General features: G+C 60.8%; 51 protein-coding genes, 1 tRNA gene, 1 pseudogene and 1 riboswitch. Of the genes and pseudogenes, 37 read left to right on the top strand and 16 right to left on the bottom strand.

All coding sequences use genetic code 11. The features are described from left to right. From ACTIGC_RS13160 to ACTIGC_RS13075, 18 genes are all read left to right on the top strand, one after another. Positions 1–224: putative 2OG-Fe(II) oxygenase (locus ACTIGC_RS13160; protein WP_439634847.1), on the top strand; the 224-nt coding region annotated here is incomplete at its 5' end. Beyond that, entirely contained in the window at positions 221–913 is a 693-nt protein-coding gene (locus ACTIGC_RS13155; protein WP_439634846.1) for an HAD-IA family hydrolase, read from the top strand. The genes ACTIGC_RS13160 and ACTIGC_RS13155, both read left to right, overlap by 4 nt. After that, positions 910–1,650, top strand: coding sequence for an ATP12 family chaperone protein (locus ACTIGC_RS13150; RefSeq protein ID WP_439634845.1), 741 nt, complete (start codon positions 910–912; stop codon positions 1,648–1,650). Before ACTIGC_RS13155 ends, ACTIGC_RS13150 begins: the two co-directional genes overlap by 4 nt. A gap of 56 nt (positions 1,651–1,706) precedes the next feature. Further along, positions 1,707–2,153, top strand: a complete 447-nt coding sequence (locus ACTIGC_RS13145; RefSeq protein ID WP_439634844.1) for a pilus assembly protein N-terminal domain-containing protein — start codon at positions 1,707–1,709, stop codon at positions 2,151–2,153. 91 nt (positions 2,154–2,244) lie between these two features. Then, on the top strand, positions 2,245–2,790 hold the full coding sequence (locus ACTIGC_RS13140; protein ID WP_439634843.1) for a TadE/TadG family type IV pilus assembly protein: 546 nt from the start codon (positions 2,245–2,247) through the stop codon (positions 2,788–2,790). Then, positions 2,787–3,521, top strand: a complete 735-nt coding sequence (locus tag ACTIGC_RS13135) for a TadE/TadG family type IV pilus assembly protein (protein WP_439634842.1) — start codon at positions 2,787–2,789, stop codon at positions 3,519–3,521. Before ACTIGC_RS13140 ends, ACTIGC_RS13135 begins: the two co-directional genes overlap by 4 nt. A 99-nt stretch (positions 3,522–3,620) precedes the next feature. Next, positions 3,621–4,124: an A24 family peptidase gene (locus ACTIGC_RS13130; protein WP_439634841.1), complete on the top strand. Its 504-nt coding sequence runs from the start codon at positions 3,621–3,623 to the stop codon at positions 4,122–4,124. Positions 4,125–4,256: 132 nt separating this feature from the next. Then, complete coding sequence (cpaB, locus tag ACTIGC_RS13125) at positions 4,257–5,057, top strand: Flp pilus assembly protein CpaB (RefSeq protein ID WP_439634840.1); 801 nt, start codon at positions 4,257–4,259, stop codon at positions 5,055–5,057. Beyond that, positions 5,057–6,529, top strand: coding sequence for a type II and III secretion system protein family protein (locus ACTIGC_RS13120; protein WP_439634839.1), 1,473 nt, complete (start codon positions 5,057–5,059; stop codon positions 6,527–6,529). Before cpaB ends, ACTIGC_RS13120 begins: the two co-directional genes overlap by 1 nt. 4 nt (positions 6,530–6,533) lie before the next feature. Beyond that, positions 6,534–7,187: a CpaD family pilus assembly protein gene (locus ACTIGC_RS13115; protein ID WP_439634838.1), complete on the top strand. Its 654-nt coding sequence runs from the start codon at positions 6,534–6,536 to the stop codon at positions 7,185–7,187. Positions 7,188–7,217: 30 nt separating this feature from the next. Continuing rightward, a complete protein-coding gene (locus ACTIGC_RS13110) occupies positions 7,218–8,774 on the top strand; it encodes an AAA family ATPase (RefSeq protein ID WP_439634837.1) in 1,557 nt (518 codons plus the stop codon). Between the two features lie 16 nt (positions 8,775–8,790). Beyond that, positions 8,791–10,272: a CpaF family protein gene (locus ACTIGC_RS13105; RefSeq protein WP_439634836.1), complete on the top strand. Its 1,482-nt coding sequence runs from the start codon at positions 8,791–8,793 to the stop codon at positions 10,270–10,272. Between the two features lie 6 nt (positions 10,273–10,278). Further along, positions 10,279–11,265, top strand: coding sequence for a type II secretion system F family protein (locus tag ACTIGC_RS13100; protein WP_127565835.1), 987 nt, complete (start codon positions 10,279–10,281; stop codon positions 11,263–11,265). Between the two features lie 11 nt (positions 11,266–11,276). Next, complete coding sequence (locus ACTIGC_RS13095; protein WP_439634835.1) at positions 11,277–12,254, top strand: type II secretion system F family protein; 978 nt, start codon at positions 11,277–11,279, stop codon at positions 12,252–12,254. A gap of 28 nt (positions 12,255–12,282) precedes the next feature. Further along, positions 12,283–12,487, top strand: a riboswitch (cobalamin riboswitch). A gap of 183 nt (positions 12,488–12,670) precedes the next feature. Next, a complete protein-coding gene (locus tag ACTIGC_RS13090) occupies positions 12,671–13,510 on the top strand; it encodes an ABC transporter substrate-binding protein (RefSeq protein ID WP_439634834.1) in 840 nt (279 codons plus the stop codon). Beyond that, positions 13,507–14,490 carry a FecCD family ABC transporter permease gene (locus tag ACTIGC_RS13085; protein ID WP_439634833.1) on the top strand — a complete coding sequence of 328 codons (984 nt, stop codon included), beginning with the start codon at positions 13,507–13,509 and terminating at the stop codon, positions 14,488–14,490. Before ACTIGC_RS13090 ends, ACTIGC_RS13085 begins: the two co-directional genes overlap by 4 nt. After that, positions 14,487–15,242, top strand: a complete 756-nt coding sequence (locus ACTIGC_RS13080) for an ABC transporter ATP-binding protein (RefSeq protein WP_439634832.1) — start codon at positions 14,487–14,489, stop codon at positions 15,240–15,242. Before ACTIGC_RS13085 ends, ACTIGC_RS13080 begins: the two co-directional genes overlap by 4 nt. A gap of 21 nt (positions 15,243–15,263) precedes the next feature. Next, positions 15,264–17,189 carry a TonB-dependent receptor domain-containing protein gene (locus ACTIGC_RS13075; protein ID WP_439634831.1) on the top strand — a complete coding sequence of 642 codons (1,926 nt, stop codon included), beginning with the start codon at positions 15,264–15,266 and terminating at the stop codon, positions 17,187–17,189. 8 nt (positions 17,190–17,197) lie between these two features. On the opposite strand, the gene ACTIGC_RS13070 is transcribed toward ACTIGC_RS13075, so the two are convergent. Then, complete coding sequence (locus ACTIGC_RS13070) at positions 17,198–17,770, bottom strand: DUF3299 domain-containing protein (protein WP_439634830.1); 573 nt, start codon at positions 17,768–17,770, stop codon at positions 17,198–17,200. 119 nt (positions 17,771–17,889) lie between these two features. On the opposite strand from ACTIGC_RS13070, the gene ACTIGC_RS13065 reads away from it, so the two are divergent. Further along, the gene (locus ACTIGC_RS13065) at positions 17,890–19,728 is read left to right on the top strand and encodes an ATP-binding protein (protein ID WP_439634829.1); all 1,839 of its coding nucleotides are present in this window, start codon (positions 17,890–17,892) and stop codon (positions 19,726–19,728) included. On the opposite strand, the gene cutA is transcribed toward ACTIGC_RS13065, so the two are convergent. Further along, positions 19,725–20,072 (bottom strand): divalent-cation tolerance protein CutA, encoded by a 348-nt coding sequence (cutA, locus tag ACTIGC_RS13060; protein WP_439634828.1) that lies wholly within the window; start codon positions 20,070–20,072, stop codon positions 19,725–19,727. The two genes, ACTIGC_RS13065 and cutA, sit on opposite strands and share 4 nt — an antisense overlap. A gap of 63 nt (positions 20,073–20,135) precedes the next feature. Here cutA and queC point away from each other — a divergent pair, with 63 nt between their 5' ends. After that, positions 20,136–20,864 carry a 7-cyano-7-deazaguanine synthase QueC gene (gene queC / locus ACTIGC_RS13055; RefSeq protein ID WP_439634827.1) on the top strand — a complete coding sequence of 243 codons (729 nt, stop codon included), beginning with the start codon at positions 20,136–20,138 and terminating at the stop codon, positions 20,862–20,864. Then, the gene (gene queE / locus ACTIGC_RS13050) at positions 20,861–21,490 is read left to right on the top strand and encodes a 7-carboxy-7-deazaguanine synthase (protein ID WP_439634826.1); all 630 of its coding nucleotides are present in this window, start codon (positions 20,861–20,863) and stop codon (positions 21,488–21,490) included. The genes queC and queE overlap by 4 nt, the downstream gene beginning before the upstream one ends. 126 nt (positions 21,491–21,616) lie before the next feature. Here queE and ACTIGC_RS13045 read toward each other — a convergent pair whose 3' ends face one another. The 5 genes from ACTIGC_RS13045 to ACTIGC_RS13025 form a co-directional block, all read right to left on the bottom strand. Beyond that, entirely contained in the window at positions 21,617–21,841 is a 225-nt protein-coding gene (locus ACTIGC_RS13045) for a hypothetical protein (protein ID WP_439634825.1), read from the bottom strand. Between the two features lie 230 nt (positions 21,842–22,071). Beyond that, entirely contained in the window at positions 22,072–22,770 is a 699-nt protein-coding gene (locus tag ACTIGC_RS13040; RefSeq protein ID WP_439634824.1) for a pirin family protein, read from the bottom strand. A gap of 108 nt (positions 22,771–22,878) precedes the next feature. Next, positions 22,879–23,433, bottom strand: coding sequence for a demethoxyubiquinone hydroxylase family protein (locus ACTIGC_RS13035; protein WP_439634823.1), 555 nt, complete (start codon positions 23,431–23,433; stop codon positions 22,879–22,881). Next, positions 23,433–23,978, bottom strand: a complete 546-nt coding sequence (locus ACTIGC_RS13030) for a disulfide bond formation protein B (RefSeq protein WP_439634822.1) — start codon at positions 23,976–23,978, stop codon at positions 23,433–23,435. The genes ACTIGC_RS13035 and ACTIGC_RS13030 overlap by 1 nt, the downstream gene beginning before the upstream one ends. 59 nt (positions 23,979–24,037) lie before the next feature. After that, the gene (locus tag ACTIGC_RS13025) at positions 24,038–24,766 is read right to left on the bottom strand and encodes an exopolysaccharide biosynthesis protein (RefSeq protein ID WP_439634821.1); all 729 of its coding nucleotides are present in this window, start codon (positions 24,764–24,766) and stop codon (positions 24,038–24,040) included. Between the two features lie 331 nt (positions 24,767–25,097). Here ACTIGC_RS13025 and ACTIGC_RS13020 point away from each other — a divergent pair, with 331 nt between their 5' ends. The 4 genes from ACTIGC_RS13020 (at position 25,098) to ACTIGC_RS13005 (ending at position 28,406) form a co-directional block, all read left to right on the top strand. Continuing rightward, a complete protein-coding gene (locus tag ACTIGC_RS13020) occupies positions 25,098–26,261 on the top strand; it encodes a tyrosine-type recombinase/integrase (RefSeq protein WP_439634820.1) in 1,164 nt (387 codons plus the stop codon). A 55-nt stretch (positions 26,262–26,316) separates the two neighbouring features. After that, positions 26,317–26,401: transfer RNA gene (locus ACTIGC_RS13015), tRNA-Leu, on the top strand. A gap of 276 nt (positions 26,402–26,677) precedes the next feature. Continuing rightward, complete coding sequence (locus ACTIGC_RS13010) at positions 26,678–27,502, top strand: type IV toxin-antitoxin system AbiEi family antitoxin domain-containing protein (RefSeq protein ID WP_439634819.1); 825 nt, start codon at positions 26,678–26,680, stop codon at positions 27,500–27,502. Then, positions 27,489–28,406, top strand: coding sequence for a nucleotidyl transferase AbiEii/AbiGii toxin family protein (locus ACTIGC_RS13005; protein ID WP_439634818.1), 918 nt, complete (start codon positions 27,489–27,491; stop codon positions 28,404–28,406). The genes ACTIGC_RS13010 and ACTIGC_RS13005 overlap by 14 nt, the downstream gene beginning before the upstream one ends. Before the next feature lie 19 nt (positions 28,407–28,425). On the opposite strand, the gene ACTIGC_RS13000 is transcribed toward ACTIGC_RS13005, so the two are convergent. After that, entirely contained in the window at positions 28,426–28,638 is a 213-nt protein-coding gene (locus ACTIGC_RS13000) for a hypothetical protein (protein WP_439634817.1), read from the bottom strand. Between the two features lie 364 nt (positions 28,639–29,002). On the opposite strand from ACTIGC_RS13000, the gene ACTIGC_RS12995 reads away from it, so the two are divergent. From ACTIGC_RS12995 to ACTIGC_RS12960, 8 genes are all read left to right on the top strand, one after another. Beyond that, positions 29,003–29,668 carry a hypothetical protein gene (locus tag ACTIGC_RS12995; protein WP_439634816.1) on the top strand — a complete coding sequence of 222 codons (666 nt, stop codon included), beginning with the start codon at positions 29,003–29,005 and terminating at the stop codon, positions 29,666–29,668. Further along, on the top strand, positions 29,665–32,277 hold the full coding sequence (locus ACTIGC_RS12990; protein WP_439634815.1) for a type IV secretion system DNA-binding domain-containing protein: 2,613 nt from the start codon (positions 29,665–29,667) through the stop codon (positions 32,275–32,277). The genes ACTIGC_RS12995 and ACTIGC_RS12990 overlap by 4 nt, the downstream gene beginning before the upstream one ends. A 93-nt stretch (positions 32,278–32,370) precedes the next feature. Next, the gene (locus tag ACTIGC_RS12985) at positions 32,371–32,883 is read left to right on the top strand and encodes a hypothetical protein (RefSeq protein ID WP_439634814.1); all 513 of its coding nucleotides are present in this window, start codon (positions 32,371–32,373) and stop codon (positions 32,881–32,883) included. Between the two features lies 1 nt (position 32,884). Continuing rightward, positions 32,885–33,145, top strand: coding sequence for a hypothetical protein (locus tag ACTIGC_RS12980; protein WP_439634813.1), 261 nt, complete (start codon positions 32,885–32,887; stop codon positions 33,143–33,145). Continuing rightward, the gene (locus ACTIGC_RS12975; protein ID WP_439634812.1) at positions 33,142–33,636 is read left to right on the top strand and encodes an ion channel; all 495 of its coding nucleotides are present in this window, start codon (positions 33,142–33,144) and stop codon (positions 33,634–33,636) included. Before ACTIGC_RS12980 ends, ACTIGC_RS12975 begins: the two co-directional genes overlap by 4 nt. A gap of 10 nt (positions 33,637–33,646) precedes the next feature. Next, positions 33,647–33,841 carry a hypothetical protein gene (locus ACTIGC_RS12970; protein WP_439634811.1) on the top strand — a complete coding sequence of 65 codons (195 nt, stop codon included), beginning with the start codon at positions 33,647–33,649 and terminating at the stop codon, positions 33,839–33,841. Between the two features lie 529 nt (positions 33,842–34,370). Further along, positions 34,371–34,730: a plasmid mobilization protein gene (locus tag ACTIGC_RS12965; RefSeq protein ID WP_439634810.1), complete on the top strand. Its 360-nt coding sequence runs from the start codon at positions 34,371–34,373 to the stop codon at positions 34,728–34,730. Further along, positions 34,727–36,172, top strand: a complete 1,446-nt coding sequence (locus tag ACTIGC_RS12960) for a relaxase/mobilization nuclease domain-containing protein (protein ID WP_439634809.1) — start codon at positions 34,727–34,729, stop codon at positions 36,170–36,172. Before ACTIGC_RS12965 ends, ACTIGC_RS12960 begins: the two co-directional genes overlap by 4 nt. A gap of 312 nt (positions 36,173–36,484) precedes the next feature. Here the strand turns inward: ACTIGC_RS12960 and ACTIGC_RS12955 are convergent, their stop codons facing one another. The 5 genes and pseudogenes from ACTIGC_RS12955 to ACTIGC_RS12935 form a co-directional block, all read right to left on the bottom strand. Continuing rightward, positions 36,485–39,586: a type I restriction endonuclease subunit R gene (locus ACTIGC_RS12955; protein WP_439634808.1), complete on the bottom strand. Its 3,102-nt coding sequence runs from the start codon at positions 39,584–39,586 to the stop codon at positions 36,485–36,487. Beyond that, a complete protein-coding gene (locus tag ACTIGC_RS12950) occupies positions 39,579–40,739 on the bottom strand; it encodes an anticodon nuclease (protein ID WP_439634807.1) in 1,161 nt (386 codons plus the stop codon). Before ACTIGC_RS12950 ends, ACTIGC_RS12955 begins: the two co-directional genes overlap by 8 nt. Then, the gene (locus tag ACTIGC_RS12945) at positions 40,740–41,297 is read right to left on the bottom strand and encodes a restriction endonuclease subunit S (RefSeq protein WP_439634853.1); all 558 of its coding nucleotides are present in this window, start codon (positions 41,295–41,297) and stop codon (positions 40,740–40,742) included. Positions 41,298–41,360: 63 nt separating this feature from the next. Beyond that, positions 41,361–42,911 (bottom strand): annotated as a pseudogene (locus ACTIGC_RS12940) (type I restriction-modification system subunit M); the annotation flags it as partial. A gap of 40 nt (positions 42,912–42,951) precedes the next feature. Continuing rightward, the gene (locus ACTIGC_RS12935) at positions 42,952–43,104 is read right to left on the bottom strand and encodes a helix-turn-helix domain-containing protein (RefSeq protein ID WP_439634806.1); all 153 of its coding nucleotides are present in this window, start codon (positions 43,102–43,104) and stop codon (positions 42,952–42,954) included. Positions 43,105–43,547: 443 nt separating this feature from the next. Between ACTIGC_RS12935 and ACTIGC_RS12930 the strand changes: the two genes are divergently transcribed. Genes ACTIGC_RS12930 through ACTIGC_RS12920 form a run of 3 tightly spaced genes read left to right on the top strand, consistent with a single transcriptional unit; the run spans position 43,548 to position 44,346 of the window. Beyond that, a complete protein-coding gene (locus ACTIGC_RS12930; protein ID WP_439634805.1) occupies positions 43,548–43,787 on the top strand; it encodes a hypothetical protein in 240 nt (79 codons plus the stop codon). Next, a complete protein-coding gene (locus ACTIGC_RS12925) occupies positions 43,784–44,008 on the top strand; it encodes a hypothetical protein (RefSeq protein ID WP_439634804.1) in 225 nt (74 codons plus the stop codon). Before ACTIGC_RS12930 ends, ACTIGC_RS12925 begins: the two co-directional genes overlap by 4 nt. After that, a complete protein-coding gene (locus tag ACTIGC_RS12920; protein WP_439634803.1) occupies positions 44,005–44,346 on the top strand; it encodes a hypothetical protein in 342 nt (113 codons plus the stop codon). The genes ACTIGC_RS12925 and ACTIGC_RS12920 overlap by 4 nt, the downstream gene beginning before the upstream one ends. A 77-nt stretch (positions 44,347–44,423) precedes the next feature. On the opposite strand, the gene ACTIGC_RS12915 is transcribed toward ACTIGC_RS12920, so the two are convergent. Then, positions 44,424–44,786: a hypothetical protein gene (locus ACTIGC_RS12915; RefSeq protein ID WP_439634802.1), complete on the bottom strand. Its 363-nt coding sequence runs from the start codon at positions 44,784–44,786 to the stop codon at positions 44,424–44,426. Positions 44,787–45,330: 544 nt separating this feature from the next. Here ACTIGC_RS12915 and ACTIGC_RS12910 point away from each other — a divergent pair. After that, positions 45,331–46,254, top strand: coding sequence for an ArdC family protein (locus ACTIGC_RS12910; protein ID WP_439634801.1), 924 nt, complete (start codon positions 45,331–45,333; stop codon positions 46,252–46,254). A 44-nt stretch (positions 46,255–46,298) separates the two neighbouring features. On the opposite strand, the gene ACTIGC_RS12905 is transcribed toward ACTIGC_RS12910, so the two are convergent. Continuing rightward, positions 46,299–47,201 (bottom strand): ImmA/IrrE family metallo-endopeptidase, encoded by a 903-nt coding sequence (locus ACTIGC_RS12905; protein ID WP_439634800.1) that lies wholly within the window; start codon positions 47,199–47,201, stop codon positions 46,299–46,301. After that, positions 47,198–47,472, bottom strand: a 275-nt coding sequence (locus ACTIGC_RS12900) for a helix-turn-helix domain-containing protein (protein ID WP_439634799.1), incomplete at its 5' end; no start/stop codon positions are given. The genes ACTIGC_RS12905 and ACTIGC_RS12900, both read right to left, overlap by 4 nt.

Below are 47,472 nucleotides of genomic sequence, written 5' to 3'. Positions count from 1 at the left end.
ATGTCGATGTCCCAAGCAGCACGGTCAGTGGTGATCGCAAGGAGGGCTGCATCAAGTTTGGAGAACCGTCGTTCAAAACGGCGCGGCCGGCACCCGCTGAACACTGGGTGAGGCCCTCTCCCGGATTGGTGGTGCTGTTCCCGTCGTATATGTGGCACGGCACCGAGCCAATTCTTGCAGGCGAGAGCCGCATGACCGCCCCGTTTGATGTTGTACCCGAATGAATACCCTGAAACTTGCCGTGTTCGATGTCGATGGCACGCTCATAGACAGCCGGGAGATCATCCACCGGGCGATGGACCGTGCCTTCACGCGCGCCGGGCTTGGCGAGATGCCCTATGACCGGGTGCGCACGATTGTCGGCCTTGAGCTGTCAGAGGCCATTGGCCGTCTCGCACCGGCAGACATTGGCCATGAGCGCCTCTTGCTCCTGTGCAATTACTACAAGGAAGCCTTCGTCGAGCAGCGCGCTGATCCCGGCTTTGAGGAGCCGCTTTATGCGGGTGCGCTGGAGACGCTGGAGCGTCTGAGCGATGAGGGTTGGCTGCTGGGCGTCGCCACCGGCAAGGCGCGCAGAGGGCTCGACATCGTATTTGGCCATCATGGCCTGCATCGCTATTTCCAGACCCTGCAGACCGTAGATCACGGCGTCGGCAAGCCCAATCCGCGCATGGTGCTCGACGCGATGGCCGAAACTGGCGCGCGCCCGGAAGAAACGGTTGTGATCGGCGATACGAGCTTTGACATGCTTATGGCCCGTTCGGCGGGCACCCGTGCGCTCGGTGTAAGCTGGGGCTTTCATACAGCAGATGAAATTGCCTCTGGCGGTGCCCATGAGATTCACGACAGCTACGACACGCTCAATGGCGCATTGAGCCGGTTTGTGCCGGCGGGGGAAGAGGTTTCACGATGAGCATGTCCAAGGCGAAGGCGGAAAACCGCCCTTTGCCCAAGCGTTTCTATTCCGAGGCCAGCGCGGGGCCTTCGGGCGATGGCTGGGCCATACTTCTTGACGGCCGCCCGGTGAAAACGCCTGAGCGCCATGTGCTGGCAGCTCCTTGCGAGACGCTGGCCGTGGAGATGGCGGCTGAGTGGGATGCGCAAGCCAAGCATATTGATCCTTTCACCATGCCGCTGACCCGGCTGGCTCATGTGGCTATTGACCGTATGGAAGCGGCGCGCGCGGCGGCGGCAGAGGAAATTGTCCGGTTTGCGGGAACAGACCTCTTGTCCCATCGCAGTGACGATCCTGAGCTTGCTGCCCGTCAGGCCGCTGGCTGGGACCCGCTGCTGGAATGGTCTGCAAAGGCGCTGGAAGCCCCGCTGAAGAGCGCGGCGACACTGTTGGCACTGGAGCAGCCGGAGGCCTCTCTGGCCGCTCTGCGGGCCCGTGCGGGCGCGCTGGACAACTGGCGGCTGACGGCACTGACCAGCGCTGTCCCCCTTCTGGGGTCTGCCGTGCTCGGTTTTGCGCTGCTCGAAGCCGAGATCGATGGCGAGCAGGCTTACATGCTTTCGCGGCTGGATGAGGACTATCAGGCCGAGCGCTGGGGCGAGGACAGCGAAGCCGCCGAGGCCGCCGCCAACCGCAAGCGTGACCTTCTTGCCTGCGAGCGCGTGTTCCGCCTGCTGGATGAAGCAGACGTTTAGACTTCCTTCATCGGCCGCAACGATGCTTGGCGCAGATTTGCACCGGGATAATGGCCATGAAGCCTGTTCAGCTCTTTCTTGCGAGCCTTCTCGCGCTGACCGCCGCTGCCGTGGCGCAGGCCCAGTCGCGCGGGTTTGAGGTGCCAGCCGACCATACCGCGCTGATTCGCCTGCCGGGCGATGCCGCCGCCATTGTCATTGGTAATCCCAATATAGCCGACGCGACGCTCTATGATGCGCGTACCATCTTCGTGACGGGCCGTGTGTTCGGCCGAACCAACATGATCGCGCTCGATGATAATGGCCGGGTGCTCTACACCTCGGACCTGCTGGTCACCCAGTCGGGCCGGGGCAGCGTGCAGGTTTTCCGCAATACCGAACGCCACAGCTATGTGTGCGCACCCGAATGCCAGGCCGTGCCGGTGATCGGCGATGCATCGGACTGGTTCTCCGGCGTGTCGGGCCAGCAGGCCAACCGTGCGGCGGCCGGTGGCGGGCGTTAGACATCACGCTTTCTTAACCAGGTTTTTTCACCGCGAATTAAGCGCGCTGCGCGATACTGCCGCCAGTGCAGTCTTGCGGGGAGATCGCGGCGTGTTTCTGAAGAGTCCGGTTAAGCGCCTCGCCAGGCGTATGGCAGACGACAAGAAGGGCGCGACGGCTGTCGAGTTCGCAATGGTTGCGCTGCCATTCCTGGTTCTGCTGGGCGCCATTATCGAAACCGCGCTCATCTTTTTCGCCGGCATGATGATGGAGCACGGGCTGTCGCAATCTGCCCGCGAGATACGCACCGGACAGCTCCAGCTGGCAGGCGGCTCGCCAGAGGCGTTCAGAAACTCTGTCTGCAGCCGCTCGGCGGGTTTGCTGCGGTGTGAACGATTACGCATTGATGTGCGCACGCTGGAAAGTTTCGGCGGCGCGACCTCCCTGCCAGTCGATGAAAACGGGATGGTCGATGTTGGCCAGATCAGCTTCCTCCCCGGTAATCCAGGGGAGATAGTGCTGGTGCGGGCCTACTATGACTGGCCGCTCATCGTTCCCAATCTGGGTCTGGGGCTTGCGAACATGGCGGGCAACCGGCGCCTTTTGACGGCGACTGCCGCGTTCCGCAACGAGCCGTTCCAGGAGGCGCTGCAATGATGGCCTTCAAGCGGATCTCTACACTTGCTGCTGACCGCCGGGGTGTGTCGGCAGTGGAGTTTGCGTTGATAGCGCCACTGCTGATCGCGCTCTATGTCGGGATCGTCCAGCTTACGCTCGGCCTGTCTGCTGACCGCAAGCTGACAGCGGCTGCGAGCACGATCGCGGACCTGGTCGCCCAGTCTGACATTGTGAACGACGTGGCGTTCGGCGACATCCTGGCTGCGGGGGAGGCTGTCATGCAGCCTTATTCGACGGCCAACCTGGTTGTGCGCGTTTCATCGCTGAGCGCCGATGCGCAGGGCAACCCCTCACTTGAATGGAGTCAGGGCCGGGGCACCAATCCACGCGCTGCCGGTGATCTGCCGCCTTTGCCAGCTGGCGTGCTGTTGCCCGGTGGCGGCGTTGTCGTCGTGGAAGCCGATTACACCTATCGCACACCGCTGACGGGCAGCGGGCTTGGCCAGTTCAATCTCACCGAAACCGTCTATATGCGGCCCCGCCGCGTCGGTTTCGTCAGTGGCGAATGGCAACCTGATGAACCGCAGGACCCGGGAAGTGGCGGCGGCTCAGGCAGCGGTACTGGATCGACACCGCCCCCCGAGCCCCAGCCAGAACCTGCGCCCGCTCCGGAACCGGAGCCAGCTCCGGCCCCGGCTCCAGAGCCGCCAGCACCGCCCCCAAGCAATTGCCGCTATACCGGCATCCTCGCCTTCCTGCTTTGCCGCTAGGGCAGCGGGCGGTGGCATCGGCCCGGCGCGCCGTGCACCCAATCTTAAGCCTGTTATGATGGTCTGGCCGTCTCAGGAACTGAAGATGTGCCGGGCGTGATGCTGATCTATTTTTGTGTGAGTGCTGCAATTCTGCTCACCCTTCTGGCCGCACTGGAAGACGTGCGGCGCTTCACAATCTCCAACTGGATACCCGGCGCACTGATTGTTCTCTGGCTGGTGTATGTGCCCTTCTCCGGGCTCGGCTGGCAGGGCGCTGGCCTAAACCTGCTCACAGGGCTTGGCGTGCTGGCGCTGATGATGGCGTTGTGGATGCCGGGCTGGCTCGGCGGCGGTGACGCCAAGCTGATTGCCGCTCTCGCCCTCTGGTTCGGCTGGCCGTCCGTTCTCACCTTCCTGCTTCTGGCGATGATCTGCGGCGGCATTCTGGCGGCGGCATTGCTGGCCGCGCGCCGCTTCGCGCCCGCGCTGCCCATGTCGCCTGAGCGCCTTGCCGCCAGCCCGCTGGCGCATGGGGCGCCTGTACCCTATGGCGTGGCCATAGCGGGCGGGATGCTGTGGGCGCTGCCGCATTCCCCGCTCATGGCGGCGTTTGCCGGTTAACGTCTCAGTGACCCAACTGGCACATTCCCTGCGCGGGACACACAACACCTTGGATTATTAACGCGGCCTTGAGGTTTTGCCGGTGAAATCAGGCACAACTGCCTTTTCGCGCCGAGGGATCCGCGAGCTGCCATGAACGCCACCCGTATAGCCATACTCGTCGCCGCCGGTCTGGCCGCCATCGTTGCGGCCTTCTTCGTGCGCAACGCCATGCAGCCGCAGGTGATCGAGCGCACGGTAACAGAAGCCCCTGTGGCGCAAGCGCCTGCGGTCCGGGTTCTGGCAGCACGCTCTGATCTGGCCATGGGCCAGCGCGTGGCGCCCGGCGACCTCTACTGGCAGCCCTGGCCCGAAGAGGCCATCTCGCCCACCTATATCCGCGAATCAGCTGACCGCGAGGCAGTAAGCAGGCTTGCAGGGTCGGTTGTGCGCGCTGCTATCGCGCAAGGAGAGCCGATAACAGAGCGCCGGCTGGTGGCGCCCGGCTCCAGCGGCTTCATGGCCGCGGTAATTTCGCCCGGCATGCGCGCGATCGCCGTGCCGACATCGGCTCGCGCCGGCGCTGGTGGCTTCATCCTGCCCAATGACCGGGTTGACCTGATTGTGACGACGCAGGGCGAGCGCAACACGTTCTCCGCGCAAACCCTGCTGGAAAACGTACGCGTTCTGGCGATTGACCAGTCTTTCTCCGAGGACGGTTCGGGCGCGGTGGTCGGTTCAACCGCCACGCTGGAAGTGACGCCCGCTCAGGCGCGCGTGGCCGCTCAGGCTATCGCGGGCGGAACGCTCACACTCTCGCTGCGCAGCCTTTCCGATGCAGACGAACCATCTGCCGAAGCGGGGGAAGTCACCGAAGGCGGGCAGCGCGTGGTGCGCGTTTTCCGCTACGGGCGTGAAGAGCGTGTAGCGCTCAGCGCGCGGGGAGGGGAATGATGGCAGCGAGATTTCTGGCCACGCTGGCGGCGCTTGCGCCGTTATTGCTGTGTGCCCCGGCCTATCCGCAAGGCGCAGGTGTGGAGCGGACCAACACGCTTCAGGTGACGATCCGCCAGCCCGGAGACGGTCCGGTGTCAGAGCGCATTACACTGCCCCTCGGGCAGGCCGCCGTGATCCATCTGCCCGTTGACGCCGCCGACGTGATGGTCGCCAACCCGTCTGTTGCTGACGCTGTGGTGCGCACGCCGACCCGCGCCGTGCTGCTGGGTCAGGGTGTCGGGCGCACCAATGTTTTCTTCTTTGATGGTGATGGCGCGCTGATCCTTGATCTGGCGGTGCGTGTGGAGCGCGATATGGACGGGTTGAGCGATGCGCTACGGCGCTTCGTGCCCGATGGCCGTATCACCGCTGAATCGATGAACGCCAATATCGTCCTGTCCGGAACGGTGCCATCGGCCAGTGCCGCAGACACCGCCCTGCAGGTGGCGCGGCGCTGGGCTGATGACCCGGAACAGGTGATCAGTTTTCTGACCGTTGAGGGGCGCGATCAGGTGCTCCTGCGTGTCCGTATCGTGGAGATGCAGCGCACGCTGGTGCGTCAGCTCGGTATCAATCTGAGCGCTAACCTGAATACGGCCAGCCCGACGGTAAACCGTATCGACACTGAAAACGCTTTTGGCCTGGCGGGCCGTGCGCTCGGCGGGCTTACGGGCCGGGCAGATCTGCTCAATGCTCTCGGAGCGAACACGCGTCTGGGTGCGACCTTCGCGGCGCTGGAGCGTGTCGGCCTTGTGCGCACGCTGGCCGAACCGAATCTCAGCGCGATTTCCGGCGAGTCGGCAAACTTCCTGGCGGGCGGTGAGTTCCCCGTGCCTGTCGGACGTGATCGTGATGGCAATATCACCATCGAATACAAGCCGTTTGGCGTCGGCCTTGGCTTCACGCCCGTGGTTCTGTCGGAGGGGCGTATCTCCTTGCGCATTTCCACCGAGGTCTCCGAGCTGTCCAATCAGGGTTCGATCACGCTGGGGGGCAGCACGCAGACCGATGCGGACGGCAATGTCATTGGCGGTGTCCCGGCGCTGACCATTCCCTCGCTGACCGTGAACCGCGCGGAAACGACCGTGGAGCTGCCCTCCGGCGGCAGTCTGGTCATTGCCGGCCTGATCAAGGAAGAAACCCGGCAGGCCATGGACGGCGTTCCCGGGGTGGAGCGCCTGCCCGTTCTGGGCGCGCTTTTCCGCTCGCGCGATTTTGCCAATAGCGAAACCGAGCTGGTGATTGTCGTCACGCCCTATCTGGTCGATCCGGCAAATCCGAACGAGCTTTCGTCGCCCGGCGACGGGTTCGAGCCTGCCTCGACGGCGGCACACGTCTTCCTTGGCCGCCTGAACCGTGTCTACGCCGCGCCGGGTGCGCAGGTGGAAGGGCAGGGCTGGACCGGCCCTGTCGGCTTCAGCGTGGAGTAGCGCCATGATGATCAGAGCCATCTGCCTGACTTTTGCCGCGGCTTTTGCGATGAGCGCCTGTGCGTCGGCGCCCCGCGAGCTGCCGCGCGCCACCGCCATGGCCGAGACGGTACGCGTGGAGATGCCCGTTGATCCGCGCGATAATGGCCTGACATGGGCCCAGCTGGAACTCATCGAGGCGCTGGCCGGTGAGTACAAGGCGCGAGGCCAGGGGCCTTTTATCATTTCCTACCCCCAGAATGCCGGTAATGCCGAAGCGGCGCTGGGCGCAATCGCCGATGTGCGCACTGCGCTCTACGGCCACGGGCTGGACTGGCGCCAGATCGGCGGCGGCGCCTACGAAGCCGGCGGCTATGTTCAGGCGCCTGTCGTCTTTTCCTTCACCCGCTACCGCGCCGTAGCGCCGGAGTGCGAGAACCGCTGGAGCGATGTGCGCAATGCCCGTCCGGGCGGGCGCTGGGGCGGGTTTGGCTGCGCCACCGAGCAGAATATTGCGGCTATGGTCGCTGATCCGCGTGATCTTGTGACCCCGCGCACCTTCGATGATCCCGATGCCGCCCGCCGCCAGACGGTTCTCGACCGCTGGCGTCAGGGCCAGTCCACCACAAGCGAGCGCAGCGCCAGCGAGAGCGGCACTGTCAGCCGCGCCGTTGAATAGTCAGACCGTCCAGCTGGAACCAGACACACGATGACACAGGCCAGACCATACGAAGATGACGGGTTCGATGCCGGGGATGAATTCCTGGGCGACGACTTTTCCACGCCGTCAGATCCGTTTCTGGATGCCGCCACGGTAGAGGCGCGCCTGCGCGGTGAGATCGCCGGTGCCGCTGACTCGTTTGACGAGCCCTTGCAGCCTGTCCCGCAACCGGCTGGAACATCCGGGTTTGGCGCAAAGCTGGCTGCGGCCAACAGGACCGCGCCTGATTTCATCAGCGAGGCAGACCCCGCGCCCAGCCGCCCGCGCGTCGAGGCCCGTGCCTCTGACGTGTCAGCTGTCTCGCCGGGGCTTTATGGCGAGGTTGATGCGGATGCTGGCGACGTGATCCAGCCGGTGCCGCGCATCTCCATAGAGGCGTTCTGCGAGCGTCCGGAAACCGGGGCGCTCATCCATAACGCTGGCGCTGACCGGCGGCTGGCACGCGCTCACGTCAACGTCGAGCTCGGCGGGCTGGCAGGCGCCATCGAGCGCTTTCATGACGAATCCACGCCGAACCTGCTGATTATCGAGACCGGCATGCGCGGGGCGCAGCTTTTTGCCCAGCTGGACGAGCTGGCCTCGGTCTGCGACGGCGATACGCGCATCATCATTATCGGCGCGGCCAACGACATCGCGCTTTACCGCGAGCTGATGCGCCGGGGCGTGAGCGAGTATCTCGTGCCGCCGATGACGCCGCTGCACCTGATCCGCACCATCTCCGGCCTGTTTGTGGATCCCGATGCCCCGTTCGCGGGCCGTTCGATTGCCTTTATCGGTGCCAAGGGCGGCGTTGGCTCGTCCACGATTGCCCACAACATCGCCTGGTGCATGGGCGAGCTGCAGCACATGGACACGGTGCTGGTCGATCTCGATCTCAGCTTTGGCACTGCAGGGCTGGATTTCAACCAGGACCCGGCCCAGACCATCGGCCATGCACTGGCCGATCCGGACCGGCTGGACGACGCGCTTCTCGACCGCCTGCTGGTCAAGTGCGGCGAGCGCCTGAGCCTCTTCTCCGCGCCTGCAACGCTGGAAAGCGACTGGGATTTTGGCCCCGAAGCGTTCGAGACCGTGCTGGAAAAGGTCCGCCGTCAGGCGCCTTATGTGGCGCTGGACCTGCCGCACGCCTGGTCGCCTTGGGTGCGCCGCACGCTTCTCTCGGCCGAGCAGGTGGTGGTCACGGTCACGCCCGATCTGGCCTGCCTGCGCAACGCCAAGAATCTGTTCGATCTGGTGCGCCAGAACCGGCCCAATGATGAGCCGCCAAAGGTCATCGTCAACATGGCCGGGTGCCCGAAAAAACCCGATATTCCGCTGAAAGACTTCTCCGATGCACTGGGTACCGCGCCCCTTCTGGTGCTGCCCTTCGAGCCTGCGCTGTTCGGGGCGGCAGCCAATAACGGCCAGATGATCGCAGAGGTCGATGCCAAGTCGAAGGCGGCTGACGGATTTGCCCATGTGGCCAGCCAGCTTACAGGACGTAGCTCCGCGCCGGTCCGCCAGCAGCGTTCAGGCCTGAAATCACTGTTCGGGCGCAAAGGTTAGAGGCAGCAGGCAAGGCATGTTCGGCAAGCGCACCACCGCTCCACAGCCCACCCCGGCAGCGCCCCCTGCCAGCGCCGCGCCTGCGCCTGCCGCACGCCCGGCGCCATCTGCCCAGCCACGCCCGCGCCCCGCTGCGCCTGCGCCCCAACCGCGCGCCAGTGCTACGCCGCAAGCCAGCAGCAAACCCAGACCCCGCCCTGCGGTACAGGTCGGTCAGGAGCGCTCCGCCGAGTACTATGCGATCAAGACGACGATCTTCAACGCGCTGATCGATACGATTGACCTTGGCCAGCTGGCCCGGCTCGACAACGCGACAGCGGCCGAAGAAATCCGCGATATCGTCACCGAGATCATCTCGATCAAGAACGTCGCGATGTCGATTGCCGAGCAGGAAAACCTGCTGCAGGACATCTGCAATGACGTGCTGGGCTATGGCCCGCTGGAGCCGCTTCTGGCGCGCGACGACATCGCCGACATCATGGTCAATGGCGCGGGCGACGTGTTCATCGAGGTCAATGGCCGCGTCCAGAAGACCAATATCCGCTTCCGGGATAACGGCCAGCTGATGAATATCTGCCAGCGCATCGTGTCCCAGGTGGGCCGGCGGGTGGATGAAAGCTCGCCGATCTGCGATGCGCGCCTTGCCGATGGCTCGCGCGTCAACGTCATCGCGCCGCCGCTGGCTCTTGACGGTCCCACGCTGACCATCCGGAAGTTCAAGAAAGACAAGCTGACCATGCAGCACCTGGTCGATTTCGGATCGATCACGCCGGAAGGCGCCAAGGTGCTCCAGATCATCGGCGCATCGCGCTGCAACGTGCTCATCTCCGGCGGTACGGGCTCGGGCAAGACGACGCTGCTGAACTGCCTGACCGGTTTCATCGGGGAAGAAGAGCGCGTCATCACCTGTGAGGACGCCGCCGAGCTGCAGCTGCAGCAGCCCCACGTGGTACGTCTTGAAACCCGCCCGCCCAATCTGGAGGGCACAGGCCAGGTCACAATGCGTGACCTCGTGAAGAACTGCCTGCGCATGCGTCCCGAACGCATCATCGTTGGCGAGGTGCGCGGTCCCGAAGCCTTCGACCTGCTGCAGGCGATGAATACCGGCCATGACGGCTCCATGGGCACCCTGCACGCCAACTCCCCGCGCGAGGGGCTGTCACGTATCGAGTCCATGATCACGATGGGCGGCTACAACCTGCCTACCAAGACCATCCGGGAAATGATCTCCGGCTCGATTGACGTGGTGGTGCAGGCCGCGCGCCTGCGCGATGGGACGCGCAAGATCACCCACATCACCGAGGTGCTGGGGATGGAGGGCGATGTCATCGTCACCCAGGATCTCTTTGTCTACGAGATCACAGGCGAGGACGAACACGGCAATATCACCGGCCGTCACGTCTCAACGGGCATTGCCCGTCCGAAATTCTGGGACCGGGCCCGCTATTTCGGTCTGGAACGCGAACTGGCCGCCGCTCTCGACGCCTCGGAGGCCTGACGCGCCATGGGCGATCTCTCCTTCATCATCGCTGCCATCGCCGCCTTCGTGGCCGTGGCCGGCGTCGGGATTGCCTTTACCAGCGGCGGCAACAAGCGTCAGGCCCAGCGCGTGCAGATTGCCGTCGGCGCGCCCTTGCAGGCCGGCAGGCGCCAGACCAGTGCGCTCGACCAGACTGCGCAGAAAAAACGTCAGGTTCAGGAAACGCTGAAAGAGCTGGAAGAGCGCCAGAAGGCTGCGCGCAAACGGGCTCTCACCTTGCGTGCGAAGCTGGAGCAGGCAGGTGTCAGCTGGACACCGCAACATTTCTGGATTGCGTCAGCCGTAATCGGCGTTCTGGCGGCGTTTGTGGTCTTTGCAGCCGGCATGAACGTACTCATCACACTGTCCGCGGGCTTTGTTGCCGGGCTGGGCCTGCCTCGCTGGATCGTCGGGTTTCTGGTGGCCCGCCGCCAGAAGCAGTTTGTGAACAATTTCGCCGACGCCATCGATATCGTGGTGCGTGGTGTCAAATCCGGCCTGCCATTGAACGAGTGCCTGAAGATCATTGCGCGTGAAAGCCCCGAGCCGGTCCGCACCGAGTTTGAAAAGCTCAATGAGGGTATCGCGGTCGGCGTCGATCTCGATGAGGGTATGCGGCGCATGACCCAGCGCATGCCCGTCTCCGAACTCAATTTCTTTGCCATCGTGCTGGTCATTCAGGCGAAAACCGGCGGCAATCTGGCCGAAGCGCTGGGCAATCTTTCAGCCGTGCTGCGTGCCCGCAAGCTGATGGGCGAGAAGATTCAGGCCCTGTCGTCCGAGGCCAAGGCATCGGCCATGATCATCGGCGCGCTGCCTCCGCTCGTGCTGTGCATCGTGATGATTGTGGCGCCGGACTATATGGGCCTGATGTTCACCCATCCGCTCGGGCAGATGATGCTGCTCGGCGGGCTGGTGTGGATGGGCATCGGCATTTTCGTCATGCGCGGCATGATCAACTTCAAGCACTAGGCCGGTACGCGATGGTCACCCAGTTTGCCCAGTGGATCACGACGCCAGCCAATCTGTTTGGCCTGCTGGCCTTCTTTCTGGTGTTTGCCACAGTCATCACCGTGTCGGGCCCGGCCCTGGGCGGCAACAAGCTGGACAAGCGCATCAAGTCGGTTGCCAACCGGCGCGAGGAACTGCGCCGCAAATCACGCGAGGCGCTGGAACTTGAGGCGCGTGGCAGCGCCTTGCGAGGCAAGGATACGCGCTCCTTGTTCCGCAAGGTCGTCGAGAGCCTTAACCTCCAGACACTGCTGGAAGACCCCAATCTGAAAAGCAAGCTGATACAGGCTGGCATGCGCGGGCAGGGACCGGTCTTTGTCTTCTATTTTGCCCGCCTGATCGCGCCGATTGTCCTGTTTGCCCTGTCGCTGGCCTATCTCTTCGCGCTCAACGATTTCGGCCTGCCGACCATCCAGCGCCTTGCCATTGTGATGGGCATGACCCTGCTGGGCTATTATGCGCCGGGCATCTATCTCTCCAATGCGGCGCAGAAGCGGCGCGATTCCATCATGCGCGCCTTTCCCGATGCGCTGGATCTGCTGCTCATCTGCGTGGAAGCGGGTATGTCCATCGAGGCTGCCTTCCAGAAAGTGGCCGCAGAGGTTGGCACCAACTCGATCGAGCTGGCCGAGGAATTGTCGCTGACGACGGCGGAACTGGCCTATCTGCAGGATCGCCGGCAGGCCTACGAAAACCTTGCCATGCGCACCAACCATCCCGGCGTAAAAGGGGTATCGACGGCGCTCGTGCAGGCCGAGCGCTACGGCACACCTTTGGGTCAGGCGCTGCGCGTCATGGCCAAGGAAAACCGCGATATGCGCATGGCGTCGGCGGAGAAAAAAGCCGCCGCCCTGCCCGCCAAGCTGACCGTGCCGATGATCGTGTTCTTCCTTCCGGTCCTGTTCATCGTCATCCTTGGCCCGGCTATCATCTCCTTCCAGGAGATGTGAGCGCGCTTGACGCATCCGCAACATTGCGGTTACCCCTGTCGCCGGTGGTGCTTTCGCGAGAAAGCTAAGAGGGAACTCCGGTCAGGGGATTTATCTCCAAGTCCGGGACTGTGCCCGCAACTGTAGGCGGCGAGCCTTGATGTCATGAGCCACTGGGAGCGATCCCGGGAAGGCGGCATCAGACAAGGCGTTGACCCGCAAGTCAGGAGACCTGCCACCGCAGTCGCTTGTGCAGGACCGGGTCCAGTCCTTCGGCACACGGATTTACTCCGTCATAGCGGCAAACAGCCGGGCCGTTCGGGCCTGCGCATCGCGCTTCGCGGGTCTTCGCGAGGCGTGTAGCGCAGTTCCGGCAGCCTGAAACGTTTGTAGCGGGCCGGTTCGCCGTCCCGCATGGGCAGGGCGGGGCATTTGCCATGCGCGTGCGTGTATTGCTTATGGCGATTGCGGGGCTGCTGCTCACCGGCGGGGTTTCGGCCCAGCCGCAACGCATCGTCTCGCTGGATTATTGCGCTGACCAGTATGTGTTGGGGCTGGCTGAGCGCAGCCAGATCGCGGCGCTCTCCCCTGATGCGCGCGCAGATTATTCATCCCATGCCGCTATTGCCGAAGGCCTCCCGCAGGCGCGCCCGCTGGCCGAGGACATACTCGCTCAGCGGCCCGATATGGTAGTGCGCAGCTGGGGCGGTGATCCGCGCATCCTTGCCCTGTTTGAACGGCTGGATATCCCGGTCCACCAGATCAGCTACATCTCGGACTTTGACGATATCCGCCGCGAGACGCGCGGCGCAGCGTCGGCCTTTGGCCAGGCAGAGCGTGGTGATGCCGTGCTCGCGGCCATGGACGCGGCACTGGCCAGCGTGTCCGCCGCCAGCGCTACATCAGCGCTTTACGTCACGCCGGGCGGTGTCACGGCAGGGCAGGGCACGTTCATTGATGCGCTCTTGAGCGCGGCGGGACTGCGCAATGCAGCCGGTGAACAGACTGGCTGGGTCAGCATGCCGCTGGAAGCGGTGGCAACACAGATGCCCGCCATCTTCGTCACCGGGTTTGCCGGCAGTGCCACCGACCGCGTGGACCGCTGGAGCGCCAGCCGTCACCCCGTCATGCGCCGTGCCCTTAGCGCCCGCCCTGTGCTGGCGCTCGACACCGGCGTTATCGCCTGCACGACGTGGCTGGCAGGCGCAGAAGCGGCGCGCCTTCACGCATTTGCCCTGAGGCAGCAACCTCTTTCTGGCACAGGAGCGCAGCCATGATGCCAATCAGGGTCAATCTTGTGATGGCGGGCATGGCGCTTCTTGCCGTGCTGGCCGCTCTGGCCCCTGCCAATGGCTGGGCCGACATCGCATCGCTTGGCCAGTCCGGTGCAGAGGGTGATCTTGCCCGCATTCTGGTCCTGGAAATCCGCCTGCCGCGCATTCTGGCAGCCTTTGGCGTTGGTGCGGCGCTGGGCCTCGCTGGCGCGGCCCTGCAGGGGCTTTTGCGCAACCCGCTGGCCGATCCTGGCGTGCTGGGTGTGTCGGGTGCCTCCGCGCTTGGCGCCGTGATCGCGGTCTATTTCAACCTTGCGGCCTTGAGCGTCTGGGCGATGCCGGGCCTTGCAATCGTGATGGCGCTGGGGACGACCGTCCTGCTCTATGTGCTGGGTGCCAGCTCTGTCTCGACCACGCGGCTGATCCTTGTCGGTGTGGGCCTGTCGAGCCTTGCAGGCGCACTGATGGCGCTGCTCATGAACCTCGCGCCCAATCCGTTTTCGCTCTCCGACCTCATCAACTGGCTTCTGGGATCGGTTGCCAACCGCTCCTGGGCCGATATTGGCTTTGCTGCGCCCTTCTGGGTAACTGGTCTCGTTCTGGTGTTGATGGCCGGGCCGGGCCTACGCGCGCTGACGCTGGGCGAAGAAGGCGCGTCCGGGCTTGGTGCGAACGTGCCGCGCATACGCCTGCTCGTCATCACCGGCAGCGCGCTGCTGACCGGTGCCAGCGTGGCGGTGGCCGGAATTATCGGCTTTGTCGGCATTGTGGCGCCGCATGTGGTGCGGCCCTTTGTGCGCCATGATCCCGGTGATCTGTTGCTGCCATCGGCGCTGCTCGCCGGGACGGTGCTGGTGCTTGCCGACACGGCGGTGCGCGCCATGCCGTTCGCGATGGAGATGAAGCTTGGCGTCACGGCCGCGCTCATCGGTGCGCCGGCTTTCATCTGGATTGCGGCGCGGGCGCGGGGGATGGGCCAATGAGTGCGCGCCTCGACATTATCGCGGCCAGTGCGGGCCACGACGCGCGCACCGTGCTGAGTGACGTGACCTTCTGCGTGCAGCCGGGTGAACTCATCTGCCTTGTCGGACCCAATGGCGCCGGCAAATCGACCCTGCTGAAACTCGCCGCCGGGATCCTGCCCGCCCGGACGGGCGAAGTGCGCCTTGGCGGGCAGGACGTGTCAGCGATGTCCGCGCGCGAGCGCGCTTCCCACATGGCCTGGCTGGCGCAGGAGCGCGGTGCGGCTTGGGCCATGCGCGGCGTGGACATTGTCGCACTGGGCCGGTTTGCCCATGAGGGGCGGCCCTATGAGCGCCTGCCTGACGCCGCCCGCGAAAGTGTCAATGCAGCGATTGAACGGTGCGGGGCATCCGGCTTTGCAGACCGTCCGGTCGATACGCTGTCAGGCGGCGAGAAAGCGCGCATCCATCTGGCCCGCACGCTCGCAGCCGGTGCGCCGCTGCTGCTGCTCGACGAGCCGCTGAACGCGCTCGATCCGCGCCACCAGCTGGATGTCATGGCGTTGCTGCGCGCAGAGGCGGCAGGCGGCACCGCCATAATCCTCGCCTTGCATGATCTGGCGATGGCGCGCCGCCATGCGGCCCGCGTCATTGTGCTGGATGAAGGGCGCATCGTCGCCGATGGCCCGCCCGCAGCCGCTCTGAGCCCCACCATTCTTGCCAATGTTTTTGCCGTCCGGGAGGCCCCGGACGGGGGCTTCTCACCGGTCTGATTTCAACCAGGAGAAACTCTCATGTTTTCAGTCAGTATTCTTGCGCTATCGGCTGCTCTGGCCAGCGAGGCGGGCGATATTTCCGACATCGTCACCGTCACCGGCACGCGCGTGCCGGTGACCGCCGAACGTCTGGCGCTGCGCGTCGATACGCTGGACCGCGATACCATTGAAGTCGAAGGTCTGACCGATCTGGCCGGCGCCCTGTCGCGTTATCCGGGCTTTTCTGTCGTTCAGTCGGGCGGGATCGGGGCAACCACCTCGCTCTTCGCGCGCGGCACCAATGCCAAGCACACGCTGGTCCTGTTTGACGGCATTCGCGTGAACGACGCTTCCACCCCTTCGGGCCAGTTTGATGCGGGTCAGGATTCGCTGGGCGATCTGGACCGGGTGGAGATTGCGCGCGGGCCGCTCTCCTCGCTTTACGGGTCCGATGCGATTGGCGGCGTCATCAATCTCGTCCCGCGCCGGGGCGGGGATAGCGAATTCTCACCGTATCTCGATTTGTCGGCAGGCTCGTTCAACACGATACGTCTGCTGGCGGGCGCGTCTGGCACTACCGGCTTGCTTGAATACGGCCTCGGCGCGGAGCGCTATCAGAGCGATGGCTTTAACGCGACGCCCGCCCGCATGGCGCTGTCTGGCAATGAGCGCGATGGCGGGGAAATCACCACCATCACGGCCAACGCCGCCTACGATTTCGGCAATGGTTTCACCCTGTCCGGGATCGTCCGGCACCGGGAGTCTGCGAGCGATTTTGACACCTTTTCCGGCGGGCCGGGCTTCTCCCAGCGCGCGGATGATCCAGGTCTTGAAGTGTCCCGCAATGACCAGACCCTCTGGCGGGCCGGTCTTGGCTGGCAGAGCTCGGACGCCCGCCTGACCAGCGCGCTGCGCCTCGGTGAGGTGCGCAATGATCGGGAAAGCAGCGATGCCGGTGTCGTGACCGACACCTATGCCGCGCGCAGACGCTTCGTTGAATGGCTGAACACCTGGCAGCCGCAAGGGTTTGCAGCGCTGGAGCCGGTGGTGGCGTTCGGCGTGCAGGCCGAACGGGACTCCATCAACACGGCCACCGCGTGGGACAATCCGCTCTCGCGCTCTGAGAACAATTTGGGTGCCTATCTCAACATTCAGGCGCTGGCAGCGGACATGCTTGATCTGTCCGGTTCGCTGCGTGTCGATGATTTCGACGGATTTGGCACGCAGACCACCTGGTCGCTCGGTGCTGTGTGGAGTGTTCCGCAAACGCCGTTCCAGCTGTTTGCCCGCTATGCCACCGCCTTCAAGGCGCCGACCCTCTCAGAGCGGTTTGCCAGCTCGGCCTTCACCACGCCAAACCCGGATCTGCAGCCCGAAGAGGCTGAAAGCTGGGAAGTGGGCGCGCGTGCGAGCTTTTCACTGGAGGGCAGCCGCCAGGCCAGCGTGTCCATCAGCTATTTCGAGACTGATATCGATAATCTGATCGAGAACGTGTTCGATTTTGTCACTTTTACCGGCACCAACGAGAATGTGGGCCGGGCAGAGCTTTCAGGCGTCGAAGCCGCAGGCACGTTCGACCTGACGGCCAATCTGCAGCTTGATGTCGATTATGCCTATGTGGAGGCCACAAACGCCGTCAACGCTACGCCGCTTCTGCGCCGTCCGCGACATGCCTGGTCGGCGGGTCTCGTCTGGCGGCCGGTCGAGGCGCTGTCTCTGTCCGCGCGTTATCAGCGCACCGGCGCGCGGCGCGATGTGACCTATGACGATGACGGCTTCTATGTCAGCGGCAACGCGCCGGTGGCAGGCTATGAGCTGGTCAATGTTTCAGGCCAGTGGCGGTTCAGCGAACAGCTCAGCGCCTATGTCACCGTGACGAACGCGTTTGACACGGTCTATGAGCAACCTGCCGCCTTCGCCGGTGCGCCGCGCATGTTTATGGCGGGGGTTCGCGTCAGCTACTAGGTCTGAAACTAACCGTCATAGGGGCGCACGGACCGCACGGCCATCGCGTAGGCGGCATCCGCAAGGTCTGTTTCCACGCGTTGTATCTCCATGCGCCCCTCCACCCAGACAGGGTCCCACAACTGACTGAACCGGATCGGCTCTGCCGAGCGCAGATAGACGATCTGGTTCGGCGGGGGCGGGGGGTAGTGAATGCAGGCTCCGTGATAGGGCAGGAACAGAAACTCGCGCGCCTGCCCGCGCTCGGCATAGTCCAGCGGCAGGATATAGCCCGGCATGCGCACGATGAGGCCGTCAAGTTCATCGACGACGTTGAACGTGCCGATCTGTTCGTCCCGGCGTGTCTGGAACTGGCTCATCAGGGTAGGCGGCGCGGTGCCTTCCTCGAGTGCCAGCAGCATTTCCAGCTCCCCGTCAGGCAGGAGGTCGCGCCAGTTGAGAAGTTCGGCCTCGGCGGCCGGATCGACATGCAGGTCGCCTTGAACCTCTGCAACCGGCTGCCCGTCAGCACCGTTTCCGGCAGGCGAACAAGCGGCCAGCAGGGCGGCAGCCATCAGGGTTAGCGGCGTGATCTTGCGCATAAGGTAATGCTCCGGAAGGAAGTCTCGCTGCGAGGTTAACAGGCTGCACACCCCGTTTTAACGGCCTTTGACGCATAGTCGCTCCAGAACCGCAGAAAAAAGCGGCTGGAGGGTGTGATATGGGGTTTGCCGAGGCGCGCGCAATTGCGCGCGAGCAAGAGACTGCGCAGCGTGTACGTGAGGCAGCGCGTCTTCTGATAACCAGCAGCGCCAAGCAGGCTGTGCCGATGAATGTCATCGGCGCGGCAGGCATCGGGGCGATGCTCTACACATCAGTGCCACTGCCCTTGCTCGGCGCGTGGATAGGCGCGATGGTCGTCGCATCCGTGCTGCGCCTGCTCTCGATAAACCGTGCGCGCAAATCCGGTTCGGTGCCGACGCCCGGCCAGATGACCAGCTACATGATCTGCACCGGCTTTGTCGGCGCACTGTGGGGAGGGGCAGGCTTCCTGCTGCCTGCCGATGCGTCCATGGGTGCCGTGCTCGCAGTGGCGGTAATGATTTCGGGCATGTCGGCGGGTGCTGCCATGACATCGGCGGCAGAGCCGCGTGTCGTGCTGGCCTACAACGTGCCCTGCCTGTCGCTGGCGGCTCTGTGGTATGCCTCGTTTGGCAGCATTACAGGTTTCGTGCTGGCGGGCATGGCGCTGCTGTTCTTTACCGTCACAACGCGTCTGGCCGCGACATACCGCAAGAGTCTGGTCGAAACGGTTGAGGCCAATGCCGCTCTGGAGGAGGCCCGTAACGAGGCAGAGGCGCAGCGCGAGGCGCTGGCCCGTCTTGCTGAACGCCATGAAGCGGCTGCGGGCGCTGCCGAGGATGCCGCGCGTCACAAGGCGGCCATGCTGGCAAATATGAGCCATGAGCTTGGCGCGCCGCTCAATTCCATTCTCGCCCAGACGCAAATGCTGCAGGACGTGGCCCTGACGCCTGACGCCCGCCGCATGGTGGCGCGTATTGCAGAATCCGGCGACACGCTTGCCGAGCTGGTGTCGGAAATCCTGGATGTGTCGCGCATAGAGGCGGTCAGTTTTGAGCTGCGCCTTGATGATTTTCCCGCCGAGCGCCTGCGCGACCGCCTGGAGCGCTTTGGCGCCCAGCGTGCTGCGCCGAAAGGCCTCGATTTCCGGGTTGATCTGAATATCGATGAGAAGCTGCATCTGCGCGGCGATCAGGACCGGCTGGTGCACATGGCGGAGATATTTATCGCGAATGCCGTCCGCTTCACCGAGACGGGCGAGGTGCATGTCAGCTGCAGCGCGTCCGAGCCCGGCAATGACGGCACCAGCTGCCTGCGCATTGCGGTCAGTGACACGGGCCGCGGTGTGGGCGAGGCTCATCGTGCCGGCCTGTTTGACGTATTCGCCGAGGAAGCCGCCAAGCCGGGCACTGGCGGCGGTACCGGGCTGTCCCTGCACCTTGCCAAGCGCATTGCGTCAATGATGGGCGGCGAGGTGGGCTATACCCCCGGCGATCCGGGCTCTGTCTTCTGGTTCGAGGTGCCAGTGCGCACAGCCAGCCGCCCTGGCCGCACCGGCGACGAGCGCCTGGCCTTCGCCAACCGCCGGCTGCGCATGCTGGTATGTGAGGCCGATCCGGCCCGGCGCGCCGTCCTCTTGGGATATCTGAAATCCTTCAACTGCGTGGTCAGCTGTGCCAGCAGCGTGAGCGACATGATCGAGGGGCTTGGCGCGTCTGCCTATGATGCGATCATCCTCGGGCTGAACCTTGGCAGTATCGAACCGGAAGACGCTGTGCAGGACATCCGCATGCTGGCGTCCACGGCTTCGCTGACGCCAATTGTCCGTCTGGCGCCGGGCCTGCAGATTCCCGTCCAGCGTGCAGGCGGCGAGGTGCTGGTGCGCGCGCCGGTAACGTCCGAGCCGCTTCTGCAGGCGCTCGAAGAGGCACTGGTCGAGGATCCCTCCGCCATCGCGTATCTGCGCCGGACGGCTTAAGCGGTTTCCGACTCAACCCACTGAACGAAGCCAGCGGCGCTCAGACCGGGATCGGCCGGCAGAGCGAGGATGCAGGGTTCTTCATAAGGGTGAAGTTCAGTCAGGCGTGTGCGGGTCGCCCCCGCGCGCGCCTTTGAGGTCTTGAACAGCGCTACGGTTTCGGCCTCCGTTCGCACCTCCCCCTTCCAGCGGAACACAGACCGTCCGGCGGGGAAGATGTTCGCGCACGCGATCAGTCTTTCTGCCAGCAATGTCTGCGCGGCGGCCTCTGCGGCGGCGCCATCCGGCCAGGTTGTGTACAGCAGGACCACACTCTCGGCAGCCTCATCGGTGTGCATCGTCATGGCTGCCTCTCTTGCAGTCGGGGCCGTCTGCCCGGATATAGCGGATAGCACAGAGGTTAGATCATGGCTGTCCAAGCAAGCAAAGCGGCTGCACACGGCGCGAAAGGCGCGCTCGTCCTGTTCTCGGGCGGGCAGGATTCGGCTGTCTGCCTTGCCCATGCGCTGACGCATTATCCGCGCGTCGAGACGATCGGCTTTGACTACGGCCAGCGCCACCGCGTGGAGATGGAGGCCCGGCTGACCGTGCGCGAAGCGATGACCGCGCTGCAGCCGGAATGGGCCACAAGGCTCGGCGGCGATGTGACGGTGGACATTTCCGGCTATGGCCAGCTGGCCGAAAGCGCGCTGACTTCAGAGCGCGTGATCGAGATGGGTGAAAGTGGCCTGCCAACGAGCTTCGTGCCGGGCCGCAATCTTGTGTTTCTGGTCATGGCGGCAGCCCATGCCTGGCGGCGCGGGCTGGATGTGCTGGTGGGCGGCATGTGCCAGACCGACTATTCCGGCTATCCGGATTGCCGCGAAGATACGCTGAAAGCCCAGGAGCGCGCCCTGTCGCTGGGCCTGGATATGCCGGTGACGATCGATACGCCGCTCATGTTCCTGACCAAGGGTGAGACCTGGGAGCTGGCGCAGACGCTGGGCGGCAAACCGCTTGTCGATCTGATCGTGGAGCATTCCCACACCTGCTATATGGGCGACCGCGAGCATCGCCACGATTGGGGCTATGGCTGTGGCACCTGCCCGGCGTGCGAGCTGCGCGCGGCAGGCTGGAAGGAATGGGCAGGCGCATGAGCTATGCGGTCAAGGAAACCTTCCTGACGGTGCAGGGCGAAGGCGGGCAGGCGGGCCGCGTCGCCGTCTTCCTGCGCTTTGCCGGCTGCAATCTGTGGAGCGGGCTGGAGCGCGACCGGGCAAAAGCCGTCTGCCAGTTCTGCGATACCGATTTTGTCGGCACGGATGGTCCGGGCGGGGGTAAGTTCGCCAGCGCTGAAAGCCTCGCGGCCCATGTAAAAAGCTTCTGGCCGGGCGGCGGGAAGCCGCTGGTGGTGTGTACCGGCGGTGAGCCGCTGCTGCAGCTGGATGAGACGGCGATTGCGGCGCTGAAGGCTGAGGGCTTCGAGATCGCGGTGGAAACCAATGGCACTATCGAGGCACCTGAAGGCCTCGACTGGATCTGTGTCAGCCCGAAATCAACCGCGCCGCTAAAACAGCGTTCCGGTCACGAACTCAAACTGGTTTATCCGCAGGCCGACGCCATGCCCGACCTGTTTGAAAATCTCGATTTCGGCGCCTTCCGCCTGCAGCCCATGGACGGGCCGCACCAGATGGAGAACGCGAAAGCCGCGTTTGAATACTGCCTGACCCATCCGCAATGGAGTCTGTCGCTCCAGACCCATAAATGGATCGGGGTGGATTAGCTCTTTTAGTGATGCTCCGCACATCCGTGCGTCGCGCCTCGCATTGGCTCGGGCGCGCGGTCGCGCTTGCGGCGCTACGCGCCGGGTCCGGCTCTGCGCTTGGCCGGGAGTTCAAGCCGGTATGAGCTAGTCCCGCTCGCGGCGGCGGCGATTGCGCTCTTCTTCCTCATCGCTTGTCGTCACGGCATCGACCGCGCCCCCGGCGACACTGCCTGCAGCGCCAATAGTGGCACCGGCTGCCCCGACAACGGCGCCGGTCGCCGCCGCTGCCAGACATCCCGGCAGCATGAGAAGGCCAAGGCCTGCAACGAGCGCCAGCAGGCGGGGCGCGCAGCTTGTGGAGCGGGGCATGGAGCATCCTTTGGACTGGTCAGCCTTGATCCTGCCCCCAAATGGTTAGCGAAGTATGGTGTATTGCACAGGTGATCGCGCTATGGCCGCAAAGCCCAAAGCGGTGGGGATAATCGGGGAAGGCTGAAACCCCGGACGCGCTTTCCGCGCGATCCGGGGCCTCTCGCCGCTGTAACTGCGCCAGGTCCCGGCTCTCGCATTTGCTCGGCCGGGATTTCAGCGCGGGCGAACTACAGACTATCCACCATCACGACTTCGGACTCCTCCAGCGCGGTGATGGTGATGACCGGCTCATCCTTGATGGCCGCACCGTCACGCGCGTCGAGGGATACGCCATTGACCTCCAGTTTCCCGGTGGCCGGCACCAGATAGGCGTGACGGCCGTCGGCCAGCTTGTATTCGATGCTGTCACCGGCCTTCACGGTAGCGCCGAGGACGCGGGCCTGCGCACGGATCGGCAGGGCATCGTCATCGCCTTCCATGCCGGAAGCCAGCACGACCAGCTCGCCTGCGCGACTGTCTTTGGGAAACTCGCGCGCATTCCAGTACGGCTCACCGCCGCGCTGATCGGGCATGATCCAGATCTGGAATATGCGGGTGGTCTCGTCCTCGCGGTTATACTCCGCGTGACGGATGCCGGAGCCGGCGCTCATTACCTGCACATCACCGGCGACGGTGCGGCCCTGATTGCCAAGGCTGTCCATATGGGTGATGGCCCCGTCACGCACATAGGTGATGATCTCCATGTCCGAATGGGGATGCGGGTCAAAGCCCGTACCGGCGCGGATGGCATCGTCATTCCAGACCCGCAAGGCACCCCAGCCCATCCGGTTGGGATCATAATACTGGCCGAAGCTGAAATGGTGGCGGGCGTTTAGCCAGGTGTTGGAAAAGCCGCCAAGGCTGGAAAATTCGCGTTTCACGATCATGGCAAGACCTCCTTGTTGAGCCCTTGAACGTTGACCGGAAATGTAGGCAATCGGACGAGCGGCATAATCATGCCGAATGGCTGCTCAGTATTGCCGCGCTGGAAACGATCAGATCCGCTCCGTCACCTTGATGGCGATACGACAGCCGGTCTTGATCAGCGCGGACAGCAGGGGATAGCCCGGCGCATCGTGTGCGCCTTCATCCACGGCGAGATTCTTGTGGGCGACTTCTTCTTCCTGGTAGCGGGCAAAGTCCGCTGCCAGCTCGATCTCGCCCATGGCCTCAAGCTCTTTGACCTGCTCGCCATAATGGCCCTCGATAACGCTTTCCACGGCCTCTGTGCAGGCGTGGGCGGCCTTCTCGCCCATCAGGGCGGTGGCAACGCCAAGACCGAAGCCCGCGAGCCGCCAGACCGGGCTGAGCGCTGTCGGGCGCACGCCGCGCTCGGCGATATAGCGGTCAAAGGCATCCAGATGGGCCTGCTCGTCGGCTTCCATATGCTCCAGCTGGCGCGCAATGCGGGTCTTGGAGGGCAGGCGGCCAAACACGGCGCGCTGGCCGCGATAGATGTGCACCGCGCCATATTCGCCCGCATGGTCGATACGGATCATCCGTGCGATGGCGTCTGCATTGCGGGCGGGGCCGGGGCGGCGGATGGCCATTAGCGGGGCCTCCTCATGGCGTTGATCAGGACAAGAAACGAGATCGCGGCAAGGCCGAGCGATGCAATCGCGTTCCACCCCGCCATGGATACACCGAAGAGCGACCATACCACCTCGTTACACTGCGGGATGGTGCGCGCGCTATCGAACAGCGCCTCCATCTGGGCAAGGCTGACCGGCCCGCTGGAGACGCCCGCGCATGAGGGTGGCAGGTCCAGAATTCCGTACTCCACCAGCACGTGGTGGATCGCATGCCACGCGCTGACGAGGCTGAGCACACCGACTAGCCCCACGCCAAGGCGCGCTGACAAATCTGGCAGCGGCAGGGCGCGAAGCGCGAGAAACACCGTGATGCCTGCGCCCGCGATGGCGGCGTGCGCCCAGCGCTGGGTCACGCACATCGGGCAGGGTAGCAGCCCGCCGATATATTCAAACGCGAAGGCGCCCGCCAGCAAGGCAAGCGAAACACCCGCCGCGATCAGCGGCCAGTTTCGCGGCTCCAGCGCAATACGCAGCGGAGCGGGCAGGGGCGCAAACAGGCTCATGGCGTCACCTTATGCGCTTTGACGGGGACGGGCGAGAGGCAGAACTGCCGCAGGGCCGGTCAGGGCTTTGTGCGTGCCTGCCTGCGCCGCCAGATGACGATGGCGGCCAGTGCGGCAAGGCCGAGCACACCCAGCAGCATAATCGCCCACACACCTTCATCAAGCGCCCGGCGGAGCACATCGATCAGCAGCTCGATAAAGGCCGGGCCCAGGATGATCAGACCGCCATAGAGGATGATGATCCAGCCCGTTCCGATAATCACGCCGGCCAGCACCAGCAGCCCGTCACGATTGATGAGGCCAAGAGCGGCCAGCGCCAGCGCCACGCCGGGCGTGGAATTGGTCAGGGGCAGCGGCACCAGTATCGACAGGCAGAATAGGCAGAACATGGCGCCCGCAATCCGGTGAGCTATCGCGCCCGACAGAAAGGCCAGGCGCGGCGCGGCGAAATGCTCGATCCAGCCGAACCATTTCTTTGCGCCTTGGGCAGTTTTCACCAGATCCGCCTTGGACAGGCGCCGCGCCGCGAAGCGCCCGGGCAGCCACAAGATTTCGCGGCCCATCGCCAGCTGCGCACAGATGGCCAGCATGGGCAGGGCGACGATCTGGGGGATGCCATAGAGGAAAGGCATGCAGACCGGTACGGCCAGCACGAACAGCACAACACCGAAGGCCTGCTCGCCCAGCTGCTCTGTCAGCTCGCCCAGCGTCAGACCGTCTTCAGGCGCGTCGGCTGCAATGGTCTCCAGACGGGAGATCATGCCGGTGTCGTGCGCCGTGTTTTCCATCGGTAACGGCCTTCGGGGCGGGAGAAGCTGGAACAAGGAACGAAGCGCTGTTTGGCATGGCGGACGCATTGCGTCCAGCACAGGCCCTGCCTGCCCATTCCCTCTCGACGCTGGGGCCCGCCTCGCCTATTAGAACCCCGTTACCAGTCAGGCTGCGGGCGTGGCGGAATTGGTAGACGCAGCGGACTCAAAAGCTAAAATATGTCTAATTCGTGAGAAAAAATACCATTTAAAAACAATATCTTTTGACAAAATTTGCCTATCTCGCTACTCTTACACATGTGTTGCACATTCTTACACATTTTTCGAGCCTCAGGCTCGGAGGCAGCAGATGGCAGAAACGCACCAAATCCTCGGCGGCAAGGTCAACGTCTACCGGCGAGAGAACAGTAAATATTGGCAATGCTCGTCCTACATCGACGGCCGCAACTGGCGCGTCTCGACCAAGCATGACAGCCTCTCCCATGCCAAGGATTTTGCCGAAGACTGGTATCTTGAGCTGCGGGGCAAAGCCCGCGCTGGCCTGCTCAAAGGTGGCAAGAAATTCAAGGATGCCGCCGAACGGTTCCTGATCGAGTATCCGATCATCACCGAAGGCCAGCGGGCGGAAAGCTGGATCAGAGCCTACCAGATCAAAATCCGATCCATCATCCTGCCTTATCTCGGGAACAAGTATCTCTCGGAGATCAACGAGCAAACGATACAGGATTATCGTTTGCACCGTGCCCAGACCTGCAAGACCGGCAAGCCACCGGCTCGCAGCACTATCCATCAAGAAATCGTCGCTATCCGTCAGGTGCTCAAAACCGCCAAGCGGCATGGGTGGATTCAACATCTTCCCGATATGACCGTGCCTTATAAGTCCGCCGGAAAGATCACCCGGCGCGCTTGGTTTTCACCGGAGGAGTACAAGCGACTTTATGAAGCGACGCGGGAACGCGCCGCCAAACCCCGCAACAAGCGGTGGAAGCAGGAGAGCGAAAACCTGCACGACTATATCCTGTTCATGGTCAATACCGGCCTTCGCCCTGACGAGGCCGCCAACCTTGAACTCCGCGACGTGACCATCGTTGAAGATGCCTCTGGCAAGAAGCGGCTGGATATCGACGTGCGGGGAAAACGCGGTGTCGGCTATTGCAAGAGCATGCCCGGCGCGGTGGTGCCATTTGAGCGGACGGTGAAACGCAAAGGCCTGACCAAACCGACCGACCGGGTCTTTGGAAAGCCGCAGCGCGAGCTGCTCAATAACGTCCTGGAAGAGCTTGATCTGAAAGTGGACCGGGACGGCCAGCGGCGTACAGCTTACAGCCTGCGGCATACCTATATCTGTCTCCGGCTGATGGAAGGTGCGGACATTTACAACGTCGCCAAGAACTGCCGGACCAGCGTGGAGATGATTCAAAAATTCTACGCCAACCACATCAAGGATATGATCGACGCGGACGCCTTGAACGTCCAGCGACCGAAGAGAAAACCTAAAAAGCCTAGCAAATGAGAGGCTTAAAAACCACTTGTAGAAACAAGTGCTTGAGGCTATATTCCCAAGCATTGCCCCTGTGGTGGAATTGGTAGACGCGCCGCACTCAAAATGCGGTACCGCGAGGTGTGTCGGTTCGAGTCCGACCGGGGGCACCATTCCCTTTAAAACATGCTTATCGGCATTCCTGCCGATTGCGACCGTCCTGAAGGCTGAACGGCCTGTGACGGAGCACGCGAAGTGCGGACTGTACGGTTCCGCACGGTGGCTAGAAGATCCCTGCACAGGGATCAGCCATCGCTTTCAAGACAGGTGTGCGAGTGATCGCACTATAAGGCTTGGTTTGAAATACGTTGAAAAGACTAAGCTATACTATGCAAAATTCATAAAACTTAAACTGGACAATGGTTTAAAAATTTGGCAAAATAGAAAGTATGACTAAGGGTTTTGACAAAAAGCTAAACCGACTTCAGCGAGAGCTCCCAGAGGACCTTCTCGTTGATGCCGCATGGCTAGAAGCAAAAGGCTATTCGTCAGCCCTGCGAAGCCAATATGTTGGCTCAGGGTGGCTGCACAATCCCGCTCGGCGGGTTTACCGGCGTTCCCAGTCCTCATTGAGCTGGCAGCAAATTGTCGTCTCCCTGCAAACTCTGCTGGACTACCCCCTCGTTGTGGGCGGGCGCACGGCGCTCGAAGAGCAGGGGTATGGTCACTATCTCAGCAAAGCCGTCAGGGAAGTTTATCTCCATGGGGCAGTGCGACCGCCATCATGGTTAGGTAACCTGCCGATCAATGTTCAATTTCATTGGCGCAAGGCCCAGCGTCTGTTTCCAGACGACCCGCAGCCTCAACCAGATATCCATCACGAAACGCCAGGACAGGCACCCGCCAGCATGCCAGCCACTGTCATGCTTGATAGCGGTGGTTTGCGTGTAAGGGTTTCGAGCAAGGAACGGGCGCTCCTCGAAATGCTCGACGAAGTACCCAAGCACGAAACCTTCTATCAGGCAGATGCACTCATGGGCGGTCTCAGCGATCTTAGCCCGCGCCGGTTGCAGACTCTCTTGGAAGCCTGCGCCAATGTGAAGGTGAAGCGCCTCTTTTTCTTCTTTGCAGACCGTCACCAGCATGCGTGGCTCCCGAAGATTGACCAGTCCCGTATCGACCTCGGCTCGGGCAAACGAGCACTCGTGCAGGGCGGCAAGCTGGATCAGCGCTATCAGATAACCGTACCGGGAGACCTTGATGGCGTTGCGTGATCTCTACCAGCGTCAGGTGGCCCTCTTGGTGCGCATCCTGCCCTTCGTCGCACAGGAAAAGGCCTTCGCCCTCAAAGGAGGCACGGCCATCAATCTCTTTGTCCGGGATTTCCCGCGCCTGTCGGTTGATATCGACCTGACATATCTGCCCGTGCAGGACCGGCCAGCTTCGCTTGCGGATATTGACGCGGCCATGCTGCGAATAAGGACGCAGATTGAAGACGCCATAGCACGTGTGCGGGTCATGCCGTCACGCCTGTCTGGCGATGGCGTGGTGACCAAGCTCGTCGCCCGTGTCGATGATGTGCAGATCATCATCGAGGTCACGCCCGTCTTGCGCGGCACGGTCTACGATCCCGTCATCCTCAGCGTCGCTCCACAGGTGGAAGACCACTTTGGCTTTGCTGAGATGCAGGTGGTATCGCCTGCTGATCTCTATGCCGGAAAAATTGTTGCCGCCCTTGACCGCCAGCACCCGCGCGACCTTTTCGACGTCCGTGAGCTGCTGGCCAGTGAAGGTATCAGCGATGAGTTACGCCGCGCGTTCATCGTTTACGTGATTAGCCACCCCAGACCCATCGCCGAACTGCTTTCGCCCACGCGCAAGCCGTTGGAGGATGAATATCAACGCGGGTTTGTTGGGATGACCGATCAGCCGGTCAGCCTCGACGATCTTGTTGCGGCGCGCGAGGCCATGATCGCTGAACTCGTAAATGCGATGCCCGATCCGCACCGCCATTTTCTGATTGGCTTCAAACGGGGCGCGCCCGACTGGGCATTACTCGGATTGCCCGAGGCGCAGAACCTTCCCGCCGTATTGTGGAAGCAACACAATCTCGATCTGCTTCCAGCAGAAAAGCGCCGTGCTCTGGCAGATGCGCTTGAGAGCCTTCTATTGGGCTAAGGCGTTACGTGCCGCCAGCCTAAAACCCCGGCCCCTTGGGGCGGAATACCGGACGCTGGCGGACGGCTCTGGCCAGTGCTTCATCGATGAAGCGCAGGCTGATGGCCACGTGCGGGCAATCTTCGAGTCTGAGGCCGCTGGCGGCCAGATCGTTGAGGATCGCAACGCGCAAGGCGCGCAATTCCTGTTCGGTCAATCCATTGAGTTCCGATGGCGTGAATATCATGGACATGAGTGTTCTCCCTACTTGTCGAAGCCGCGACTGCCGCAGCCTTCATGCGCAGGATTGGAAACAGCGTGTTCGCCGGGCCGCACTCGCGCGCAACGCAGTGGAGAAGCCCTTTACGGGCTTGCGGCCCTGGCAGGCGAAGCGCTGTCAGCTTGCTCATGGAGAAGGTGAAGGCAGGCAGTGGCGATAGGGGAGATCAACGCTCCTATGCCCATCCATTCGACGCCGGGACAAAAGACAAGAGACCGTTAACTAAAGATTGACGCGCCCGCAGATGCGATGTTCGATCAGGGCGTGGTTGTAGACTTCAGGGGATAATCGCACGGGTAGCGTGATTGGCTGCTGTGTGAAACAGAGGGGCTCCACCATGGCGCAGTGGGAGTGGCTCGTTACCGAAGGGCACGTGCGGGCAGCCCGCTGGCGCAATATCGCACTGCCCGTGGCGATTGTAGGTGTTGCCGCCATTCTGGTCGGCACGTTCTTCTCAAATGCCTTGCCTTCCGCAGCTCTGTCCTCGCAGGTCGCTGACAGCAAGGCAGCCCATGTCAACGCGCAGCGCGCCAATATCATCGCCTTTGTGCGGCGCATTGACCGCCCGCCCGAGATCCCTGAAAACCCCGAGGCGCTTCCGGCTCTTGCCGACGGCTCAGCCCGCTTCGCCGAGGTGCTCACTACGCTCAACGAGTCTGGACGCCTGCCACGCGAGATCGAGACCGTGAACCGCGAAGCCTTCTGGGAAGGCCGCTGGCAGGCCGGGACGATCTATGGCCTACGCCAAGACCGCACGATCCTGATCGGCCAGCTCGTTAATCTGGCTTGGCCAGACCCAGATGCAGAGACGCCACCGGAGCCGATTGTGCTCCGGCAGATCACACTGTTACGGCGCGGCGTGGACCGGGAGTGGCGCGCCTATTGTCTGGCCATGCCGGACGGTCCGCCTTGTGGCCGCGCAGAGATTTATCCGCTGGATATTCCGCGCACCATGCACGGCTTGATGCCGCGTTCAGCCCGTCGCGGGGAGGGTGGCACATGATGGAGATGGTTCCTGTCCTCTTGATGGGGCTTTCATGGCTGGTGCTGATTGTGGTGCTGCTGGTGCCGGTCACACGGCGCTTCATCGTGCGCCTCTTGAACATCATTCCGGCCATCATCCTGTTTGTGGTGGGGCTCGCGGCTCTGCCGCTGTGGAAACCCATCCACTGGCTCATCAGCCATATCGGCGTGTTGTCGGGAATGGTCGCTTATCTGGCGCGCTCCGCTGAGCGGCTTGGCACACGCAAGCGAGGCTTGGCCTCGGGCGACCGGCTCGCCTTCGCAAAGGAAGCCTGGCCGGAGGATCGCTTTGCTTTTCTCTATAGCGATGAACTGCCCGAAGATATCCGCCGACCTCTCTGGGAGGATGGCAAGCTCACCGGCGGTCACAGCATTAGCTGGATGGCCGACCGGCATTTCAGCGAAGAGCTGACGCAGGCGGCAGGCCGTTTCGGTTTGACTGCCGCGCTGATCGCGCTTGTGGTCCAAGCGGTGATCTTTGCCGTCATGGCGATGACGGGAACACAGGACGCCGCTGATGCGCGCGTGCTGCACGAGGCCTTTCCGGGCGAGGAGCCCGTCTATGTCTCTGACTGGGCTGTCTGGCATGTGGTGCTGGCTGAAACCGCCGCCAGCTCCGCCTTGGATTTCGCTGCTCTGGTGGTGACCCTGATATCATCGCTGCTGGTGGCGCTAGGTGTTGGTCTGCTGGTCACCTTGGCGATGGTCGAGCATTGGCGCGCCGAAGCCTCAGCGCCCTATGAGACGATCTCGAAGGATGCGCATGTGCGCTGGCCCTATCGGGCCGAGGCGCGGGCGCTCGCGCATACTGGCTATCTGCGCCAGTTTCATCATGCGACGGGCTATCTGAAGGACTCGCCGCTCTTCAAGGTGGGCGAGGCCACCGGCACGCTGCGGGTGCGCGGCGACCTCACAGCGCCCATCACCGGGCAATCCATCTGCCTTGACCGGGAGTCGCTGTTCCAGCACCTGCTGGTTTTCGGCGGGACGGGCGATGGCAAGACCACCGCTATCCTCAAACCCCTCATGGCGCAGGTGCTCGCCGCGCCGAAATTTGGGGCTTACATCACCGACGCCAAAGGCGTGCTGTGGCGCGATGCCGAACAGATCGCGGAGTCTCTCGGGCGCAGCGGCGATATCGTGAAGATCGGCACGGCCACCGGTGAGCTTGGTGTGAACATAACCGGCAAGCTCGATCCCAATCAGATCGCCGGTGTGCTGCGCTCTGTCCTGACCCAGATCGGCGGGGGGCGCAGTGACAGTTTCTGGCCCGACATGGCCGCGAATGTGATGCGCCATGTCCTGACCATCGGGCGCGCCTATGCCGCCACGCCCGAAGGCAAGAAGGAAGCAAAATATCTCAACCCCTATAGTCTCTGGTGGGCCTATCAGGCCGTGCTCGACGAGAAACGCCTGAATGACGCGATCACGGTCGTGACCCGCGAAATCAGCGCGCACCACGACAAGGTCGGGAAGGCGGCCAAAGCCCTCGACCGCGAGGCGTTCGAGGACGCCGAAGAAAGCGCCCGGATCATCTATTCAACCGATGTTCTGGCCAGCCGCAATTATCTCACGACCGCATGGACGGAGATGGCCGAGAGAACCAAGTCCGGCATCGTCGCCAATATCTCCCAGCTGATGGACGGCTTCGCCGGAGCCACAGTCTTGCGCGAGCGTTTTATCTGCGGCCTTGATGACAGGACCGCCAGCCTCTACGCCCCGCTCAATGGCAAGATCGCGCTTGTCACCCTCAACACCATGGACGACGGCCTTCCAGCCCGTCTGGTGGCGGTGCTCCTGAAGACCGTGCTTTATCGCGAGGCCCGCTTGCGCGAGGCCGCGTTCAAACGCTCTGGCGACAACCCGCAGGACAAGCCCTGCCTCGTCATCATGGACGAGGTGCAGGAGCTGGCCACCGTTGACCCGGCCTCTGGCCTCTCTGATGCGACCTTCTGGAATGTTGCGCGCTCGACCGGCCTTGCCGGTGTCTTCGCCACCCAGACCATCGCGGCTCTGGTCCAGTCCATGGGCGAGGCCGCCGCTGACAATTTCATTCAGCAGGCGCGCAGCAAGGTCTTTCTGCGCACCGAGGATGAAGCGACGGTTTCTTACGCGTGCTGGCTGGCGGGCGAGTTCGAGCGCAACCGTGTCTTCGGTGATGGCCAGTGGGAGAGTCTCGACCAGCGCAAGCTCGTCAGCGGCTGGTCGCCCTTCGAGCCGATTGACGATACCGCCCCGCCGGCAGTGACCGGCGGGCCTTGGGCGTTCTTTCAGGTGGCGCGCAGCTATCTCGGGCGCTCCGGTATTGGCGTGGCCGAAGGGCAGCCCGCTTACGCTGTAGATGAGCGCTTTATACCCGAGGCCAAAGCCGAGGATCAGTCCGCCCAGCTCGCCGCACTCAGTGCGCGCCAGCAGGCGGCCTGGCGGCAGGAGGACAGGGAGCGCAGTTATCGCACCGAAGGCAATGCGTCCGCTCCCGCATTGACCCCGGCCGATTTTATCGCGATGGGGCGTTTTCACGCCTACGCTCACGTGCAGCGCGCAGGGCTCGCACGGGGCGATCTGATGACACTTGATCCGATGTTCTGAGAGAGTACCATGCCACGATCTGGCCGCTAACTTGGCCCATTGTGGCAAGGATGGTATGTAATACGCATATTTTCCTAGTTGGAGTAGTGCCCCATGCCGTACCGTCTCACCACTCCTGAGGCGCCATCCGCCACTCTGTCGGAGGTATTCGATCTGCTTGAGCAGCAGGTTCGGCTTTCGATTTTGGAAGGTGAGACCCATGAGGTCGGTGTGGTAGTGAAAACTACTGGGGTGCATACAGACCGTGAGATGGGGCTTGGTATTGAAATTGTTGACTATGCGAACCCAACAAGGGAAGTGATATTTAGGGCGAATAAAAATTTTACTGTTGAAAGAATTATTAAAGAAGATGTAGAATTTTCAAGCTCGTCAGGCAAGAAAATTACTGTTACCGAAAAGGATAATTATATGGGTAATAAATTTTTAGGGTCAAAAATTAGATCTGTATTTAAGGAGCTCTCCTCGCTTTTGCAAGAAAAGGAGCGAGAGGCTGATCATATCAGAGAGCGCACTCAAGAGCTAATTGATAGAGCTCCTCGGGTCTTTGCCGACGCTGACGCTGCCTTAGCCCTCGTGAGAGGTTCGCAAACTCATAAAGGGCGGTGATTTGTCCGGTAAGCCTTCTTGGGTCGATCTGCTTATTGAAGATTTTAGGTCGACTTTTCTAAGGTTTTTAGAAAAGGCTGAAGCTGTTCAGGTTGAACAGAGGGACTTGATATCTCTATATGAGAAATCGGAAGCCAAGGTTAAAGTTTTAACGCAAGGAATTCGTGATTTGAGCTCTCAACGGGATGAGCTCGAGAAAGAAGTTCAGCGATTAAATGGAATAATTGCCAATCTCACGCCGGATAGCGTGAGAAGAAAATGACAAGTGACGCTGAAAATAAGAAGAAATTGCATCCAGCGATATCAGCCGGAATTTATATTTCTTTATTTGCGGTGATGGTTGTGCTGTCGGCAAATTTAACAGGGCGCATAGGGTTTATTTTTGGCGGCATATCGATAATTTTAACATCTCTTCTGCTTTTTCTTATTTTTTCGTCTATTCTCTCCAGAGGGATAGAAAGCGCAGGATCAGCTATAAAAATAGCTATAATATCACTTGCTGGAATTCTGATGTTGCCAATGCACTTTGCTGTAATGTACCTCCATTTGGGCATATTAGACCCTGCCGGTTCTCGGGTGGACAGCATCTGGACTGCCTATTATTACTCCGTGGTAACGTGGACTACACTTGGGTATGGTGATTTTATTCCCGCACCCGACGCCCGATGGCTAGTCATTATAGAGGTTTCTCTAGGGTATGTTTTGATGGCGCTGTTGATTGCGTCTTTTGTCCGGGCAATGAGTTCTCGGTAGCTTGTTGGTCATGGCGCTATTTCTTGTTTCGGTAGCCTGGCGGCAGGAGGACAGGGAGCGCAGTTATCGCACCGAAGGCAATGCGTCCGCTCCCGCATTGACCCCGGCCGATTTTATCGCGATGGGGCGTTTTCACGCCTACGCCCACGTGCAGCGCGCAGGGCTCGCACGGGGCGATCTGATGACACTTGATCCGATGTTCTGATATTCAATCGGTGACGTTCTGCCCAACGGATAGAGCTTGTCCCTTTGTCCCGTTCAGCCGTCTGGTCCGCGAGGGGCAGGAGAGGCGCGCATCCCGGTCCAATCACCCACAGGAAGGGACTCCCGGCTCAGGGCAAAAAGTTAACGAATTTTTGCTATCCTGAAGCTAATCGGGAGTCTGCAAGCCATGTGCGGTCACACCGCACGCCGCCAAATCGTTAACGTTTTGGCTGGCTTGGCAAGGGGGTCACTGCGTCCCCGTTGCATCCCCAGGCCGCAGGGGTTTCACCCCGTGCACCCGACCAAAGAGCCATTCGAGCCCTTTGGAAACCTGACTGGGGTTTCGCCCCCAGCGACGACCGAAGGGCCTTCGTGCCCTTGGAACCTGACCATGGATGCTCCTCGCCCTTGGAGCCAGAGTCAGCAGCCTGCTGAACCCGCCAAGGGAGACTGTCCCTTGGTTATGTATGCGGCGTTTGCCCTTGGCCCCGCATCAAGATCGCCGCAAGATGCGGTGAAGGGAGGCAGCCATGGCGAGCGGCTCTGATAAGCGTCGGCGCACCGACACCATCACCATCCGTGTGACCCCCGATGAGCGGGCTGTCATCGACGATCTCTCCATGCGCAAAGGCCTCTCTGTGGGGGCCTTTTTGCGTGCTGCCGCCCTTGGCGATCCGGGCAAACGGTCCCGCCGCCGCGTCCCGGTGGACGCCAAACTCCTGCGCAATCTGCTCGGCGAAGTCGGGCGGACGGGCAACAACCTCAACCAGATCGCCCGGCGTGTGAACACGACCGGTGAACACGATGCCGCCCAGCTACAGGCGGCGCTCGCGGCGCATGAGGAGATGCGCCAGGCGATCCTCAGCGCATTGGGGGTTCCGCACCGTTGATTATCAAAGGCAAGAGCCGGGGCGGACCCAAACAGCTGGCGACCCATCTGCTCCGGGCCGACACCAACGAGCGGGTGAGGGTGCTGGAGCTGCAATCCTCACACTCCGAGCTCGCCGATGCCTTCAAGGAATGGCAGATGATTGCCGAGGGCACGCAAGGCAAGCGTGGCCTCTATCACGCCAATATCGACCCGGATGCGCGCTATGCCATGACCGCCGAGCAATGGCATAGATCGGTTGAGGTGCTGGAGCGCGAGCTGGGGCTTGATGGCCAGCCCCGCGCCGTCGTCATGCATGAAAAGCATGGCCGCCAGCACCTGCATGTCGTCTGGCAGCGTACCGATATCGCCACCATGACGCTGATCTCTGACAGCCAGAATTACCACGCGCACGAGGCTGCCAGCCGCAGCCTGGAGGACGAGTTCGGCCACGCGCATGTGCCGGGCAAGCACGCCAAGCGTGATCCTGATCTCCCGCTTCCCGAAGCAGAAATCAATCACGCCGAATGGCAGCAGGCCGAACGCACCGGCATTGATCCGCGCGCCTTCAAGGATCAGGTGACCGCACTCTATCAGGCCAGCGAGAGCGGCGCGGCCTTCCAGCGTGCGCTGGACGCGCAAGGCCTGATGATCGCCAAAGGCGACCGGCGCGGCTTCGTGCTGGTTGATCCTTTCGGCGAAGTCTACAGCCTCTCGCGTCAGATCAGAGGCGTGACCGCCACGGATCTGCGCAGCTTCATGGCGGATATTGATCCCGAGACGTTGCCGGGTGTGGCGGCGGCCAAGGCGCTCCAGCGCGAGCGTCCGCCGCCCGAACCCGAACCCCTCGCCAAGACCCCCGAAACCCCGCTTCCCGCCGATGGCGCGGAGAGCGGTATCGCCATTGATGAGGCTCTGCGTCTCTGGCACCGCGAGGACATGGACCGGCTTGCCGAGTTCCATGCCTCAGAGCGTGCGCGCCGCGCCAGCATGCTGGACGAACGCATCGCCGCCCGTCTTGCCAAATCCGATGCGCGCCGCGCCGAGGCGTTGGCGCTTTATGACGCGCAGGCCGAACGCACAGGCTGGGCACGTCTGGCTGATCAGGTGATCGGCTTTGTTGCTCCCGGCTGGGCCGAGAAGCGTCAGACAGAACGCGATGAAGCACGCGCCGCCGCCATCAAGGCGCTGGAGACCGAGCGTGCCCAGGAGATCGCGCGCCTTGATGCCGCCAGAGCCGCCGAGATCGCCGACCTTGCCGAACGGCAGGCGCAGCAGGCGCGCGAACGTGAAGCGCTCTTTGACGAGGAGCTGGTGCGCCGCGTGCGCAACTATGAAGAGGCGCAGCGTCTTGTTCAGCAGCTGGTGGAGCAGGAGCGGCAGCGCGAGGAGATGATCCGACAGCGTGCGAGAGAGCTTATGCAGCAGAGTTCGGGGCCAGAACCGCCCGACAGCGCACGCTGACCGGCTCGCGCTTTTTGCAACCAAAGCCGAGCCGGAGTTTCAACCGGGTTGCGACAGACAGCCGTTTATCGAGAATGATAGCCGCCCTGCGGGAGGTCTTGCCGCTTCGCCATATCTTCAACGCCGTCCGGGCCGTGATCCCGCCCAAGCCGCCGAGGCTGTCCAGTTTCCAGAAGGCCGACATCAAGCCCAAAGGCATTGGAACGAAGAATGAACCGCGATAGAGTGGACATTGGCTCGAATCGTCAAGAGGTTGCATGATCTCCCCTGTCTCCCAGGCCCATAATTTGGGCAGACGCCTAGATGCCCTGATTAGATTCGCCCGCCCACGCCTTTAAATTTCTCCACGAAAGCCGAGACCTTCTCGAAGACGCTTTGCTTCTTGGATAGGTACTGTGGGTTAAGGGGGCTCATTTTTGGCAAAATCGAATTCAACTCTGTACCGTTTTCGCTCGCATATTCTCGCTTGATCGACGTCGCGATATAGCGCTTAGCAGCATCCGGATTCAGTTGTTCATCAGAAATAAGCTCTTCAACTTCGCGGCGTTGCTTCGCTCGCGCGAAGGCGAAGAAGGCTTCGATCACACCAGCTTTGTCGCCTAGCTCGTCGAGGTTGGTTTGATTGATGAAATCGACGACGAGGCTCTCTTTCGCACGGTTGCCGATACTCGCACGGATTACACGTCGAATTTCGTCAACGAGCTCAGACTTGCTTTTCGTCTTTTTATTATGCTCGAATATCAACTCGAGAATGTAGTCGAGATTGATTTCCTGCGACTTTAGGAGGTCGACCTCAAATACGACATCGTCCCAATCGATCGTTGACTCAGCTTGCTCGTTGCTTGCCTTTTCACGGCGAAGCCAGTCCCTGATATCGTTGTAAGTCGAACGATAATCCTGGAACTTCCGGTCCGCTGGCATTTTGACACTTTTCAGCTCTTCTATGTCATCATCACTTAGGTGATGGCGTTCTTTGAACGCTGTCAGCGCTTCGACATCATTCGGATCGATCTCTTGGAGTTCCCGTAGGCAGGCAAACTCATCGTAGTTCTGAAGGATATTCTCAACACGCAGATACTCGCCGAACAGCTTCGCAAAGGCTTTCTTATCAGCCTCTTTCACAATCGCCGCAGGGTCGGGGAAACGCTCTTCAAGCTCCTTCACAACATCCATGAAGCCGCGTTTTGCTTCTCCGGTTGTTTGATCCGTGAAGCCTTCCATGTATTCGGCGTAGCTTTTTTCGAGAACGACGCTTTTCGTGTTCGCATTACCAAAGAGCGTGATCGCTTTGACTGTAGGCTCTTCCAGGTCGCGGAAGGTGACGATGTTGCCAAAAGACTTGGTCGCATCATAAATCCGGTTGGTGCGAGAATAGGCTTGGATTAGGCCATGAAAACGCAGGTTCTTGTCCACGAACAGGGTGTTTAGCGTCGGCGCGTCAAAGCCGGTCAGGAACATGCCCACCACAATGAGCAGATCCACTTCCTTGGACTTCACCCGTTTGGCCAGATCCCGGTAATAGTTCTGAAAGCCATTGCTATCGACGCTGAAATTTGTTCGGAAATAAGCGTTATAGTCAGCGATCGCGGCGTTCAAAAATTCCTTGGCGCTGCTGTTCAGCGCAGAGACCTCAAAGCTCTCGTCGGGGATATCGCCAATCGCATCCTGCTCTTCATTTGCTGAGAATGAAAAGATCGTCGCAATCTTCAGCGGCTTGTCACTGCTCGCCTGCAGCTTGTTCAGGCTTTCATAATAGAGCTTTGCAGCCTCGACACTGCTGACGGCAAACATGGCATTGAAGCCCTTGTTGTCCCCATAAAGCCGATGTGTCTTGCGGCGAAAGTTGTCCAAGATGTACCGAGAAATCTCAGCTATGCGTTCAGGGTGCTGCAGGGCTTGCATGTTCTCAGCGGCTGTGAGTTTTTTCTCATCCAGTTCGGTCTCAATCGCCTTAAACTGTGGCCGGACGTCATTATAATCGACCTTGAACTTCAGCACCTTCTCGTCGCGGATCGCGTCAGTGATCACGTAGGAATGCAGCTCGCTCCCGAAAACGCTGGCTGTCGTCTCCGCGCCAGATGCGTTCTCCGGAAAGATCGGCGTGCCGGTGAAACCGAACTGGCAGAAGGATTTGAACTTGCGTTTGAGGTTCTTCTGCGCCTCGCCAAATTGGCTGCGGTGACACTCATCGAAAATGAACACCACGCGCTGGGTATAGACCGGCAGGTCGCCCTCGGTCTTCATCAGATTGTTGAGCTTCTGGATCGTGGTGACGATGATCTTGTTGTCGTCCTTTGACAGGTTCCGCTTCAATCCGGCAGTGCTATCTGATCCATTGACGCTGTCCGGCGAGAAGCGCTGATATTCCTTCATCGTCTGGTAATCGAGGTCCTTGCGGTCGACCACGAAGAAAACCTTGTCGATGAAATCAAGCTCGGTGGCGAGGCGGGCCGCCTTGAAGCTGGTCAGTGTCTTGCCTGAACCCGTCGTGTGCCAGATGTAGCCGCCGCTTTCCGGCTTACTCAGCGTCTTGCCTTCGAAAGAGCTTCTGATCTTTCTAAGGATGCGTTCAGTCGCCGCGATCTGATAGGGCCGCATCACCAGAAGCGTGTCGCTCACGTCGAAGACGGAATAGTCCAGTAATACCTTCAGCAAGGTCCGCTTCTCGAAGAAGGTCGCAGTGAAGTCCTTCAGGTCTCGGATCAGGCTGTTATCGGCCTGCGCCCAGTTCATCGTAAAGTCGAAGCTGTTCTTGTCCCGCTTGGTCGTATTGGCGAAGTAGCGCGTATCCGTGCCGTTCGAGATCACAAAGATCTGGAGGTACTTGAAGAGCGAGCTTTCTGAATTGAAGCTCTCTTTACTGTAGCGGTGTATCTGGTTGAACGCCTCGCGTATAGCGACGCCGCGCTTTTTCAACTCGACCTGCACCAGCGGCAGACCGTTCACCAGGATAGTCACATCATAGCGGTTCGCATGCGTCCCAGCCTGCTCAAACTGCTTGATGACCTGAACCTTGTTGCGGCAGACATTGGCCTTATCGACCAGATAGATGTTCTGAATCCGGCCATCATCGAAGACGAAATCAAAGATATAGTCGTCATGGAGCTTGCGGGCTTTGTCCGTCGAGCTGTCGTTGGGTTTGTCCAAGTAGGTTTCGACGAAGCGCGCCCATTCCTTATCGGTGAACGACACATCATTCAGCGCCTGAATTTGCGCACGCACATTGGCCAGCATGGCGCCGGTTGATTTCAGGTCAGCCAGATATTCATAACCCTGATTGCGCAAATCCTGGATCAGCTCGCGCTCAAGGTCGGCCTCAGACTGATAGCTGTCAGCCGCCTCCCAGGCGCGCACATATTTATCAAGAACAATGAAGCGATTGGTCTCTGCGATGGGTGTCGTCTGCTCAGCCATTCGGCGCGCCCTCCTGCCAATAGCTGTAATTGTTGCGCAGATGCTCCAGCAGCAGTTTCACCGTCTGCTTCTCCTGCGGAGAGGGTTCGGCAATAGCCTCGCTAGAGAGCGTGCTATGGCTCGTGAACTGAATGATGCGGTTCAGGTAAAGTTGCTGGTCGCCCGGCAGAAGCTCTGACCATCGCGGATAGCCCAGAAAGTTCGACGTTTTTTCATAGAGGTTGCGCAGCAGTGTGAAGTGATAGCGTTCGATCTTGTCCGCCGCGATCGCCTGCTCTAGCGCCTGCTTGAGGTAAAGGTGGTAGGAAAAGCTCTGGTTTGAATCGCCGTTCTTGGCCGTCAGATCGAACGTCCCATCCTCAAGCCGGTTCAGCATGTAACACGTTTTGTTGTTCAGCTCGTTGTATAGCACGTTGAAAAATAGCGGGCTGTGCGTCGTGATGATGAACTTCAGGCCGTTCGTCGTCTCGCTTCTCTTGATCAGGTCGGCGACGTCGACGGCGAGCTGAATGAGGTGGTTCTCGTCCAGCGAACTAACCGGGTCATCGATGAAGATATATTCAAGGTCGTTGAACTGATCAGTCTCACGCTCTTCGACCTCGGTGACATTGCGGGTGCTGATGACCTGGTCCAGCAGGCAGTAGAAGACGCTCCAGATGAAGTTGCTCTCCTCACCCTTCGATATTTTCAGATTACCGGTGCTCTCATCGGTTCCGCGTTCGAGCGAGAAGGTAACTTCCGAGAAAGCCGGGATAGTGACCTCTTTGCCGTCCTTGTCGTTGATTTTGTATTCTTGGTTGAAGCGGGGCGTCAGGTTCGGCTGGGTATAGCGCTGAAAGGCAGTGATGACATTGATGTCGAGCCCGAGATCTTCAAAGGCGGATTTAGTGAACGCATTCGGCTGGATACAGAGCTTCCGCTCGGTATCGCCGGTCAGATCATTGTCCCAGTAGAACAGGTCTTCGGTGAAGGCATTGTAGTATAAAACTTTGGGGCGGTAATCGAGATCACGTTCTTCGGTCTTCGGATCAATGAGATCCCTGAAATCGCGGGACAGGCGTGTCTTGCCGGAGGCATTGAACGCATAGATCAGCTGCACCTTTTTGTCGGCGTCCCGCAGTGTCTGCGCGATCTCTGTCAGCGTCTGTCCCATTTAGGCAACCTCCGCGTCTGGCTTGGGAAAACTCAGCAGCTGATCGCGGTAGTGGGTGTACTGTTTTTTGCGGGCGGTAAGCTCGGCGGTAAGCTCGGCGGTAAGCTCGGCGAAGCTGTCGAGTATCCGAACGATCTCCCCCTGTATCGCTAGCGATTTCTCCGGATCATCCGGGCATGGGATGGGGACGGCGATCTGAACTAAATTGGCTTTTGTCAGCTTTGCCCGCCCTTTGCTTGACAGGAAGGGAAGGAAGTTTGCTGTTGTCAAATAGTGGTACAGAAACCGCGTATCGACACCGTTGGCTCCTCTGACAACGTGAACATGGTTGTTGGCCCAGAATTTTCCGCGAACATGTTGGATCGAGTAGTTTTCGAGGCTCGCGGAACCATCCTCAGCGATAAGGACGTATTCACCGTCGTGGGTGTGGCCCTCCACATAGTCCTGAATGTTATTAGCGCCGTAGTAAGGGATCGCTCCGGGGGCGCGCAGAGACGCTTTGACGGGTCGGCGAGCGGTGTTGGCAATTTCAAAAAAGTGGTCATCGCCCAAAGGCACCCACCCCACCTCAGCCCCACCGAGCAGCTTATCCAGAAACCCTGCCGCGCTTATGGATTGAGCCTCGTTGGCGTCAATCTCCACAATGATGGCGTCTATATCAGTACGTAGCTGATCGATCTTCGCAACCGTGGTCTTGATATCCTCATTCAGCTTATCAATGTTAACCATCTCGCGCGTGTCGCGCGGCTCCACATAGGAGCTGACCGAGAGGTTATAGCCGCGCTCCACGATGGCCTCATACGGCACCGAGGCGGCGACATGATCGACGTCTTTCTTGCGATCAAAAATCTCCATCACCCGCGCGATGTGATCGTCCGTCATCAGGTTGGTGTTGGTGGCCTTCTTGAAAAACCCTTCGCCGCTGGCGTCGATGAATTGGATGGCCGTGTCGGTTTTGTTCTTGGCGAGGACCAGAATCGTCACCGCGATAGTCGTACCGTAGAAAAGGTTGGAGGCGAGCGCGATCACCGTCTCGACATAGTTGTTATCGACCAGATATTGCCGGATCTTCTTCTCCGCGCCGTCGCGATAGAAGATGCCCGGGAAGCATACGATCGCCGCGCGGCCCTTGGCCGAGAGATAGCTGAGCGCATGAAGCACAAAGGCGAAATCGGCCTTTGATTTGGGTGCCAGCACTCCCGCCGGAGCAAAACGGTCATCGTTAATCAGGGTCGGATCGTCCGAGCCGATCCACTTTACCGAATATGGCGGATTGGAGACGATGGCGTCAAAGGGCTTGTCGTCTTGAAAATGTGGCTGGGTCAGCGTATCGCCGCGCTGGATATTGAACTTGTCGTAATTGATGTTGTGCAGGAACATGTTCATGCGAGCGAGGTTGTAGGTTGTGTGATTGATCTCCTGCCCGAAGAACCCGTCCTCGATGATATGCGCGTCAAAGTGCTTCTTTGCCTGCAGCAACAGTGAGCCGGAGCCGCAGGCTGGGTCGTAAATTTTGTTGACCTTTTCCTGCCCATGCATGGCGAGTTGGGCGATTAGCTTTGAGACATGTTGCGGGGTGAAGAACTCCCCGCCGGACTTGCCCGCATTGGCGGCGTAATTCGAGATTAGGAATTCATAGGCATCGCCGAACAGATCAATTTGGCTGTTATGGAAGTCCCCGAAATCGAGTTCAGCAACCCGCTTCAGCACTTTCGCCAGGCGGCTGTTCTTCTCCGTGACCGTATTCCCAAGCCGCGTGCTGGTCGTGTCGAAGTCGGCGAACAGACCTTTGATGTCCAGCTCAGAGGGGTAGCCATTGGCGGAAGATTCGATCGCTGCAAAAACCTGCGCGAGATCGGTGTTCAGACTGTCATTGGTGTTCGCGGTTTTCGCGACATTCGCGAACAACTGACTGGGATAGATGAAATAGCCCTTGGTCTTGATGGCGTCATCCTTGATGGCGTCGGTGACAACATCGTCGGGAAGTTCAGCATAGTTGATGCTGTCATCATCTGCCTCGATATAGGCGGCGAAATTCTCGCTGATGAAGCGATAGAAGAGCGTGCCGAGGACATATTGCTTGAAGTCCCAGCCATCGACCGAACCACGCACATCATTCGCGATGTCCCAGATTTTCCGTTGCAGGGTTGCACGTTGCTCGTGGCTGGTCATTCGGTTAGTGCCCCTCGTTTCATTGTTCTTGATCACTGATCTAGCGGTCGCTCTCGCTCTTCCGAAACCGCCACGAACTGCCCACTTTGAACCCGGGAACGTTGCCCTCTGAGGCAAATCGGTAAGCCGTTTTCCCAGCAATCTTGAGATACTTGGTCAATTCCTTGAGTGTCTGGATTGCGTCGCCCGACATGCCAATGGGTTCTAAGCGAGTCTATCTCAGTTGAAAATAGGGGAAACTTGCTTATCATTCAAGATGTTATTTCATTTAGGCTTTCCTGTCCGACGTGAATCGCCCGCATCAATAGTGACTACCCTGTGTGCCGCAACGGATCGACGCGCGAGGGGGGGAGGCCGTGGATTGCAACAGCCTTTTTGTCTTCTCCCGATCTTGATGTGCACACCATCTAGCCGTGCCTCAGTTCATGGGGTTATCGACCAGTCCCGTCGGGCTTCAACGCGGCTCGCTTCCGCCGCGTCACTTCCGTTCGTTCCTCACTCCGCTTGCTCTGTGCAGCTCCGCCCCCGCATGCGTGGGCAATAGGCGTTTGATCCCCGACCGATAGTCCTGGTCGCTCTTCTCCCCATGAGGCCGGCGGATGGTCCGCTGGCAAGTCTCAAAAAAGGAGAAGAAACATGTCTGATCAATTCAACCCTTCACGGCCTACCCACAGGCTCTTCACTGTCTCAGGCGATGGCGATACTGCCCGCTGGACAGAAATCGGTGCCGCCTGGTCCAACAAGGACGCCAAAGGCTTCACCCTTCAGCTTGAGGCTCTGCCCGTTTCCGGCCGCATCGTGATGCGCCTGATCGAGCCCAAGGAAGCATCCGCTTCCGCTCCCGCGAAATCCTCCTCGAAAGGAGCCCGCAAATGAGCCGCTCGACCAATATCCGCTTCGAGCATCGCAGCGCGTTTAACGCGCTGCTTTCCGGAGCCTTCGCAAACTTCGCCCTTGTCTCCTGCTTTGTGAACGGAGAACCCGCTTCCGCCATTGCAGTCGTCGAAGAAACTGACGGCGAGGTCATCATCCGCCCGCTCTTCGTGAGCATCACTGCCGAGATGCAACTCGCCGATCACGACGGGAGGCTCGCATGAGCCCCCGTCACTTCGAGACCCATATCATCGAATGGGAAGGTCGCCGCATCGAGGTGCGCTATGAACCTGACTGGCTAAACCGTCGCCAAGACGATCCTGATCTCCAGTATCTGGCCGGTCATCTGGATATCGAGACGATTGAGCCTGTGCGCGCGCCGTTGCCGATCACCGAGACCGGCTATCGCTCGCACTTCATTCATCCGTCCATCATCGAAGAAGCTGGCGGGCCTGCGGCCTATGTGCTGGCCTGGATCAAGCGTGAGGCTTACGCGCCTCACTGGCTGAAGGTCCAGACCCAGTTCGAGCAGCCCTCGTTGTTTGATGATGTACCATGGTGATGTTGCCTGCCATCTCTGCGCTTGAGACCGTCATGGTCTTGAGCGCGCGGGGTGGGGGCTCTAGCCTTTTCAGGCTTTTAGGGTGCTGACGTGTGATCGTCCCAATCTGTTTCGAGCACCATGTCGCGGACACTTTCATCGCTCCATGTGAGGCGCTCCGGCTTGCCGCGTTCAACCGTTCTGCGGGCGCGCTTGATGGTGTCGCCGATCCGCAAGATTGGGATCGTCGTGCCCGCATATAGGTCTTGAGTGATGACACAGGCGCGTACCAGAAGGGTGAGCCAGCCATCGCTGTCTTCAATCACCTCTGCTGAGATCAGCCTTTCGCCAATACGGCGGGCCTTGGCTCTCTTGCTGCGCCGCTTCTCGTAAATGCCTTCGGTCCAGCGGACGACATCAGCGGCTATGAAGCCCTCATGTGCTGAAATCCAGTCCCCCAAATCGCCCCGATTCTCCGCGTGGTGCGCGGCCTATTCCCATTATACCACGGCCAGCCGGGGCTGGGGCGGGCATTCGCCCGGCGGCTTATCTAAGCTCCTGATCTTGCGTGCTCTTGGGTGTGTCCGGTTTGTCGCTGACAAGGCCCCCGTGTGGCGTTGAAGGGCTGTGGGGCTCTTATCCTCGTCAGTATCGCGTGTGAGGCCAAACGGCCCTGCTGCGGGAAGTGGCGTCCATTTATGACCGGCTTCCCATGGCTGGGCTGTCCTGATCCGGTGACTGTCTGACGCAAGTTCCGGCCCATAGGCGCAACGGGCTGGATACGGGTTTCTTCCCCGGCTGACGCCTTCCTCGCGCAAGCCAACAAACCCGCCCCAGCCCGTTCTCCGCTTCGCTGCGACCGTACCGGTGCGCCTGCCGGAAGCCTTGCGTCTCTCCAAGCCAGTCAACGGACAGCCCGCATGGGAGCAGCGGTTTTCAGCTGCGCTTTCACCGCCCCGAGCAGGGCGAGGGCCTGTCCTCAACCGCAAACGAGGAGAGACCCCTATGCCCCATCCATCATCGACACCAGCCGTCAAGCGGCCTGATATCCACACCGAGATCACCAACCAGATCATCGCCGCCATCGAGCAAGGCGCTGGCGACTGGCAGATGCCCTGGCACCGCACCGGCGAGGGCCTCAATCGCCCCATGAATGCCGATGCCGGCAATGCCTATCGCGGGATCAATGTCCTCTCGCTTTGGGTGGCGGCTGAGGTGCGCGGGTTTTCAACCGGGCTCTGGGGCACCTATCGCCAATGGCAAGCCAAAGGCGCGCAGGTCCGCAAGGGCGAGAAAGCCTCGCTCGTCATCTTCTACAAGGAATATAACGCCGAAGAGACCAATGCCGAGACCGGTGAGACCACCGACGGCAAGCGCCGCTTTGCGCGTGCATCCTACGTCTTCAATGCCGACCAGGTGGACGGCTATGAACGTCCAGAGCCGCCTGTGGCCATCAACCCTGTTGAGGCCATCGCCAAGGCCGATGCCTTCATCAAGGCGACGGGCGCGCATATCTCCCATGGTGGAGATCGCGCTTATTACCGCCCGTCTGCCGATAGCATCCAGATGCCGGAAGTCTCGCGTTTTCTCGGTACGCCGACCAGTTCTGCGACCGAGTGTTACTACTCGACGCTTCTGCACGAGCTGACCCACTGGACCGGTCCTGCCAAGCGCTGTGACCGCCAGTTTGGCGAACGCTTTGGCGATGAGGCCTATGCCATGGAAGAGCTGGTCGCCGAGCTTGGAGCAGCGTTCCTGTGCGCCGATCTGGGGATCGCGTTAACCCCGCGTCCCGATCACGCCGCCTATATCGATCATTGGCTCAAAGTTCTCAAAGCCGATAATCGCGCCATCTTCACCGCCGCCGCGCAAGCCGCCAAGGCGTGTGACTTCCTTCAGGCGTTTCAAGACGTGAGCGTGGCGGCCTAGCGCCGCCTTGCCTACTTCCGATAGATCAGCTTTCTAGCTGTGCGTCACCACTCTCGGCGAGGCCTGTTAACCAAACGGTCATAGGTATCCTGTTCGGGCTCTTCTTCCCAATCGGTGAGCCCCGAAGGACGATGGTCCTCCAACATTAGTAACGAGATGACGAACTCGTATTGCTCAGCGAAAATCGTCATCTCCCGTACTGGCTCATCCAGCCAAACGCCCGCGTCGTGTTCGACGCCAGCGCGATTGTCGAGCAACAGGTCTTGTCGCGCTGCAAGAGACGGTGACGGAATCTCAATAGGTCCGGAGCTTGTGCGGAAGTAGGCGCCCGATCTCAGCGCGGGCTGGCTAGACTTAGCCCACAGGATGTAACCATCGCGCGAGACTGCCAGAATGGCACGCTTCCTTGTGTACTGCAGCCAGCGAAGAACAGCTGCGATCAGAGAGACACGGTAGCGGTTCGCGCAGTGCGAGACCATGTCTAGGTCTACCTTGATATCGTCGGGTATCTGGCGACGAAAGTCGTCGAGCGGCATTAGAAAGTTGGCCGCGAAGACGTTGGCTTGGTGTTCGATCTGACCATATTCTGAGTCCCAAGCCACCTGCTCTTGACTGCAATAAAACCCGTCAGGATAAGCCAGCCGATGCAGCAAATAGTGTCCAAATTCATGGGCCAGCGTGAAATTGATGCGTCCTTGTGATGTCATCGCGTTGTTGTAGATAATGCCCCAGCCTTTCTTGCCCGCCGGTGCCTTGAATAGCGCGCCGTCGAACTTCGGCAGGTTGTCTCCTTTGACACTGATAATCGGGTCTTCCGGCCATTTGTTCGCTGTGTACTCACGCGCAATCATTGGAATATCGATGGGGAATCTCTCCCCGCCAAGCACGGCGTTTAGCAATAGTGTAATGTCGATTGCCCAGCGCTCAGGAGAGATGGTGGCGGTCATTCTTCGTCGCCCAAAAGGTCTACCATACGGCGAATTTTGTCTTTTACCGTCGGATCCATATTCCTGTATTTTCGAAAGAAAGCCGTGTCCTTGGCGTCTTCCACCTGCACGTTAGCATTGAGGTCGAGTAAGTAGTCAGTGGTGACTTCAAGAGCTGCGGCGATTTTGGCCACCTTGTCGCCCGACGGGCGAGGCGGATTCTTGTTTTCGAGTTCCCAAATGTAGCTCTTGCTCGACTCCGCGAGTTCGGCGAGGCGGTCGAGCGTGTATC

The organism is Glycocaulis sp. (genome assembly GCF_051859565.1).
Classification (GTDB): Bacteria; Pseudomonadota; Alphaproteobacteria; order Caulobacterales; family Maricaulaceae; genus Glycocaulis.
The sequence above is the reverse complement of the archived record's forward strand: the minus strand, read 5'-3'. Positions and strand labels throughout refer to the sequence as shown.

What these genes read in the sequence shown, in the direction of transcription:
- ACTIGC_RS13155 (WP_439634846.1), top strand. Translation starts at nt 221, where the DNA reads ATGAATACCCTGAAACTTGCCGTGTTCGATGTCGATGGCACGCTCATA.
- ACTIGC_RS13150 (WP_439634845.1), top strand. Translation starts at nt 910, where the DNA reads ATGAGCATGTCCAAGGCGAAGGCGGAAAACCGCCCTTTGCCCAAGCGT.
- ACTIGC_RS13145 (WP_439634844.1), top strand. Translation starts at nt 1,707, where the DNA reads ATGAAGCCTGTTCAGCTCTTTCTTGCGAGCCTTCTCGCGCTGACCGCC.
- ACTIGC_RS13135 (WP_439634842.1), top strand. Translation starts at nt 2,787, where the DNA reads ATGATGGCCTTCAAGCGGATCTCTACACTTGCTGCTGACCGCCGGGGT.
- ACTIGC_RS13130 (WP_439634841.1), top strand. Translation starts at nt 3,621, where the DNA reads ATGCTGATCTATTTTTGTGTGAGTGCTGCAATTCTGCTCACCCTTCTG.
- cpaB (WP_439634840.1), top strand. Translation starts at nt 4,257, where the DNA reads ATGAACGCCACCCGTATAGCCATACTCGTCGCCGCCGGTCTGGCCGCC.
- ACTIGC_RS13120 (WP_439634839.1), top strand. Translation starts at nt 5,057, where the DNA reads ATGGCAGCGAGATTTCTGGCCACGCTGGCGGCGCTTGCGCCGTTATTG.
- ACTIGC_RS13115 (WP_439634838.1), top strand. Translation starts at nt 6,534, where the DNA reads ATGATGATCAGAGCCATCTGCCTGACTTTTGCCGCGGCTTTTGCGATG.
- ACTIGC_RS13110 (WP_439634837.1), top strand. Translation starts at nt 7,218, where the DNA reads ATGACACAGGCCAGACCATACGAAGATGACGGGTTCGATGCCGGGGAT.
- ACTIGC_RS13105 (WP_439634836.1), top strand. Translation starts at nt 8,791, where the DNA reads ATGTTCGGCAAGCGCACCACCGCTCCACAGCCCACCCCGGCAGCGCCC.
- ACTIGC_RS13100 (WP_127565835.1), top strand. Translation starts at nt 10,279, where the DNA reads ATGGGCGATCTCTCCTTCATCATCGCTGCCATCGCCGCCTTCGTGGCC.
- ACTIGC_RS13095 (WP_439634835.1), top strand. Translation starts at nt 11,277, where the DNA reads ATGGTCACCCAGTTTGCCCAGTGGATCACGACGCCAGCCAATCTGTTT.
- ACTIGC_RS13090 (WP_439634834.1), top strand. Translation starts at nt 12,671, where the DNA reads ATGCGCGTGCGTGTATTGCTTATGGCGATTGCGGGGCTGCTGCTCACC.
- ACTIGC_RS13085 (WP_439634833.1), top strand. Translation starts at nt 13,507, where the DNA reads ATGATGCCAATCAGGGTCAATCTTGTGATGGCGGGCATGGCGCTTCTT.
- ACTIGC_RS13080 (WP_439634832.1), top strand. Translation starts at nt 14,487, where the DNA reads ATGAGTGCGCGCCTCGACATTATCGCGGCCAGTGCGGGCCACGACGCG.
- ACTIGC_RS13075 (WP_439634831.1), top strand. Translation starts at nt 15,264, where the DNA reads ATGTTTTCAGTCAGTATTCTTGCGCTATCGGCTGCTCTGGCCAGCGAG.
- ACTIGC_RS13070 (WP_439634830.1), bottom strand. Translation starts at nt 17,770, where the DNA reads ATGCGCAAGATCACGCCGCTAACCCTGATGGCTGCCGCCCTGCTGGCC.
- ACTIGC_RS13065 (WP_439634829.1), top strand. Translation starts at nt 17,890, where the DNA reads ATGGGGTTTGCCGAGGCGCGCGCAATTGCGCGCGAGCAAGAGACTGCG.
- cutA (WP_439634828.1), bottom strand. Translation starts at nt 20,072, where the DNA reads ATGACGATGCACACCGATGAGGCTGCCGAGAGTGTGGTCCTGCTGTAC.
- queC (WP_439634827.1), top strand. Translation starts at nt 20,136, where the DNA reads ATGGCTGTCCAAGCAAGCAAAGCGGCTGCACACGGCGCGAAAGGCGCG.
- queE (WP_439634826.1), top strand. Translation starts at nt 20,861, where the DNA reads ATGAGCTATGCGGTCAAGGAAACCTTCCTGACGGTGCAGGGCGAAGGC.
- ACTIGC_RS13045 (WP_439634825.1), bottom strand. Translation starts at nt 21,841, where the DNA reads ATGCCCCGCTCCACAAGCTGCGCGCCCCGCCTGCTGGCGCTCGTTGCA.
- ACTIGC_RS13040 (WP_439634824.1), bottom strand. Translation starts at nt 22,770, where the DNA reads ATGATCGTGAAACGCGAATTTTCCAGCCTTGGCGGCTTTTCCAACACC.
- ACTIGC_RS13035 (WP_439634823.1), bottom strand. Translation starts at nt 23,433, where the DNA reads ATGGCCATCCGCCGCCCCGGCCCCGCCCGCAATGCAGACGCCATCGCA.
- ACTIGC_RS13030 (WP_439634822.1), bottom strand. Translation starts at nt 23,978, where the DNA reads ATGAGCCTGTTTGCGCCCCTGCCCGCTCCGCTGCGTATTGCGCTGGAG.
- ACTIGC_RS13025 (WP_439634821.1), bottom strand. Translation starts at nt 24,766, where the DNA reads ATGGAAAACACGGCGCACGACACCGGCATGATCTCCCGTCTGGAGACC.
- ACTIGC_RS13020 (WP_439634820.1), top strand. Translation starts at nt 25,098, where the DNA reads ATGGCAGAAACGCACCAAATCCTCGGCGGCAAGGTCAACGTCTACCGG.
- ACTIGC_RS13010 (WP_439634819.1), top strand. Translation starts at nt 26,678, where the DNA reads ATGACTAAGGGTTTTGACAAAAAGCTAAACCGACTTCAGCGAGAGCTC.
- ACTIGC_RS13005 (WP_439634818.1), top strand. Translation starts at nt 27,489, where the DNA reads ATGGCGTTGCGTGATCTCTACCAGCGTCAGGTGGCCCTCTTGGTGCGC.
- ACTIGC_RS13000 (WP_439634817.1), bottom strand. Translation starts at nt 28,638, where the DNA reads ATGTCCATGATATTCACGCCATCGGAACTCAATGGATTGACCGAACAG.
- ACTIGC_RS12995 (WP_439634816.1), top strand. Translation starts at nt 29,003, where the DNA reads ATGGCGCAGTGGGAGTGGCTCGTTACCGAAGGGCACGTGCGGGCAGCC.
- ACTIGC_RS12990 (WP_439634815.1), top strand. Translation starts at nt 29,665, where the DNA reads ATGATGGAGATGGTTCCTGTCCTCTTGATGGGGCTTTCATGGCTGGTG.
- ACTIGC_RS12985 (WP_439634814.1), top strand. Translation starts at nt 32,371, where the DNA reads ATGCCGTACCGTCTCACCACTCCTGAGGCGCCATCCGCCACTCTGTCG.
- ACTIGC_RS12975 (WP_439634812.1), top strand. Translation starts at nt 33,142, where the DNA reads ATGACAAGTGACGCTGAAAATAAGAAGAAATTGCATCCAGCGATATCA.
- ACTIGC_RS12970 (WP_439634811.1), top strand. Translation starts at nt 33,647, where the DNA reads ATGGCGCTATTTCTTGTTTCGGTAGCCTGGCGGCAGGAGGACAGGGAG.
- ACTIGC_RS12965 (WP_439634810.1), top strand. Translation starts at nt 34,371, where the DNA reads ATGGCGAGCGGCTCTGATAAGCGTCGGCGCACCGACACCATCACCATC.
- ACTIGC_RS12955 (WP_439634808.1), bottom strand. Translation starts at nt 39,586, where the DNA reads ATGGCTGAGCAGACGACACCCATCGCAGAGACCAATCGCTTCATTGTT.
- ACTIGC_RS12950 (WP_439634807.1), bottom strand. Translation starts at nt 40,739, where the DNA reads ATGGGACAGACGCTGACAGAGATCGCGCAGACACTGCGGGACGCCGAC.
- ACTIGC_RS12935 (WP_439634806.1), bottom strand. Translation starts at nt 43,104, where the DNA reads ATGTCGGGCGACGCAATCCAGACACTCAAGGAATTGACCAAGTATCTC.
- ACTIGC_RS12930 (WP_439634805.1), top strand. Translation starts at nt 43,548, where the DNA reads ATGTCTGATCAATTCAACCCTTCACGGCCTACCCACAGGCTCTTCACT.
- ACTIGC_RS12925 (WP_439634804.1), top strand. Translation starts at nt 43,784, where the DNA reads ATGAGCCGCTCGACCAATATCCGCTTCGAGCATCGCAGCGCGTTTAAC.
- ACTIGC_RS12920 (WP_439634803.1), top strand. Translation starts at nt 44,005, where the DNA reads ATGAGCCCCCGTCACTTCGAGACCCATATCATCGAATGGGAAGGTCGC.
- ACTIGC_RS12910 (WP_439634801.1), top strand. Translation starts at nt 45,331, where the DNA reads ATGCCCCATCCATCATCGACACCAGCCGTCAAGCGGCCTGATATCCAC.
- ACTIGC_RS12905 (WP_439634800.1), bottom strand. Translation starts at nt 47,201, where the DNA reads ATGACCGCCACCATCTCTCCTGAGCGCTGGGCAATCGACATTACACTA.